Below are 55,673 nucleotides of genomic sequence, written 5' to 3' on the forward strand. Positions count from 1 at the left end.
TCGGCGAGTTGGGCGGCGAAAGTCGACTTGCCGGAACCGGAGTAGCCATGAGTAATGATCAGGACGGTTTGGCGGCGCAGGGTAAAACGCTCGGCCAGATCGGCAAAAACTGTGTATTCGGAAAGCGCTTGCTTGGCAGCGGCCTGGTTATCCTGTTGCTGCGCCATGCGCAATAGCGACACTTTAGCCCGGACCAGCGCACGATAAACCAGGTAATAGCGCAGTAACGTAAGTCCTTGATAGTCGCCTATATAGTGTAAATAGCGATTAAGAAAGCGGTAAGCAAAGCGGTCATAGCCAAAATGCAGCAGGTCGATAAACAAAAAAGCCACTTCGCTGATCACGTCAATCCAGCGTAGTAGCGGGTTGAATTCGATGCAGTCAAACAGGGTCACCTTGCTGTTGATGAGTGTCATGTTGCCCAGATGCAGGTCGCCGTGACACTCGCGCACATAGCCTTGGTGCTTTCGCAGCTGCATTACCTCGGCCAGCCTGCGCCATTCGCTGTCTCCCCATTGCTGAATCCGCTGTAGCTGCTGTTTTTGCGCGTCATTACCTAACAAAGGCCTGATATGGTCAAAGTTCTCGATAAACCAATGGTTGATGTTTGCGCTATCGCCATACGGAGAATTTTCATCCGTCTGCTCAATGGTTTCATGAAAGTCGGCAACAATATCGGCAAGTTGATTGATTTGGTCTGCGTCCAGCCGGCCGTTCCGGGCATGATCGCTTAGCAGCTGCCCGGAAGGAAATTGAAGCATCTTGACGGCATATTCGATTGCTGTGGACGTACCGCCTATTTGGGGATGCTCCGGTGTTCCGGTTATCGGTACGACCTCCAGATACAGGTCGGCGGCCAGGCGCCTGTTGAGCCTTAATTCTTCAACACAGCAAAAGTGGCGTTTTTCCAATGTGGAAAAATCCAGGAAACCGAAATTAACCGGTTTCTTGATTTTGTAGACGTACTGGCCGGTCAGCAGCACCCAGGAAATATGGGTTTCAATCATTTGGCAGGCATTAGCTTCAGATAACGCCTTGATGAGGGTGAGGCTTGAATCCCGCGTTGTTATATTGCCCATGTTTATTCCTCCCGGCGCAAGTGGTGCTGCTGATGTTATTACGTCATGGCATTGGACGCAATGCAGGAAGGGCGGGGCAGTGCTTAGGCCAGACTCTAGCCCGCTGTTTTTATTGCCAATGTTAAAATAAAATCGGTTTCTATCTCGAGCTCTGCTGCGTCTTTAATGGCTTGCCGAACGCCTTCATTGGCTCGCCATGCAAAAGGAGTCATTTGCAATAGGTCGATCCTTTGTTGGGGATTCGGGGCGATTTTGTAGCTGATGCGTTGCGTATCCATGCGCTCGAAGCCCTGCGGCAGAGCGTTCTCCAAAGCATGTTCCTTCACCTCGGCATAGATAAACTCTTTTAATTGCCATAGATGTCTTGGGCCTGGAGTGACGGTAAGCAAAAGTCCCGACGGCTTCAGTATCCGCCTGAGTTCGTGCTCGTTGGACGGGGCGAACACTCTCAACACAAAATCGAAATACCGGTCTGCATAAGGCAGCCGGTTGGCGCTTGCGACGATAAATCGGGCATTGGCTTGTTTTTTAGCGGCAGCGGCTATCGCAAATTTGGCAATGTCGACGCCGTGCAGCAGCATCGTGGTTGAGCAATAGGCTTCAATTTTCCGGCTGTAATAACCTTCGCCGCAGCCCAGGTCAAGCAGATGCGTAGGTGGGTTGGCATTGACCATCATCGCCACCGCTTTGGCCATCGGCTCATAATACCCGGCTTCCAAAAACTCGCGTCGGGCCTGCATCATTTGCTTGTTATCGCCCGGTTCAGCGGAATGTTTGAACTGCACCGGCAACAGATTCAGATAACCTTCTTTGGCAAGATCAAAGCGATGGTTATTCTCGCAAACGTAGCTTTTTTGGTTTAACTGTAGCGAGGCCGTGCACAGCGGACATAGATAACACGAAAGTGGCTGTTGAGGTTGATGCATGCAGACAGGGCTTTACTCGGCCAGGCCGCGTAAGAATTTTAGAGGGGTTGATCGGTGGTTTAAAGAAAGACAGGATTAACTTAAGTTAATCCTGTCTCAATTAAAAGTCTGATCTAATGATTAGAGTGACTTGAAGATGCTTAATGCTTTGTTTAATTCAGCAACAGCTTTTTCTTCGTCTGCGCTTTTACCAATGATTTGCGCTTTAATCAGGCTATCAACGCCTTGCTTTACAGTCGCTTCGTTGCCAGAGATTCCTTCAGCAGCGCCACGTGCTGCTTTTTCATGAATATAAGCGGCATTGAAATCGTGTTTGCCGATTTCAGCTATAGCTGCTTCGATATGTCCAATAACTTCAGTGGCTTTTGCATCTTCAGCGAAAGCCATGTTACTTGCGCCAAAAGAGATAGCCATAATTAAAGTAAGTACTGCTTTTTTGATTAAATTCATCATAAACCTAAGAAGTGTTTTGCTGTGATTTTCAGACATTGCCTGAAAATATAAGGATTGGAATGCAATCGCTTTCCAGTCGCTATGATATACGAATAACCGACCCCTTATATAGCCAATTTTGAATTAAAGAATATATTCCCAAGCAAAAGGGTAGGATTATTTATTTGGTCGGTGTTTAGGTTATTGTTTTTTATGGGCTACTTTTAATTTGGTAGGCAAAAGCAAACAAAGGGCTGTTTGCTGTTTTTTACCGGACATTTTTTAATTATTTCCGAAAAAAAGACAACTATGATGAAGCAGGCTTGGACAGATAGCTTTTGTTCTGCATGGATGAGCTCAATTCTCGGCGCAGCGCGCCTTTAACTGCGTTCCCACGCAGCGCGTGGGAACGAGCAGAAGGTTAGTGACGATAGCACGGATTGAATCCCGTATGCCGCGCCGAGTACCGGAGCTTTCATCGGGAACAGCCCGTTAGGGGCGCTGCATGGAGGTAGCGCGTTGCCAGAGGGCCAGGGATGGCCCTTCTGGCAACCCTCGGTGAAAGCGAGGCGCACAGGACAAATCGGCAGGACAGCCGATTTGCATGCATAGCACCCGTAGGGCGAGGCATAGGGATGTGCCGAGTGATTCAAGCGGCAACCGGGTCGCCTGCTGACTCGCGCCTTCCTGGCTCTCGCACTTCGTGCGCCTTTGGCGTCCCAATCCGGTCCCAGCGGATTGGTCTTTGGTTACTTTCTTTTCGACTGCAAGGATGCAGGAGGTAGAGCACCAACAGTAGGCGCTTTAGGCGACGCAGGAGCAGTTGCCGAGGCGGCGCAAAAGAAAGTAACTCGCCTTCGGGGGCGAGACCCCAATTCAAATAACTGTCGCACTAGCGACTCCTTAGCTAACTGCGTAACATCAGTTAATAATAAGAACTAACTATGCGCTAACCTGGTCAATCCAGTCTTGCAGGTTGTAATAGTTGGTGATGCGGGCCACTTTGTTATCGCGGATTTCAAAAAAGGCGCCGGCAGGCAGGCGGTATTTTTGTCCTTTTGCTTCGGGTAGGCCTTCGTCGGTTGTCAGGTATTCGCCCAATACGACAAATTCGGCAGCGGCACGTTTGCCATCCGGCGTCGCCATGATGACCATATCGACCAGCTGTTCTTTATAACTGTCGTTCATGCCGCCCATAAATTTTCTGAACTCTTCTTTGCCGACTTCGCGTTTGCCTTGGTTAATGTCGTGGATGACATCGTCGGTCAGCAGGTTAAGAAAAGTTTCCATGTCGCCGCCGTTAAACGCGGCATAGTATTGTTCTACAAGTTTGATACTGTCTTGTTGGTTCATAGTGATTCCGTGGTTAATTTAAGTTAAATATTTGCTGATTGATTAATCTTTTTCCCAACTATCCCGCAAGGTCACGGTGCGGTTAAATACCAGTTTGCCGTTAACGCTGTCTATGGCATCAAAGCAGAAATAGCCGGTTCGTTCAAATTGGTAACGGCTTTCCGGTTGCGGATTAGCCAGGCTGGCTTCCACTCGGCAGCCGGTCAGGATTTCCAATGAGTCGGGGTTGATCACGTCCAGGAAGTTAGGTTCATTGTCCGGGGTAGGCACGCTAAATAAGCGGTTGTACAAACGCAGTTCCGCAGGTTGCGAATGCTGATCGGAAACCCAGTGAATCACGCCTTTAACTTTGCGGCCTTCCGGATTTTTACCCAGTGTGTCGGGGTCGTAGCTGCAACGCAGTTCGGTAATGTTGCCGTCGCCATCTTTGATGACTTCGTTGCACCGGATAACGTAGGAACCGCGCAAACGGACTTCGCCGCCCTCGACCAAACGCTTGAATTTCGGCGGCGGTACTTCGGCAAAGTCATCCTGTTCAATCAAAATGACTTTGGAGAACGGCACGATGCGTTTGCCCAGCTCGGGCTTTTGCGGATGATTGCTGACTTCCAATTGTTCGGTTTGGCCTTCAGGATAATTGTCGATAACCACGCGCAGCGGTTGCAGAACGGCCATAGCCCTGAGTGCGTTTTCGTTTAAGTCTTCGCGGATGCAGTATTCCAGCACGCCCATTTCGATCCATGAGTTTTGCTTGGTCAGGCCGATGCGCTCGCAAAAATCACGTATCGATTTGGGCGTAAAGCCCGCTCTTCGCAGGCCAGCGATGGTCGGCATGCGCGGGTCGTCCCAGCCGCTGACGTGTTTTTCGGTGACCAACTGGTTGAGTTTGCGTTTGCTGACGATGGTGTATTCGAGCTGCAAGCGGGCGAACTCGATTTGTTGTGGATGGGCCGGTGTTTTGACTTGATCCAGTACCCAGTCGTAAAGCGGACGGTGATCTTCAAATTCCAGCGTACACAGCGAATGAGTGATGCCTTCCAGCGCATCGGAAATACAATGGGTGTAATCGTACATCGGATAGATGCACCACTCGTCGCCGGTGCGTTGATGATGCACGCGGCGAATCCGGTACAGCGCCGGATCGCGCATGTTGATGTTGGGCGAGGCCATGTCGATTTTGGCGCGCAATACGTATTGGCCGTCGGCAAATTCACCGGCGCGCATGCGTTTAAACAAATCCAGGTTTTCTGCAATCGAACGGCTACGGTCTGGGCTCTCCCGGCCGGGCTGGGTTAGGGTGCCGCGGTATTCGCGGATTTGTTCGGCGGACAGGCTGTCGACATAGGCTTGGCCTTGTTCGATCAGTTGTACGGCATAGTTATAAAGTTGTTCAAAATAATCCGATGCGTGGCGTAACTCGGACCATTCAAAGCCCAGCCACTGTACGTCGCGCTTGATCGCTTCCACATACTCGTCGCTTTCTTTTTCTGGATTGGTGTCGTCAAAACGTAGATTGCATTTGCCGTTGTTTTCGGCGGCGATGCCAAAATTCAGGCAGATCGATTTCGCATGACCGATATGCAGATAGCCGTTAGGTTCCGGGGGAAAGCGAGTGACAACTTTACCATTGTTTTTGTTGTCTTTAAGATCATTGGCAATGATCTGGCGGATAAAGTTTGACGCAGGTTGGTTATCGTTTGTGGACATTGTCTATGTTGTATGCGTTATTGAAGGGAATTCGGGTCAAAAAGTTGTAATTATACATTGAATGAATGCTGCGGAGCTATCCGGCAACTGCTCCTGCGCCGCTTTACCTCCTGAGTTCATTCAGTCGTCTTCTGCCAACGTTTCTATCCGGTAAAATCCGTCGCCGTGATTGCCAAAAACATCGGCCAGCCAAGGCAAAACCTGTTTCATTTCAGCCGCTAAAGTCCACGGTGGATTAATCACGATCATGCCGCTGGCAGTCATGCCGTGTTCATTGCTGTCCGCGTGGATGCCCAGCTCAAACAACTGCACATTTTTGATGCCGCTGGCTTGTATAGCGCGCTCCAGGTCCTGGTTACGCTTGCGGTCAACTACCGGATACCAAAGCGCATAAGTGCCGGTGGCGAAGCGTTTGTGCATAGCGATCAGCGTTTCAACAACCTGCCGGTAGTCGCTTTTTATTTCGTAAGAAGGATCAATCAGCACCAGTCCACGGCGCTCAAACGGCGGCAATAACTTTAAACAGCTTTTTAAGCCGTCGGCATGAAAGACGGTGATGCGCTTGTCTTTGTCGGCTACTGCATTTAGTAGCTTTATTTCGGTGTTATGCAGTTCAAACAAACACAGGCGGTCTTTGTCACGCAACAACTGTTTGGTAATTAATGGCGATCCGGGATAGCGGGTCAATTTACCCGAACTGTTAAAGCGCTTGATAAGTCCGACATAGTGAGCAACGCAGTCAGGCAGGTCATTGCGCTGCCATAACTTGGCGATGCCGTTATCAAATTCCCGGTTTTTTAATGCATACTCACCGTCGAGTTCGTATTTGCCCGGTCCTGCATGGGTATCGATGCAACAGAAAGGCTTGTCTTTTTTTCTTAAGTATTCAAGGCTTTGTATAAGGATGATATGTTTTAAAACATCGGCAAAATTGCCGGCATGAAAAGAGTGTCGGTAGCTGAGCATTAGGTGTTGGTTTTTAAAGTGTTTTGTCGAGTATCATCATGCCGATTTCAAAAGCAATCAGCCAGATAATGATCCATTCCAATATTGATGAATGTCTGTGTTTTTGCTCGTCTGCCAGCATTTCGAATAATTCATGAATGGTTTCCAGCTTTTTTGATAAGACGCTGGTCCGTTGGGCTATTTCAAGGTATTTTGCTGTGACCCCGTAAAAAGCTTCATATTCCGGATATTCCCAAAAGAATTCAGGTGTGTCCAGTAAGTCATAATTCAAAATAATGTCGCTTTTGGTTAAAAACAATTGTCCGCGAATTTTTGCGATTTTATGGCGGCTTAACTTGATTGTTCCGTTTTCGGCTAATGATTTTGGGATATAACTAGTGTTGTTGATGGTGGTGATGGCGTTGGTTTCAAAAGAGGCCAGTTTAATTGATTGCGCCATGCCTTGCGATAATGCAAAGATCAAAATGGGATCGGACGATTCGATTTCAATATGATCTTCAATAATCCGTGTGCTTGGGCAATCGAGAGCAAAAGTGAAGTTGTCTTCTTCCGGGGAAGGCAACGGATTCTCTGCGTGCTCCAGTAGCAACTGATGCAGCTTGGTCTGTTGTTCCAGGCCGACATTCCAGTGCACAACAGCGCCATAAGCAAAGACAATCGACCAGGATTGACCATCTTCAGTCAGTAACGCGCCTTTAATGATCCTTATCAGGGTTGAGTCTGATAGCAGTTTTGCCAACGCGTTAATATCAAAACTCTGTGCCAGGCAATAAGCTACGCAATTTTTGGTGGACTGATTTTCAGACATAAATTGCTCTCAAAAGTTAATGCTTAGTGTGGCGCTGGGATTGAAGAGCTTTCTTTCAATTGATGTATCAGCAGCACGCTGCTGGAATAGGTGCCTGTCGATACAATCGAAATTAGCCTTTATTGCTCTGCAATTTTTACCAGCCAACCGTTTTCGCCATTACATCTGGAAACTTTGGCGTTAACCTTGATATTGATTCTTGCTGTTGTGTTCACTAAATCGGCGGGCAAGTTGCCTTTGACCACAAAGAAGGCCTCTTTATCTTCCGTAGTCACTTCAACAGGAATCGTTTTTACGGTGACTTTAATTTGCTCAGGTTTTTCAACATTAAAGGCGTAGAAAGAGAACGCTGACCCCGGCGCAACGGTTGCTAAATTAGCGGGCAAAAATTTAGTCAGCTGTGGTTTTAAGCAGGCGCTCTCGCCGCCGCCACCACCGCTACCTCCACCGTGTCCGCTATGATGCTCTGAGGCATGGCCCATGCTGATATTAAAACTGCAAATTATAAAAAAGAGGGTGAGTAGTCTGGATGTTTTCATAGGATTACCTGTAATTGTTATTCTTGTCGTTGCGGGCTATATAAGACGAATTATCACAACAACAATGGCCGCGTATGCTGTAGGCTAAAACGCTCCCACATGCGGCTAATTATATTCATAAATAATGTTTCATCATAAAACATTGGAATAGTCTTGTTCCAGCTGCCGGAAATTCATTGACGACATGAAGCGGCTGAAACTCATCCAGGATGAAAGTCCCATCAGGTCTTTGAACTGCGGCGGCAGAAAGCGTGGCGCTATTACCGTGCCTTCTTCAACCAGATCGACCAGTACTTTCATATCTTCGATCATGGTTTTGCCGCAAAACAGCAAGGGGATACGGTCCGGTTTGCCCTTGTTGACGGCCAGGCGCATGAAGTTATAGGTCAGCACAAAGCCTTTGATATAAGTCAGGTCTTTGGTAAACGGCATGCCGTCGGAACTGCTGCCCCTGAACACCCGGCTGCTGAGCGTATAGCTTTCTTCCTTGTCCAAGCCCTTATCCCTAAAGAAGTTGAATATATCGATAAAGTCCGCGCCTTCTTCGGCCAGCGTAATGGCGCGTACCCGGTTGATCAGGCGCATCAGACGGTTGGGCGTTGAGCTGAAGGTTAAAATTTCCATCAATACCGCCAGACCTTCCTGGGTGATGGTCGCTGACGGCGGCCCTTTGCCGAGAAAAGTACAGTAGGGCTGAGCCAAGCCGTTTAACGTAGTGCCCAAATGCACCCATATCTCGTGAACCTCAAGCACGCGCAGATCGCGCATATTGAACAAGGCATCGGCGCGAAGCTTAATGTAATCGGTACCGGCCGCGGCATCGGCGACAATACCGTCGCTCAGCATCGCGCGCAGGCCATCGCCCGGAAACACGGCCTCTATTTTTTCGTTAAGAATGGCGACCGCATCCTTGGCATTGATGGTTTTGGGCTCCTCATTTAGGAAATCCAGTTGCAGCAGCTGAGACAGGGTGGCTTCCATCATGCTGCCCAGGTCGGCAATAGTCGGATCGCCGACATGAAAAACGTCCTGGGACGAGCCGTATAATTCCTGGGAAATATTGGAGAAGGTCGGTTTTCCTCTGGCCTCCAGCATGCGCACGACGTCCAGGTATTCACGGCAGATTCGACGCATGATGACGCTGAGCGGATTGAGTTGGCCGAGCTTGCGCATTAAATCACGCTCAATCTGGTAAAACTCGTGTTTCTTCTCGTTCGGATCGAAACCCAGCGAGCGTTTTTGGTAATAATCCGGCGTAACTATCGGCGATTTTTTGCAGTTGCCATCAAAAAAAGCCTGTTTGATATGATCATCCCATTTGATTGCGTCGAGTATGCGGATCGGTTGTTGAGCCTTAACGATCCGATCCGATAGCGTTTTGACTTCGGTCAGATACGCGGAAGGTTTAACGGCTTTTTTACGCATGTGTGTCGTCCATTAGCAGTGCAGTGTTATAAGGTAAGAAAAAATCATTCACCACGAAGGACACGAAAAACACGAAGATTGATGTTGTTGTTCACGTCTTTTGCGGTAAATAAGAAATCCGAATCAGCCGTACCCATACCGAAACCATGCCCAGTATATCAACAGATTGACTAAGCCCAACGGAATTCCAATTCGGGCAAACTCAAAAAAGCCGAGGCTAGCGTCATGCTTTTCGGCATGCTGAATAATAATTACATTACTGGCTGCGCCCAGAATCAGCAGGTTGCCGGCGATAGTGCTGCCGGCCGCCAGTGCCATGAGTGCTTCGGGGCTGGGATTAGCCAACATCGGCAAATACAACGCGACCAGCGGCACATTGGAAATCAATTGGCTGAGCGAGGCGCTGAGCAACATGATAGCCGGAATGGTGGTCAGGTCTATGCGCAGTTCACTAACCAGCCGCTGCATGATGCCGGTTTGCCAGACACTGGACGTTAACACAAACATGGCCGCAAAAAACAGCAAGGTTGACCAGTCCAGACTTTTTAACAAGTTTAGCCGGGCAGGGCTGAACAAAATCGGCGGCAGGGCGGCGATAAGGGCGATGTGACTTAATTTAAGCTGCACCGGGCTGTGTGTGGCGGACAGAATGATGTTGAATGTTATTAACCCGAGCAACAAAAATAGGGACATGCGAGCCAGCTTAGCCAGTTTTTCATCCAGTAGTTTGACCGGGTTATGGGTCAGCGGCATAGCGGTGATGAATTGTTGCCGATAAACCAGGCGCAAAGCCAGATAAGTGACAATCAAATTAATCAGCGTCGGGATGGCAAGCGCCTTAAAAAACGTCAAAAAAGGCGCGGACAATCCGCCTTGGCTGGCAATCAGGAAATTCTGCGGATTGCCGATAGGACTCATCACGCTGCCGATGGTAATGGCGTAAGCCAGAGCTAATAGCAGCATCCGGCTGTTAATGTTGTGCTCACGGGCCAGGCGCAGCACCAGCGGCGTGCCGATGATGGCGAGCGTATCGTTCATCAGCAGCGCAGAGCTCAAGGCTGCGCCGAACAATATGCCGCAAACCAGTTGCGGCACTGATGTCAGCCTGTTAAATAAATGGTAGGCGATTGCATACAAATAGCCGCTTGCGACCAAGGCCTGACCGACGACAAACATGCCGAACAGAAACAGCATGACGTTAAGATCGATCGCCTTTAATGCGTCCGGTCCGCTAATCTGGCCGGTGGCCAATACCACCAGTGCGCCGATGCTCATCGATTGCCAGATTTTGATATTAAAATGGCCGATTTTGCGCACAGCGATCAATACAAATACCGCAGCTAGTGCCAGTGCCGATATGTTCATTTTGCTCCTGGTAATGAATGGTCTTATAGATTATCTTTTATATTCATTATCTTACATGAAGGGCGCTGTAGAGTTGTTTTTTGTGCCGGATATTCGACGTAATTTAAGGTTGAGTTAAGATTGAAAAACGAGAATAAAGCAATCTGTATAAACACGTATTTAAAGCATGAACAAGAGCGTAACCGACCATGAATGAAAGCGACATTATTTCATCAAGACGAAAATTTCTGAAAAATATGGCTTATGGAACTTTGCTGATGGCTGGAGGCGTTGGAGTCGCAAACGCTAAAGTCAAACACATAGCTAAACATGCAGTACTAACCTCTCACTCGGCTAATCATAAATCGCGTATCCATGATACGTTGCACCCGCACATGGCCTCCTACAGGCATTCTTCTACGATACGTACCTCCAGCCTATTTAACCGGAACTCGCCTTCACACAAGATGCTGGCTTTCCACAACACCCATACCGGTGACCAGTTAAACCTGACTTATTTTGAGGAAGGCCGCTATGTCACCGACGCGCTTCAGGAAATCAATCACCTGTTTCGTGATTACCATGACGGTTCCGTCCATCCTATTGATCCGGCCTTACTGGATCAGTTGTATGATTTAAAACATACTCTCGAAGTCAGAAAACCCTTCCATATCGTTTCCGGTTATCGATCACCGGCTACCAATGCCGATTTACGTAGACACAGCGACGGCGTCGCCAAAAACAGCCTGCACATGGAGGGCAGGGCAATCGATATCCGCATTGAAGGCGTAGATACCAGAAGAATTAGAAATGCAGCGCTGGTCATGAACCGCGGCGGCGTCGGTTATTACCAAAGGTCCGATTTTGTGCATTTGGATACCGGTGACGTCAGAAACTGGATCGGATAGACCCTGGCAAGGAGATGTTAACAGCGCAATATATCCGCGTTAACTAAAGCCGTAAAACAAGACGTTCAATAATTTCGTTCCCTCGTTAGTTTCTCCTGGACCGCCTTAGTTCTTAAGGCGGAACCTCTCCATACTGTTGAGTCAAACAGCCAACATAAAGACTCACTCTTGTTCCCGGGTTGCTTATTGCGCGTTATTCATGGAAATGCTAGTTGCGCCGGCAGCAATCAACACGTCTTTGTAACAAATACGCGCCTATTTGATTGCCTTGGCCGCGGCTTCCGGTGCGGTCGAATTGGTGCTGATAAAAAGCGATTGGTCAGACAGGTCATCCGGTTTGCTTAGAGCTTCCAGCAATACCGCATCATGTCCGTAAATATCCAGATAAAACTCTAAATTATCAAACTGGTCGAAAAAAGCCGTAGTATAAAAAAACAGCACCGGTATCGGTTTTTTCAAGATGACCCGTTGCGTTTTTGGGGCGCTCATGGCCAATTGTATGGTTTCAGGATTCCAGTTATCCTGATTCTTAAGCGCAAACTCGGCCAGTTTTTGAGGGTTTTCAACCCGCACACAGCCATGGCTGAAATCTCTTCTTGATTTGCTAAACAAGGCGTTTGCGGGTGTGTCATGCAAATATACGTCCTCTTTATTAGGGAAAATAAATTTCACCCTGCCCAAGGCGTTTTTTCTCCCAGGACGTTGCCTGATTCTTAATTTGCCCTCTTTCAGCAGATTCATGGTTTCTATGTTAAGACCGGCAGGTTTTGCGCCGTCTCGAAGCACAGAAACCATCTCCATATTTTCCTTTTCAAGGTAATTTCCGTTTTGAATTAACTTGGGTAATATTTCATTTTTGATGATGCTATAAGGCACATTCCAGTAAGGCATGAAATCGATAAAGTGCATTTCCGCCATCAACACCGGGGTTTGGGTTTTCAGCGCATTGCCGACCACGACCTTCATATTAATGATATTGGCATCCGGCTGATCAATCGCGTCAAGTGCCCATAACTGGAAGGCCGGAATATTAACAATAACGGATGCGCTGCCATTGAACTCAGGTAACCAGCGTAGCCTTTCCATAGCCAATTCGATTTGAGTTACGCGTTGGCTTAAATGCACGCTGAGTACGGCCGCAGAGCCCTTTCCGATTTGACCGTCAGCGGTAAGCCCATGCCGTTTTTGAAACCTCTTGACTCCGGAAGCGATAGCGTCAGTGTATAGCGAGGATTTTTCTGCGCTGACATCCGCTTTGTCATCAGGCAAATCGCCTATTGCGACTAAAAACCGGCGTAGTTCGGCAATTTGCGGATGGGATTCTCCGGGGCGCAAGGTTTTTTCTATGCTCAGTTTAAAAGGCGGCGTAGTTACGGCAAGCTCACGGTAATGAGCTAATGCCTGTTTTAATTTTTGATATTGTTTAAACTTAGGTTCAACGGACTGCGGTAATTCAGCCAGAGTGTTTTGTGTCAGACTGTTTTTAATCAATAACGGCAGATCGATCAGCTTTTTTTCTCTTAACTTTAAGTTGAAATTTATGCCTTGCGGATTAACCCGGCCATAATGTAAGTCATGCAGGAAGCGTAGCAACGAAATACTGAGCGCCGTATCGTAGAGTGCTAATTCTTTGTAGTCATCCGGCTTAAGCGTTAAGGCAGACGGTAGTTTTTGCCGTAGCGTTTCAGTATCGTAATTTTTAGATTTCAAGCCGTGGTCAGGCGCATGCGCCAACAGATTAAGTGCATCGGTGATGCTTTTTTCCGCATTAGCAGTGCCAAGCCACAATAACTGATGGTTTGACATCGTATACAGTGACTCAAGGTCTTCGGTGCGATTAGGGAAATTGGACAGCATCAAATAAGGATGCTGTTTGGCCGTAATGATAGCGGTAATTTCCTGAGCTATACCGGGTTTCTGACTGACGATTTCTTCGGCAAACAGAGCCTGCGTGGACAAACCCACGAAAAGAAATATCAATAGTCGGGGCATGTAATGTCTTATGATCTTTTTCAATGTATTTCTTCGCGGAAAGTGCTTGGTTTTAAGCTCGGCAGGTGAGTCGCTACAAACCTTACTAATAGGATAATCTGTTCTTTTGATGCATATCTCATAATATATAATTTTAACACCAACTACCTCATTCGAGGAAATTTGACGGCAGCATGGACAAATCCTTGCTCCTGCATGAATATAGAACGTAGATCACGCAAGAGCAACAGGGCGGTGTGCCGAGATGGTCACCATTTATTGTGTTTTACTCACTATAAGGCAAGTCTATGGCAAATCTTACTTTTTTAGGCGCAACAGGTCAGGTTACCGGTTCCTGTTATTTGCTGGAAACCGACTCCAGCCGCATATTGCTTGATTGCGGAATGTTTCAGGGGTCGAAAACAATAGAAAAACAAAATGAAGCCGATTTTCCGTTCGACCCGAACAGCATTGATGCCGTGGTTCTGTCCCACGCCCATCTTGATCACTGCGGACGACTGCCCAAGCTGGTTAAAGACGGCTTTAAGGGATCGGTATTTTTGACCGGAGCCAGTTTTCCGCTACTGGAGCTGATGTTGATGGACGCCGTCCACCTGCAATTAAGAGACACGGAATGGGAAAACAAGCGCCGGGAACGTGCCGGCAAGCCGCCGCTCGAACCTTTATATACAGAGGCGGATGTCAAAGCATTACTATCGCTACGCAGACCGATAGACTATGGCGTGGAAACCAAAATACTTCCCGATCTGAGCGTTTCTTTTCACGAAGCGGGGCATATACTCGGCTCAGCGATCGTACGCTTGCGTATCGACGATAAAGACAAAATAAAAACACTGGTTTTTTCCGGCGATTTGGGTAACCCGCACTCGCCGTTAATGCGTGATCCAGCTGTTTTAACCGAGGCGGATGTCTTGTTGCTTGAATCCACTTACGGCGACCGCGATCATAAACCGATGGAAAATACCTTGGATGAATTGCGCGAAACCTTGGCGCAAGCCGCGGAAAGCGGAGGCAATGTGATTATTCCGGCTTTTGCCGTGGGCAGAACTCAGGACCTGATTTACTGGCTGGGTAAAATTCAGCGTCAGGGGGGATTGCCGCAACAGCAGGTTTACCTGGATAGCCCGATGGCGATCAAAGCCAGCAATATTTACGCTGAAAACACCCATTTATTCAATGTTGACGATCCCGAATTTGCCGAAATCGCGCCGCTCGGCTGGCAAGCTTGGCTGCCTGAGTTGATTTATTCACAGACAGCGGAAGAGTCGATGGCCGTTAACCGCATTGCCGGCGGCGTCATTATTATTGCCGGCAGCGGCATGTGTAACGGCGGGCGCATCCGTCACCACCTTAAATACAATCTATGGCGACGCAATGCGCATATCATCATCGCAGGCTTTCAGGCTGAAGGTACTTTGGGCCGGGCTATCGTTGACGGTAAAAAGCCGTATTTAAAAATCCTGGGCGCTGAAGTCAATGTGGCTGCCAAAGTGCATACATTAGGCGCATTAAGCGCTCATGCAGACCAAAGCCAGTTGTTGCAGTGGGCTGGTCACTTTAAAGAACCCAAGCCGAAACTTTACCTGATCCATGGCGAAAAGTCGGCCTTGTTATCATTGCGGACCTGCTTCAAGCGCACCGGGTGGGCAGCGGATATTCCTCAGGTAGGGGAGAAGATTACTCTTTAAATACCAAGAAGAGGCATGACTGTCCGGCGTACGCTAAAATACGTAGATATAAACAAACTGACATTCTAAATCGAGATAGCCCGAACATAAGAAGTCGGGCATCTCTTCAATCAATTTCTACCCAAAAGAACCCAATATGGCCGGAGCAAGCCTTTTAGTTTTACTTGATGATATCGCCTCAGTCCTGGACGACGTGGCACTGATGACCAAGATTGCAGCGAAGAAAACCACCGGCGTTTTAGGTGATGATTTGGCGCTGAACGCCGAGCAGGTGTCCGGTATTCGAGCGGACAGGGAACTGCCGGTGGTGTGGGCGGTAGCAAAAGGCTCTCTGAAAAACAAAATGATTTTAGTGCCGACGGCACTGGCGATCAGTTGGATTGCACCGTGGTTGATTATGCCGTTGCTGATGCTGGGCGGCGCTTATTTGTGTTTTGAAGGCTTTGAAAAAGTGGCGCACCCGTTACTGCATTCTCATGCAGAGGATGAAGTCCATCATGCCGAACGGGTCATGGCAGTCGCCAACCCCGAGATTGACCTGGTGGCGTTTGAGCGGGACAAGATCAAGGGCGCCGTTCGTACCGACTTTGTGCTGTCGGCGGAAATTATCGTCATCACGCTAGGCGCAGTAACCGCTGCGGCGTTTGCGACCAAAGTAGCGGTGGTTTCCGCCATCGCGCTGATTATGACGATAGGCGTATACGGCCTGGTGGCAATTATTGTAAAGCTGGATGATGCGGGACTTTACCTGAGTCAAAGGCCGGGCGCCGGCCTATCGGCGAAAATACAGCATAAACTCGGGCGAGTCTGCTTGCATGGCGCGCCGTATCTGATGAGGTTGCTGACCATTATCGGCACTGCGGCGATGTTTATGGTAGGCGGCGGGATTATCATGCACGGCATTCCAGTGGCACATCATTTCATCGAACAGCTTGCGCAAAGCGCCAGCGCCGTACCTGCCTTCGGCGACACGTTGGAAGTGCTGGCTTCTTCTCTGCTCAATGCGCTGGCAGGTGTAATTTCAGGTGCGCTTGTGTTGGTCGGTGTGACGGTAGCGAAGCGTATTTACAATCACTTCAGAGAGTAGCGCCTTAAGCCGGAATATGCAGGCCGAAGAGTCGGAACGAATGGTTAAGGCTTAGTTAATGCGGTTGAGTTTAAATAAACGATTTTGAACTTAGCGGGTGGCTAAAAAACCACGCTTTTAATCACGCTCATCCCAGGCTTCCCGCTTCGGAACCTGTAAAAACAGTTTACAATATCGCTATATACTCATTCCTCGCTGTACTAATTAATCTATGAAAATCACTAATTTTCCTGCCGTTCAATCGAAGATTTGTTCCTTGTTGTTTTTATTTCTTGTCATCTCCCTGGGCTCAACCGGAACATGGGCTAAAGATGCCGCGCCGGATGATGCCGGGCAAAAAAGCACAGCATTTGAAATCAATAAAGACACGCTAAAAGCCAAAATCGGGGCTATTAATACTCGGGAAGGGATTGAAGAGGCGACGAAATCCAAGTTGTTATCTATTTATCAGGCTGCGGTAGACAATTTAGCCAATGTCGAGAAGTTTAAGGCGCAGGCGGCCGACTTTAAGGAAGCTGTCAAGCAGGCGCCTGAGCAAACCAAAAAGCTGCAAAAGGAAATTGAACTGAGCTTGTTGAAAGTATCCAAGCAAAAACTGGAGGATTTTAACCGAATACCGGTTGAGGAGCTTGAGCAGCGGCTTATTCTTGAAAAAGGCAAGGTCAGTAATCTCGATGAGCAGATAAAGAAGCTTGAAAGCGAATTGGCTGTGCAAAATAGCCGTCCACAACTGATCCGCGAGGAAACGTTAGCGGCCCAGCAAGATATGGAAACGGCGCAGAAAAAACTGCAAGCCCCGATCGGCAAAGCGGATGCGAAATTGGAATTCGAAGCCAGGCAAGCGCAACTGAAAACGCTGATTGACTCGCGTAATGCCGAACTAAAAATGCTGGATGCTGAAGCCATCAGCAACCCGGCCAGAGTGGAATTGCTTAAGTCCCAGTTTCAGTTGCTGGATATACAAAAATCGGCGTTGAATCCCATTGTCACTGCCATCGAAAATCTTACTTTAGACCTGCGCCAGCAGGAAGCGAAGCAAATGCAGGATGCGCTCAGTCAGGCGGAAAAAGCGGTTTCCGGCAAGCATCCTCTTATTCAGGAAAGTACGCGGGAAAATATCCAATACAGCCGCGACTTGCAGGACATCACGGCCAAAATTGATCAATACACCGAGCAAAAAACCAAGGTTGATGCACAATCCGCTGAAATTGAATCCGACTTTAAAAGCGCCGAAAAGAAAATCAGTCTGGCCGGTTTAAGCCCGGCGCTAGGCAAAATATTGCGTGAGCAGCGGCGTAATTTATCGACACAGGATGAGTTTACGCAGCAGTCCCAGAACATTCAGAATGAAACCGCGCTAACAAGCCTTGCGCAATTCAAGGATGAAGACAAACTGAAACGGCTTGTGGACATCGATGCGGTATTAACCGACATGATGAATCAACAGGTCGACCAAGGCTTGCCTGCGGACCAGCGCATGATGATACAGGCTGAGCTACGGGTGCTGCTGAATAACCAAAAAGAGCTGATCAACAAGTTGTCCGTCGCATATACAACGTATCTGCGCACATTGGGCGATTTTGATTTTGCCAGACAACAGATGAGCACTCAGGCCGATAAATTTGCGACCTATCTGGACGAGCGTTTGTTATGGGTGCCCAGTTCCGAGCCGATTAACTTGGGTTATATAACCGACTTGTACCATTCCGCGCAATGGCTGTTGTCGCCATTTAACTGGATGGCGCTGGTTAAGGATACGGTTAAGCTGATCTTTCGCCATCTGTTTTTGAGTTTTACCGGGATACTGTGTTTGGTCGGCCTGCATTGGAGCAGAAAATGGGCAAAGTTGCAGTTAGCGGCTATCTTGGACAAAACAGATAGCTTTTATTACACCTTAAAATCGTTGGCCTACAACTTGATATTGGTGTTGCCGCTGCCGTTAATTCTGCATTTCTTAGGCTGGTTTTTGAGCAGCAGCATTCATGCCATCGATTTCACTAAAGCCGTTGGCGAAGGCTTGAAAGGCGCAGCACTGCCTTTGTTTGTCCTGCAATTTTTTTACCGCTTGTTTGCGGCCGATGGTATAGCGCGCAAACATTTTCAATGGCAAAAAAGTACGGTCAGTCTTTTGCGTGCGCAGGTTGCCTGGATACGTTTTATTGTAGTGCCGGGCGTGTTTATTATCAGCAGCACCAGTGCATCAAAATTCTCGGCGCATAGCGATAGCATCGGCCGCCTTGCGTTGATCATCATCATGATTGTGATGGCTGTGTTCGCGGCCCGGGTGTTAAAACCTTCTACCGGCTTGTTATATGACTATATCAACAAAAATTCTGACGGCTGGATAACCAGGCTGCGCTATGTCTGGTATGCGGCAGCCATTTCCATACCGTTGGTGATTATCGGCTTCGCTGTCGCAGGCTATTATTTGAGCGCATTGGAACTGCAGCAAAAGCTCATTCTGACGCTACGTCTGATATTCGCGGCGGTTATCCTTCATGCGCTGGTATTCCGCTGGTTAACACTGGTTAACCGGCAACTGGCTATCACCAATGCCAGACAAAAGCGCAAAGCTGCGGCGGTTCCCGAAAAGCAATTGGCAGGATCGGAAGACCCGGTGTTGCCGATTGATGAGCAGCAAATCGATATTCCTAAAATTAATGCCCAAACCATAAAGTTGCTGAATGTCGTCATCGGCTTTACCTTAGCGATCGGTTTCTGGATGATCTGGAAAAACATTTTGCCGGCTTTTTCATTTCTGGATCGTATCGAGCTCTGGCAGCATCTGGTTAAAGTTGACAATCAGGACAGTTATCAACCGATCACCATGACTAATCTCTTGCTGGCCGGGCTTTATGCTTTTATTGCGGTAGTCGCGATAAGAAATTTTTCCGGCGTGATGGAATTGCTGGTTTTCAGGCGCTTGCCGATAGAGGCCGGCGGCCGTTACGCCGTCAATCAGCTGGCTAAGTATATTTTGTTTTCGATAGGCTTTATCAGCGTCGCAAACGAGCTGGGCGGCAGCTGGTCGCAGGTGCAGTGGCTGGTTGCAGCGCTCAGTGTCGGCTTGGGTTTCGGTTTGCAGGAAATCTTCGCCAATATGGTATCGGGCATTATCCTGTTGTTTGAACGCCCGATACGGGTCGGCGATACCGTCACCATCGGCCTTGTCACCGGCAAGGTCAGCCGTATCCAGATGCGCGCCACCACGCTGATAGACATGGACCAGAAAGACCTGATTGTACCTAACAAAACCTTTATCACCAGCCAGCTGATCAACTGGACTTTAAGCGACCCCATAACCCGTGTAGTGATTCCTGTGGGTATCGCTTACGGTTCCGATATTGAACTGGCCCATAAAGTCATAATGGATACGGTAAAAGCTACGCCTCTGGTGCTTGCAGAGCCCGGGCCTAGTGTATTGTTGGTCGGTTTTGGCGAGAGCTCGCTGAATTTTTCGATACGCGTCTATGTCAGTGAATTGTCAAATCGAATGCCGGTTACCAATGCTTTACATATTCGGCTTGAAAAAGCCTTGCGTGAGCATAATATAAAAATCCCTTCTCCTGAGCGGGACATTAATGTTCTTGCTGTTTCGGGTGGGCACGACAAAATCAATCGGGAAGCGTAATAAACAGGGCCGCCTACCGGTTTTTTAATTTGTAATGTTGTTTATGGTGCTATGATTCGGTCACAGGATTGTTTTAACTATTGAATATACTCAATGAAAAAACTATGAATTTGAATCTGGAAAAAACAAACGGCTGTACTGTCCTTTTTATCAACGAAGAAAGGATAGACGCGCATAATTCAGGAGAATTAAAGGAAGCTGTTTTGCATCTGATAGAACAGGGTGAAATCAATATTATTGTCCAGCTCGAGCGTGTGCGGTTTATTGACAGCTCCGGTTTAGGCGCTTTGTTGTCAGGCTATAAAAATGCAGCGGCCAGGTCAGGTAAACTGGCCTTAGCCAACATGCAGCAACAGGTGTTATCCATGTTTGAGCTAACCCGCTTAAACAGGGTTTTTGATATTTATGCTGATTTAAATGAGGCTTTTGACAGCGAAGCTTAGAGGTTTTTGTATGTGTGACTCGATTATTCAGGTAGAGGTAACCATTCCGACACAGACTAAATATCTGAATTTGATCGGAAGTATCGGTGAGCATATAGCGAAAGAACTGGACGACTTTTCCGGTGATCGGGAAGCGCTGGCTTATAATTTAAATTTGGTGTTAACGGAAGCGACCATTAATGCCATCAAGCACGGCACGCTGACGGACCCTGATGATACCGTCAGAATAACCATCACTATTCAGGAAAACGAACTGAATATCAAAGTGTACGATCATGGGCAGGGATTCGATCTGGAATCTGTGCCGTTACCGGATCTTGATAATCCCAAAGAAGGTGGCTTGGGTATATTTTTTATCCGCACGTTGATGGATTCCGTTACCTATACCCGGCAGGGTGATTGCAATGTTTTGGAAATCGTAAAATATTTGAGCCGATAATAACCATTATCGGAATTAAACCGATTAAGCATGGAATTCAGTAAATAAGCGATTTAAGGTCTTCAAGGCAAGGGTTTGCAGGTTTTAATCGATTCTTTATTGGAGGTGTAGCTGTTAGTAATGAGAAGTCATAGGCATGTTGTAAACCTTGAATAAGGACAAGCAATTGAACAGACTCACCAAAACCTGGCCGATTGCCTTGAAGCATATAGCTGAAAGAGCTTTAGGCAAACAAGCCGGCCATCAATTGTGGCAAAGATATCATAAGGCGTTTTCGGATGAATATCGGGCGCTGGTTTCGCCGCGTTATGCGTTAAAAGATATATTGCATCTTGAGTGCATTTTGGCCGCTGACAACCAAAATTTCCTCTCCCTACCTACATCCTATTGGCAGCGTATCAGCCTGCTTAACCCCAGCAAGAGAGTCGGCCAATACCGGCTGCATTTTTATAGCCGTCAGCAGCGCTATCTGGACGAATATATCCCGGTTCTGGAAAACATGCATTTAAGGGTGATGGATCAGGTGCAGTTTTCGGTTAATGTCGATGGTGTCACCCTGTTTATTAAAAGCTTTACCATCAAGGCAAAAAGCCAGGGAGCTTCGTTCGATAAGCTGAGAAGCCGGATGCTGGAAACCATTCAATTGGTCATGGATGGTGCGGCTGAGAATGATGCACTCAACAAGTTGTGTATTCTGACTGGAATGGACTGGCAGGAAATCGACGTGCTCCGGGCTTACCGGAACTATTATTTGCAGCTCGGCCATCAAATCACCCGAGCCAGCATTCACCGCGCCTTGATTAACAACCCGCAAGTTGCGCAAGGGCTGTTTGATTATTTTGAAGCACGCTTTAGACCGGATCCCGATTGGGATGACCCTGCAACCCGGGAAGAGCAGGCTTCCTTCAGGTTGCGTTTGCAATTGCTGGAGAGCATCGCCACGGTCGCCGAAATTAATGACGACCGGATTTTGCGCACCCTGTTTAACCTGATTGATTCAACGATGCGCTGTAATTTTCATCTGCGCCGCGACTTGGCGGATTATTTCATCGCCTTTAAGGTTAACAGCCTGGGCATTATTGATATGCCTGCGCCCAGGCCGCAAAACGAAATTTATGTTCATGCGGTGGGTATGGAGGGCATTCATTTACGTAGCGGCAAGATTTCTCGCGGCGGCATTCGCTGGTCGGACCGTCCCGATGATTTCAGAGCCGAAGTCCTGGGGCTGATGCGGACACAGATCAGCAAAAACGCCTTGATCATCCCGACAGGCGCCAAAGGCGGGTTTGTCGTTAAAAAGAACGGCTCAAAATCCGCGTCCGGCGCAGCAACGAAAGAAGCAGGGAAAAAAGCCTACCTGACCTTGATACGCGGTTTGCTTGATTTAACCGACAACTATGTCGACGACAAGATCGCCAAACCTAAGAATATCGTATGCTACGATGATCCCGATCCCTATCTGGTGGTGGCCGCCGATAAAGGCACGGCCCAGTTCTCGGATATTGCCAACGCCGTTTCGACAGAATACCAATTCTGGCTAGGCGATGCTTTTGCCAGCGGCGGCTCCCACGGCTACGATCACAAAGCGTTGGGCATTACCGCTCGCGGCGCCTGGGAATGCATAAAGCGCCATTTTCGGGAAATCGGCAAAGACATACAAAGCACGCCCTTTACCGTCGTTGGCATCGGCAGCATGGACGGCGATGTGTTCGGCAACGGCATGTTATTGTCGCCCTATATCCGGCTGATGGCGGCCTTTAGCGGATCGCATATTTTCATCGACCCGAATCCGCCCGACAACGATGCGGCATTTAACGAACGCAAGCGTTTGTTCAAATTGCCGGGCTCCAGTTGGGACGATTATGACCGGACGCTGATTTCAGCTGGCGGCGGCGTTTATCCAAGATCGGCCAAAGATATCCCGGTTTCCGCCGAGTTGAGAAAATGGCTGGGCGTACGTTACAAATCGCTGGACGGCGAATCCCTGATCCGTTTTTTGCTGAAAGCGCCCGTGGAATTATTATGGCTGGGCGGCATCGGCACCTACGTAAAGGCAAGCACCGAAAAACACGAAGATGTCGGCGACCGGGCTAATGACAACGTACGCGTGGATGCGGCCGATCTTGTCGCCAGCGTGGTCGGCGAAGGCGCTAACCTGGGCTTTACCCAAAAAGCGCGTATCGAATACAGCCTGAGGGGAGGGCGCATTAACACCGATGCCGTTGATAACTCGGCAGGCGTCGATACTTCCGATCATGAAGTGAATTTAAAAATCTTCCTGGTCGGATTGCAAAAGAAAAACCTGATCGCCGACTACCAACCGCTATTTATCAGTATGACCCAGGATGTTTGCCGCTTGGTGCTGGTCGATAACATTGCCCAAAGTTTATGTTTGTCTTTGGATCAACTGCGTAGCGCGGAACATCCGGCAGATTTTTTGCAGCTGGCCGAGCGTTTGGAAGCCGCCGGTTATTTCGATAGAGCCATCGAATGCTTCCCGCATACCAAGGAGATCATGTCCCGGCCGGGGCAGGTCATAACCCGGCCTGAGCTTGCGGTATTAATGGCCGCAAGCAAAATGTACCTGACCCAATTGATACAGGATCAATCCGCCCTGCTGCAGGAAGAATGTTGCAGCCGTTATCTGCACGCTTATTTCCCCGAGCAGATCAGCAAACAATACCCGAATTATCTGTCCGGCCACCCCTTGGCCCATGAAATTAAAGCTACCCTGATTAGCAATAAAATCATCAATCAGGCCGGTTGCAGTTTTTTAAGCCTGGACGCCGACAGCGCTTATACTTTGGATCATGTCACCTGTTACCTGACTTTCGACCAGGTTTTAAATGGCGATGCGTTGCGGCAGGCAATTAATGCACTGGACAATAAAATAGCGGCCGACAAGCAATATCAGTTAATGCTGCAACTGGAAAATACTTTGACCGGTTTTTGCCGTTGGTCCTTAATGCAGGGAAGGAAAATTCGGCCGACCCAACAGACCGTTGCGTGTTATAGCGATCATTTAAAGGACTATGAGCGCTATTTTAAAAGCGACTATGCCGAGTTTAGCGAACAACTGGAACAGTATCGGCAAGACGGCATTCCCAAGCAACTGGCATTGAGCATGGTGTTTTTAGCCAGCCTCAATGACTTTCCACTGATCGTTTCATTAACCGCAGAAACCGGGCAGGATTTTGTCGTCACCCTGAAACTGTTCAATGAAACCACTCGTTATCTGGGCTTGTACGAGGTCAACGAACAGTTGGCGAAAATATCTATGCACGACTATTGGGAACGAAAAGTACTGAATGAATTGCAAGAAAACATGAAACAAGTGATCGGCCAGGTGGTTAAAGACATCCATGCAAGCAAAGCTGAAACTTGTACCGACTACTTTGGACAGCCGGACAAAAAACATAAAATCAATCGATACCTGCGTATTTATCAGGACATTAACAGCGCGTTACCGGCGAACCTGTTTCCTTATATTGTGTTGGCTAAGGAGTTGGAGCAGTTGGTTGAAGGTCGTTAAGCACTGACTGGGGCAAGCAATATTACTGATGAATGGTATATAGGTCAGGTATCAATAGTAGGCGCTTTACGACTGCAAGGATGCAATGGCCGAGGAGTGCAAGCTCTGCTTGCTGGTTCAATGCCTTGCATAATTTGCAGGCAAAGCCTGCACTCCATATTTAAGTTGATGCGCATCAGGCAACAGCCTTTCGTTACCCAACGATCCAATATCCGGTGATGGCACGAGGCGGCCAAAGCTATAACGGAGCCTTGAATCCAGCCCGATGTTCGCGCGGATTATTGTCGGATGTTTTGGATATTGTGCGTGGGAATGGCCGATTGCGTATGGAAATCGTCCTAAAGCGCTAATGCGAAATAAAATGAATTTAAGCCATAAAAACTTTCATTGTTTCCGAGATTTGTTGCTGGGCATCTTGTATTACCTGCAAAGACATTTCCGGCGTTAACTGTTGATTATCCAGTTTCTGAAAGACGGGTAAGGTGCTGATCAAGGGCAGTTTAGTGTCGCTGAAACTATTTAAAAGGTGATGGTATTTAGCTAACAGTACAATATCATTAAGATCGAGGCCTTTGCCGTTATCTGCAAACCAGTTTGTGGCTTGTAAAGGAATCTGTTTTAACTTATCCGGAACTCCCCATTTTTCCAGAATAATCGTGCCAATTTGGCCTTGCATTTCATTGATGCAAATATCGATGTCAATTGATTGATAAGTATGTTCCGGCAAACTATCGGCAAAAACCAGTATGGGTAGCGCGCCGATATTATGCAACAGCCCTGCGAGCAAGGCTTCATTAGGGTCCACTTTTTTAGTCAGTTGAGCCAGAATACAGCTGATGCTGGAAACTTTTATGCTTTGCATCCAGGTATCCTGGATATGCTTTTTTATAAGGGGGGTTTCACACTTTATCAGGTTTTTCATGCTGAAAGCGGTCACCAGGTTGCGAGTGGTTTGTAACCCCAGCCGGTTAATGGCATCAAAACTACTGGTGATCGGATCAGGCAAACGATAAATCGGGCTGTTAACGACTTGTATCAGTTTTGCCGCAATTACAGGGTCCAGATTAATGATTTTGGTGATTGCCTTAATATCACAGCCTTGCTGAACGGCTTGGTTAAACTTTATTGTAGTATTGGGAAGGTTAGGCGTCTTAAGATCGCCCTGTATTAAGTTTTCATAAAAGCTGTTAAAAAATGAATTGTTTCCAAGATGCTTAGGAATATTCAGCTTATTTTCAAATGAAGTAACAGGGCGCTCCATCAGCAGGGCCGACAGAGAAATATAAATTACCGTTACATCGGTTTTTGCTATTGCTGTCATGCAATGCTGTTTACCAGCAGACAAGGGATATAAGGCTTTAAAGGAACCGGCAACTATTTCTTGTATTGAACCATTATTAGACTCCATGTAGACGTAACCTTTAACAATATATATTAAGGAGTCTGATTCTGTCCCTCTATTAAATATGATCGAACCGGGCAAGAAGTTAGCAGCGGTAATCTGTAATTTCTGGATATCCTTTCCATCTAATAATTGTGAAACAGGGATCAATTTATTTAAAAACGAAACAGGAATATTAACGACTTTTCTTATGGGTAAGGGTTTATTGCTAATCTCCGGTTTAAACTTTTTTTCTATATTATTGTCAAATGCTTGAGCGGGTTTTTTCCTGAAAAGATTCCAAAACATAATTATTAAACTCCAGCAAATCGACAAAATAGATGCAACAAACCTTAACAGAATCGAATGTTTTAATCTCGCGCTCTCAAGACAAAATTAGAAAGCTCAAATAAAAACAGTCAACCATAACAGTTGGCAATATATGGTTGACGTTAGGATAGTGAGCCGGGATTTCGGGGTCAATAAGTACGATTACATATTCGCCGGGCTTTTAAATTGCAGTATTTGCAGAAGATTAAGTCTGGTGTATGAGCGGTTAATTGAGATATTCAGCGCATAATGTTGCCGAATTTGGGAGCATGCCCTGTCAGGCAAACAAGGTTTATCCGGCGGGAATGTAGGAGATGTTTTCTATAGTTGTTCCGATATTGACAGAGGCGAGGGCTAAGAATGTGCCAAGAAGATGGGCTGACATATTGACTCGCTTCACTGTATTCAGCACATCCTGTGAAAGTTTTAAAACAAAACGGTCCAGCCGCTAAGCGCTTGTTCTTTGGTATAGCACACGCCGTGGTGTTTAAGGCCTTGGATCAAGCAGGGTAATGATACCGCCGCCGTTGCTTAACGGGCTCCTTGTCCATCCAAGGTGACTACACCGGTCGCGCCCGGTTTAAGTATCAGGCTTTGAATAACAGAGCGTTTTTATTTTTATCCGCAATAGACCAACCTGATAAATTCACTTCGTTCATTATCAACAAATAACTATTAGTATGACCACTGGCTGTTACATGAAGCGCCCGGCAGTATGTACGGAGAATGGGTAACCTGAAAGTCTATCGGTTAATCGATTTTCAACACTTTGGCGCCGCGAATTTTGCCCGTCTTCATTTCCATCAACGCTTCGTTTGCCTGTTCCAATGCAAATACCTGAATTTCAGGCTGGAGATTCATTTCAGCCGCCAAGCTCAAAAATTCCTTTACATCGTTTCGGGTAATATTGGCGACGCTCTTTAGCTCTTTTTCCTGCCAAAGATGAAAAGGATAATCCAGGTTCAGCAGGCTGCGTTTGTCGCCTTCCTTGCGAATCGCGTTGATCACCAGCCTGCCGCCGGATTCCAGGTTTGCCAGTGCTTCAACAACAGGTTCCCAGGCCGGAGAGGTATCGATGATGCTGTCCAGTTTATAAGGCGCTCGTTCAATGGTATCTCCTGTCCATACCGCGCCCAGTTCTTCGGCAAACGATCTTTCCTTTGCGCTTCGGGCAAAAACATAAACCTCGCAACTCGGATATCGGTACTGAACCATTTTTAACACCAGATGCGCCGATGCGCCAAAGCCGGTCAGTCCCAGTCGTTGTCCATCCTTTAGGCCTGTCAAGCGCAGCGAGCGATAGCCGATGGCACCGGCGCAAAGTAAAGGGGCGGCTTGCAGGTCGGAGAAAGTTTCCGGAATCGGGTAAGTGAACGTTTCCGTAACAGTCATGTATTGGGCATAGCCGCCATTGGCGTCTCGGCCTGTCGCCGCGAAACGCGGGCACAGGTTTTCAAAACCTGCCAGGCAAAACTTACAGACGCCGCAAGCAGAAAAAATCCACGCAACGCCCACTCTGTCACCTAATTTAACAGTGCCGACCTTGCTGCCGACGGCTTCGACGCATCCTACCACTTGATGTCCGGGGATTATCGGTAAGTGAGGCGAAGCGCGCCCTTCAATTTCGTCCAATTCGGTATGACAAATCCCGCAGGCTAAAACTTTCAGCAGGACTTCCCGCTCACCGGGAACCGGAGCCGGCAGATCCATCAATTTCAGCGGCATGGAGTATTCTTGCAAGTTACAGAGCGCTTTCAATACCATAGCTTTCATGAGCATCACTCCATAAGCAGCCACTTAAGCGGGAAATTCAGGTGTAAACAGATTGAGCTGTTATCCGGAATTATATGGCCCAGTTGCCGGAAACAGGACGATTTATACGGATCTTGTTCCGCGGCTTTATGGCTGTCGGTTTTCATTTCATCCATTCACTCGCAAGCGACCGGCCGGTGCCTTGCGTCGTTTGATTCTGCTACGGCTTCTTGCGCAAAGCTATAAGTAATAGCACCGATTGAAACTTCCTCGGAGCCATGTTCGAATCATGAGCAGTGTTGCTGGAAATAACTGTCCATGCCGTGAATTGTTATAGAGCGTTGTCACGGATAGCCGCGAGAACGATAACCCCCGGGAGCACAACTAATGAGCGATCTGCAACGCATGTTGGACGATATTAAAACGGAAGTTAACCTGACCCGGCATTTGATCGGAAAGAACGCCTTGGACGACAGGGTCATGGCTGCCATGAAACAAGTGCCTCGACATAAGTTTTTGCCTCCGAATGTTCGCTTTCTTGCCTACGATAACGGCCCGGCCCCCATCGGCGCGGGACAGACCATTTCCCAGCCGTATATCGTTGCCTTGATGACCGACTTATTGAACACTAAACCTACCGATACCATTTTGGAAGTCGGCACCGGTTCCGGCTATCAGGCCGCTATTCTTTCAAAACTGGTTCAGCAGGTTTACTCGCTTGAAATAATAGAAGAGCTGGCTATCGAGGCGCACCGCCAACTCAAAAAAATGGGCTATAACAATGTGGAGATTAAAACCGGCGACGGCAGTTTGGGTTGGCCGGAACATGCGCCCTTTGACGGCATCATAGTCACCGCCGCCGCACCTCATATTCCCCAGCCCCTTATTGATCAATTGCGCGCGGGCGCTCGCTTGGTCATTCCGGTCGGTTTGCCGTACAACTATCAGGAATTGATGGTTGTAGAAAAAAAGGCCAACGGAAAAATTGACGCCCGTAGTGTTCTGGGTGTCAGTTTTGTACCACTGACCAGCAGCTCTTATACGGAAACAACCTGCAAAGACTCGGACTTAGGCGACAGGCACTATGAGTAATCATGATGTAAAAGATTTGTCCCTGGCCGATCAAGGGCGCGAGCGCATTGACTGGGCGCTGACTGAAATGCCGGTGCTGAGCGCCATTCATGGCCGTTTTGCCGAACAGCAGCCCTTGGCAGGAGCGCGGATCAGCGGCTGCTTGCATATCACCACGGAAACCGCCAACTTGGCCCGCACTCTGAAAGCGGGCGGCGCGGAGCTGGTTTTATGCGCCAGCAACCCGCTCAGCACTCAGGATGATGTGGCGGCCGCGCTAGTGCAGCATTACCGGATTCCCACGTTTGCCGTCCGCGGTGAAGACGGGGGCACTTATTACCGGCATATCGCCAAGGCGCTGGATCATCGGCCGCAACTGACCATGGATGACGGCGCCGACCTGGTCAGCGAATTGCACAAGAATCGCAGCGATGTGTTGCGCGATGTTATCGGCGGCACCGAAGAAACCACCACCGGCGTGATTCGCTTGCGCGCCATGGCGGCGGATCATGCGCTCAAATTTCCGGTGATTGCGGTCAACGACGCGATGACCAAACACCTGTTCGATAACCGCTACGGTACCGGCCAAAGCACGTTGGACGGTATTATTCGCGCCACCAATATATTGCTGGCCGGCAAAACCTTCACGGTTGCCGGTTACGGTTGGTGCGGCCGCGGTATTGCGATGCGCGCCAAGGGCCACGGCGCGCAAGTCATCATCACGGAAGTCGATCCGTTGCGGGCGCTGGAAGCCGCCATGGACGGTTTTCGCGTCATGCCGATGCACAAGGCCGCCGCCTGTTCGGATTTTATCGTTACCGCAACCGGCGACAAGCATGTGTTGGGGCAAACGCATTTTGCGATTATGAAAGACGGCTGCGTTATCGCCAATGCCGGGCATTTCAATGTTGAAATCGATATTCCGGAACTGGAAAGTCTGGCGATAAAAAAACACCGGCCGCGCCCCAGCGTCGAAGCCTATCAGCTTAAAGACGGGCGCACCATCCGGCTATTGGCCGAAGGGCGGCTGGTCAACCTGGCCGCAGCGGAAGGCCATCCGGCAACCGTCATGGACATGAGTTTTGCCAACCAGGCTTTGAGCATTGCCTATTTATGGGAGCAGGGGGGCGATCTGGACAACACCGTGCATCCGGTGCCGACCGATATCGATCAGCAGATTGCCGCAATGAAGCTGGCGGCGATGGGGCTCAGTATCGACAGTTTAACCCCGGAACAGCAAGCTTATCTGTCATCATGGAAAGAGGGTACATGAAACATTTATCGTCCTTTCTGAGCCGATAGGAAAAAGCACCGTAGGGTACGCATCGCGTACCTTTTGGGGATTTGATTCGGTTGAAAACGGTACGCGATGCGTACCCTACCGGCCTGTAGCAAACAATTGAGCTTATCCAAGAACGCAGCATGATGGCTCATTGCCATTGAATTTATTACATTGATCCGGAGAACGACAATGACTGAAACAAACCAACAACAAGATGTTACCGATGCCGTTCGGGAAGTGGTTAGCTCGGGAACAGATATTCGTCAGCAAGTTAAGGACATAACCCTGCAAGCACTGACCAGAGGGCGATTGGATATGGAAAATATCCGAAATGTGACTAAAGCGGTCGTTCAAGGCATTGATGAGGGTATAGCCGGCCGGGATGAGCATGCTGCCGAGGCTTTCGTGCATGCGGCCAATGCATTGGATGATGCGTTGGCGGTTGCGACGGAAGCCTCGACGCTGGCTATTCAGGAGGCGGCATACAAGGCGTCTTCCCAGCATGATTTTAATGAAGCCATCAAAGACATACGGAACATGGAAGGCTTGTTTATCGATACGCTGGAGAAACTCGCCAAAGGCAGTACTCAGGCTGTTGCCGACATTGTTAACGACTTTGTTGCCCACGCCCAGAAAAGCGGCACGGCAGTCGGCAAGCAATCCTTTAAAGCCCTGAATGCGCTTGCGGACTTGCCGAAGATCAGTGCGGATCTCATTATTTCGAGTACGGCTGCCACAGCGTCCGCTTTAGCGGAAATAGGCAGCGGTATTCTCATGGGCATTGCAGAAAGCCTACAGCCGTCTCATTCCAAAAAATAAGCTCAGCAGCGCAACATGCTGTGGGAAATGTTAAATGCAGTCAAGGACCTGGGCAGGGCTCATGATATTGCATCGGTATTAATCCGCTATGGCTTCGGCAGCTTTGTTCGCGGTTTGGGAATGGGCAAGGCGATAGAACGCGCCGGTAAGGCGTTGCGCTGGGAACATGTTGAAGAGTATGTGAAACTTGATACGCCGCAACGCATACGCCATGTTCTGGAAGAGTTGGGGCCCACTTTCATCAAATTGGGACAAATCCTTGCGACACGCGTTGATTTATTTTCTCCGCAATATATAGCCGAGTTTGAAAAGCTTCAGGATCAGGTGCCGCCGATGGCCTTTGAGGAACTGCTCCCCCAGTTGGAAGAAGATCTTGGCGGCACTATTGATGAATTTTTTACGGAAGTCGAAAGCTCCCCACTCGCCGCCGCTTCTATTGCCCAGGTTCATAAAGCCGTACTCAAGGATGGAACGCCGGTTATTTTAAAAATTCGCAGGCCCGGATTGCGTAAACTCATTGAAGCCGATTTGCGCCTTATACAGCGCATTGTCGATATTGCCGAATCTGAATCGACGGAAATTCGAAGATTTCACCCTAAAGAAGTCCTGCGCCAGTTTAACCAGTCCTTACGCCGGGAGCTTGATCTGGCCGCCGAGTGCAGGAATGCGGAGCGGATAGCCGTCAATTTAGCCTATGACCTTAATATCAGGATTCCCCACGTTTATTGGCAATGGACCTGCGAAAGGCTCAACGTGCAGGAGTATATTCAGGGCATTCAGGGCAGGGATCTTGCGGCCGTGGAACAAGCCGGTCTGGACAGAAATCTGTTAGCCGAACGCGGCACCGGGGCGGTCATGAAGATGATTATGGAAGACGGTTTTTTTCATGCCGACCCGCATGCCGGCAACGTGTTTTATTTGCAGGATAATAAACTGGCCTTTATCGATTTCGGTATGGTTGGCCGTTTAACTGAAGATCGCAGGGAGCAGGTGGTCAGCTTGCTGTACGGCATGACCAACCATCTGCCAAACAAAGTGGCGGAGATACTTGAAGATTGGTCGGAAAATATTTATACCGATGAGCAAATGCTGACTATCGACCTTGAGACTTTCGTTGACCAATATAGCTCACTGGCATTAAAGGACTTAAGCCTTACCGCCATGATGAGCGATCTGATGACAATATTAAGAGATCATAAATTGATACTGCCTGCCGATCTGACCTTGTTAATTAAAACTTATATCACTATGGATGGCCTGGGCAGGCATCTTAACCCGGAATTCAATACCCTGGTTTTTACCGCCCCTTATATCCAAAAAGTCATGGAGGAGCGCTACAGGCCGGAAGCTATCGCCCGGCGCGGATGGCGCAACCTGATCACCGTTAGCGACCTTTTATCCAGCTTGCCTAAAGACCTGCGTAAACTGTTGCGCGCATCAAGGAAGGGGGCCTTTCAGATTGATATTAACGTCAAGCGTCTAGGCGTGTATGTTAATCATATCGATAACGCGATTAGCCGGTTAACCATGGGTATAGTGACAGCCGCACTTATTATCGGCTCTTCCATTATTATGACGGTAGAGGGCGGGCCGGAATTATTCGGCTTACCGGCATTCGGCTTTCTGGGATACGCTTTTGCCACTGTAGCTGGCATATGGTTATTGCATTCTATTTGGAAAGGCGGGCAATAACGATACGGGTTTAATTTACAGCCCAATGCTTCCCGCTTTTCATGGATAACGACAGGGAACTGCTTTAATATCCCCGTCCTAAGCTTTTAACTTCCACTAATACGCCATTTTCAAAACGAAGGTATTGCTGGAAACGGGAAGGGCCGAGATTGTAAATCCACTCTTCTACCCGGATCTCTATATATTCTGTCGTATCAAGGGTTCTAAAAGGGAAACGTAACGTCCTGCTGACTACTTCGGTGTGAGTTTGAATTGAGTCCGGTTCCCCGCATTGGGCAATGACCTCTTCTATATAATCGCCCTCAACAACCAGATTGCGTCCGCACCTCATCGCATAGGCGCTATTCAAGCAACATAAACTTAAAACTATGACCCCTATAATGTTATTTTTCATAGCGTAAACCTTAAGAAAAAGTCCTAAATTAGTCAGTCATCAAAATAATCCGGCATCAGTTCGGCATCGGGTGGTGGAAAGGCAGGCCGGGAATTCATTCTATATGGAAACCGTGATGTCGGACATAAAAAGCATGCCTGACCTACAGGGCTTGATCAAGATGCTTTGACGAGGTATTTTCTTTATAGCTCGCAGGCCGGGGCGGCAGCATAAATCCGCCACGGTCGGTCCATGAAGCGATAGCGGTACTTTGAGGATTTTATGTCAGATATTTGTGCGGAAAACTGGATGGACCTTCATAAAGTGCTTTATGACCTTCCCCCTAATGAAGATACGCATAGGCGGTATCGATCGAATTATGTTTATCGAGGCATGGCGGACAGCAGCTGGGGGCTTGAAACCAGCCTTTACCGAATGGGGAGCGCGTTTGAAAGTGTAGAAGGCCCCTTGCTCAGAAGTTTCAAGAAATATGCGGAAACGGGGTCCATTCCAGGAGAGTCTCTATGGATACGGCTCTCGGTAGCGCAACATCACGGGCTTCCTACCCGATTATTGGATTGGACCTTGGCTCCGAAGGTTGCGCTGCATTTTGCTACCGCTGAAGAAAATTTCTACGATAAGGATGCCGCTATATGGAGAATCAATATACTCGAAGTTAAAAAGCTTCTTCCGGATAAACTTAAGGAAGTGCTAGATAATTCGTGCGCAGATTTGTTTTCTGTAGAAATGCTGGAAGATAATATTAGAACCCTGAACAAACTTGATACATGGCGGCCTGACGAACCCTTTATATTATTTTTCGAACCGCCGTCATTGGATGCCCGCATCATTAACCAAGGGGCGATTCTGTCGGTAATGTCAGATGCCAAATTGATATTAAGCGAATTTTTAAAAGAGCACTCTACGCTGTATGACCGGATAATTATCCCCAAAGAACTGAAGTGGGAGATTCGGGACAAGCTCGATCAAGATAACGTTACCGAACGCATGCTTTTTCCAGGGCTTGACGGTCTTTCACGCTGGCTAAAGCGATATTATGGCCCCGGACCGAACGCGTAATCGGGGTAGGCAACAGCTTTTCGCGGCTCCATCTTTCAAGGGCTGCGCTCCTGAAAAATAGAGTCTCCCACCAGCCTCCGCAACATACCGGCATTAACAGGCGCGGCGCATTCGGCGGTATTGTCGAAGTAAACATGTACGTCCTTGCCCTGTCTAACCCATTGGACAATGCGCTCGGCCCAATAGGCCAGTTCAGCGTCGCTGTAGGACGAGACATAGGTTTGTGTATGCCCATGCAAGCGAATGTAAACCAGGCTTGAGGTGATACGATCCCACATCGGCCAAGCCTCGGCATCCGACAGGCAAACCGCGATATTGGCTCGAGCCAGGCAAGCCGCCGTTTCATCATCAAACCAGGATTCGTGCCGGAACTCTATGCTGTGGCGCACCTCCGGCCATAGCTGCAAGGCGTCAATAAAACCTTTTAAACGGGCCAAATCCTTTTTCAACAGGCCGGGCAGTTGCCATAACACCACGGCCAGTTTGTTCCCGAGCGCGTTTGCATGATTTTTTTCGATCAGTATCGATGCCGCAGGATCAAGCAGTTTTTTGTTATGCGTTAAGTAGCGATTGGCTTTTAATGCGAACCTGAATGTTGCCGGGGTTGCATCAGACCATTTCTTAAACGTGTCGGGAGTCTGCAAATGATAAAAAGTGCCGTTAATTTCTACCGCCGAAAAGCGTTCAGCGTAGAATTTCAGCCAGTCTTTCCGGGCGATTCCGGCATAAAACAGCTGTTGCCATTCAGGATAGCTCCAGCCGCTGGTGCCTATATGAAGTGAATGCATAACTAATCGAGCTAAAGTTTTTCCGGTATTTTGGAGTGCAGGCTTCGCCTGCTTTGCAAGCAAAGCTTGCACTCCGGCTTCAAACAAAATGGTAGGGTACGCATCGCGTACCTTTTGGGGATTTGATCCAGAAAATGGTACGCGATGCGTACCCTACGGTGTTTATTAGGGCTCGCTTTGTTCATCATGATTTGCGGTTAGCCAAGCCCTGTAGCTCAGCCGCCAAGTCGCGGCTCAGGCGATTGAGGCAGTCGTTGAGCGCTTCCACGATAATACGGTAGTCGGAGCTCGAAGCCGGCGCACGGTACGAAACTTGTCGATTCACTAATGCTCCGTCGCCGCGGGTTATCTGCCATTGCGCAGTCAAACCGGCCTGTCCTTGCGGGTCTGCATGAAACTCGAGAATATTGACGGATACCCGGAAATTCGTCCGCTCTGCCGTAGTTGAGGTGTTGGAAAAAAACACTTCCGCCGGTACCAGAACCGTAAGATTTTGAGCCAATACGCGGCCGATATTATGGTCCAATGGCTCGGCCCAACGGTTGAGTTCGCTCAGTTGATAGGCGTTTTTGCCGGTGGCTGTTACGATCTGGGGTCTGTCCACATAATGCGGTACGTGAACCGGCGAAAGAACAATAGCGGTTTTTTTGAAGGTTCCGGCTGGGCCTTTGTGCTCGAAGCCACTAATCGGCTCCAGCATATAAAATTGTGACGGAGACGTTTTCCCGCCTACGCAGGCCGCCAAAGACAGGATTAAAACAGACAGCAGCGGAATAAAAACGAGTCGGTTTACAAGCATGGTCAATCTCCTCTAGTCATCTTTTCCGGTAAGCACCGCTTCCGGATGGCGTTCCAGATAATCGGCCAGATTTCTGATCGAGCGAGCCGTATCTTTGAGCGCTTCCAGGGTCTCGGTTAAATCCGATTCAGGCCCGACTGCGCCGTCCAGTTTCGCCATCGAATCCTGCGATCTGTCAAGAGCGGCGGTTGCGGCTGTCAAGGTCTTGTCGGTGTTGGCGACGATGGGTTTGAAATCATTGATCAATGCGTTGGTGTTAACCATTGTTTTGTTGGTATTGGTCAGCAAGGGTTCCAGATTATGATTAAGCGTCTTTACCGTTTTCTCCATTTCATTGAGGGTATTGGCCAAGGCAACTTTGGACTTTTTGATATCTTCGGAAGTCAGAAAGGTTTTGATTTCGCGCAAACTGGCTGATAAATCCTGGACCATGTCTTCCAGCGGCAGCTCGTTTATTTTCTTTGCCACTTCTTCGGCCGTATTGCGGATTTCGTCGACGGTGGTCGGAATGGCGGGCAACTCCAGCAGGCCATGATATTCAAGGCCGGTAAACACAGGCGGCTTATCAGGATGCACATCGAAGTCGATGTAAAGCAAACCCGTCAACAGGCTTTGCATCTCGAGACGGGCGCGAAAGCCTGCGGCAACGAGCCTGTCCCGGTTTGCCTCCCGCTCTTTACGGTTCATGGCTCTGGGGAAAGCTGTGCCTTCCGAACTGGTTAAAACATTGCGATCGATCTCGATTGCTACCGGCTTATATACCTTGGTGGCTTTCGGATCAATCTGCAGAGCGATCTCCGTGACCTGGCCGACTTTGACGCCCTGCATTTTTACCGGCGCGCCGATTTCGAGCCCGTTGAGCGATGAATCAAAGAAGATCACGAAACGGACTTTATCGGCCTGTAAAAACCGTCCGCCGCCGAAGACGAAAAGCGCAACCAGCAAAAGCGCAATACCGCCGACCGTGAAACCGCCGATAGCGGTAGGACTGACAGGTTTACTCATAGCAATAGTGCTCCCTTCTAAACAGACTTGTTGGCATCGCTTTCGCCTCGGGTCAGAAATTGAATGATCTTGGCATCGCTGGATTCGGCCAACAGTTTTTTGGGCGAACCGGTCGCCAGCATGGTCTTGGTGTCGGGATCGAGGAAAACCGAATTGCTGCCGATAGCGAAAATGCTTGCCAGTTCGTGGGTGACGACAACAATGGTTGTGCCCAGCGTATCGCGCAGGCTGACAATCAGGTCATCAAGCAGCCTGGCGCTGACCGGATCAAGCCCGGCCGACGGCTCATCGAAGAACAGAATCTCGGGATCGAGCGCCATGGCTCGGGCCAGACCGGCGCGTTTTTGCATGCCGCCGCTGAGCTCGGACGGGTAATAATCCTCGAAACCTGCCAGACCGACCAAGGCGAGCTTGTAGGAGACGATGTCGGCGATTTCATAGCGGCTCAAACCGGTGAACTCGCCCAGCGGCAGGGCGATGTTTTCGGCCAGCGTCAGGGAACTGAACAAGGCCCCAGTCTGGTACAAAACCCCGATGCGCCGCATGATGCGGATGCGTTCCTCGTCGTTGGCGCGCCAGAAGTCCTGCCGTTCGTAAAACACATCGCCTTGGGCAGGGCGCTGCAAGCCGATCAGATGCTTGAGCAGCGTGCTTTTGCCGCAACCGCTGCCGCCCATGATGATGAAAATATCGCCATGCTCGATAGTAAAGTTCAAATCCCGCTGAAGCACAAAATCCCCGTAAGCCATGGTCAGGTTTGTGACGGTGATATGCGGCGTAGTCATATGCCGAGCCGGTCGCAAATTAAGGTAATCACCGAATCGGCGACCACGATGTAGACAATGCTGTTCACCACGGCCGCCGTTGCGGCATCGCCGACAGCCGAAGCGCTGCGTCCGCACTGCATGCCGCGCATGCAGCCGGCTGTCGCGATCAGCGCCGCAAACACCAGGCTTTTGAACAGGCCGATGCTGAAATCGGTCAGGTCCACGGCTTTTTGGGTTTCATTGTAGTACTGGATCAGGGACACATCGAACGCGCTGACCGTGACCAGCGCCCCGCCCAGCATGCCCATCAGGTCGGCATAAAGGCAAAGCAGCGGCATCATCAGGATTAACGCCAGCATGCGAGGCAACACCAAAAACTCCATCGGCGATATGCCCATGGTCTTGAGCGCGTCGATCTCGCTGTTGACGTTCATGGTGCCGAGCTGCGCGGCATAGGCGGCGCCGGTGCGACCGGACATGATCACGGCCGTCATCAGCGCGCCCATCTCCCGGACCGTGCCCAAACCGACCAGATCGGCGATATAAATCTGCGCCCCGAACATAGCCAGCTGTACGGCACCGACAAAAGCCAGAATCAGTCCCACCAGCAAGCTGATTAGCGTTACGATCGGCAGGGCAGAAGGGCCTGCGTCCTGTATGCATAAAAATAAATCAACACTACGGAAGCGCGCCTTGCCCCGGATCAGGGTTGCGAAAGCCAGTAGGGTCTCGCCGATAAAAGCGAGCAGCCCTTTTGCATCCTTAAGTCCGTTCATGACCGTCTTGCCAATTTCAGCCAGCGTCGATTTTTGTTGTGTTGCGCGTCGTGCACCAGCCCGTTCCGGCACGGCGCGCGCCAATTTGAGCAATGCCTGGATGCCTTCGGGCAGCCCGGACGCATCGACCTCGATATGCTGGGTTTGGCAATAATCGATGATCTTGAGAACATAAGCCGGCAATCGGCTATCCCATCCTGCAAGATCATGGGCTTGCAATAAAACAAGCTTTAGATTTTTAAAGGCGCTCAGTTCCGCGAGCACCTGCTCGACCGGCCTGATTGATGCGTCATTGCTCCAACTGCCGCTCAGCTTCATAGCCACAGTCGATTCGTCGACCGGTATGAAGCTGACTTGGCCCGATGCTGTTCCGGCAGTGTTCATGGCATTCTCCAGCAAGCCTTGCCGATAAGTGCAGGGTTTTTAAGTCGGCTTGTCTTCAACATAAATCGTTCCTTAACTGATGTTACATGCTGTCCACGAAAACCCAAAGTAGGCGCCTCTACGACTGCAAGGACAGGAAATGATCCAGTCATTTCTCTGCATCCCGGCAGTCGTCAGCAACCGGAACTGGCGTTATGCGGGAAATAGTCCGATCGGCAGACCTTCCAGGTTTTGAAAACCTGGAAGGTCTAATCGGCAGCAATCGAAGCGCCGGAAAAGCTTCCGCTCCTCGGCAACTGCTCCTGCTCCTGCATTGCTGATGGCCTCCTTATTTCCATGTGCTCTGTTTTCTTCGTGCTTTTCGTGCCTTTCGTGGACTACGCTTTTTTTATCATGCATATGCGTAACATCAACCTTTAATACAAATCACCGGCTCCAGTTTGGCGACTTTCCGGGCCAGGCCTGCCCGGTCCGCTACATCCACTACTGCACTGACATCTTTATAGGCCAGAGGCGCTTCTTCGGCCACGCCGCGCATCGACGGGCTGCGGATAATAATGCCTCGCGCAGCCAGTTCGTCGACCACTAATCGGCCTTGCCAGTGCTTGCTTGCCTGGCTGCGGCTCATTGCCCGCCCGGCACCATGACAGGCCGAGCTGAACGAGTTTTTTTCGCTTTCCTTAGTACCGCACAGCACGTAAGAGCTGGTGCCCATGGAGCCGCCGATCAGCACCGGCTGGCCGACATCTTTGAAAACGGGCGGCAAATCGGGATGGCCGGGACCGAACGCGCGGGTTGCGCCTTTGCGATGCACATACAGCGGCTTTTTTTTGCCGTCAACCGTGTGGTGTTCCAGCTTGCAGGTATTATGCGAGACGTCGTACAGCAGGCTGAGATGGATGCCCGGGAATACTTTCTCAACAGCCTGTCGGGTTAGATGGGTGATGATCTGGCGGTTCGCTAACGCACAGTTGATGCCCGCCCGCATCGCGCCCAGATATTTCTTGCCTAGTGGCGAATTTAACGGTGCGCAGGCCAGTTCGCGGTCCGGCAGCGTAATTTGGTATTGGGGCGCCGCTATCGCCATGTCTTTCAGAAACTCGGTGCCGATTTGATGCCCCAGCCCTCGGGAGCCGCAGTGAATGGTGATGACCACGCTATCCTTGCGCAGACCGAAAGCCTTGGCGATTTCCGGGTCGTAAATCTCCGCGACGCGCTGTACTTCCAGATAATGGTTGCCCGAGCCGAGCGTGCCCATTTCATCTTTCTGCCGTTCGCGGGCTTTAGGGGAAACGTAGTGCGCTTCGGCACCGGCCATGCAACCGTGTTCTTCGATGCGCTCCAGATCCTGCTCTTCGCCAAAACCCTGTTCAAGCGCCCAACGCGCGCCGCCTGTCAACATGCCGTGCATGCTGTCATGATTCAAATGTATTCGTCCCCGGCTGCCGACGCCGGCAGGGACCGAGCGATATAGCACATCCGCCAGCGCTTGTTTATGCGGCTGTAGCTGGTCTACCGTAAGGCCGGTGTGCAAGGTGCGCACACCGCAGGAAATATCGAAGCCTACGCCTCCGGCCGAGACGATGCCGCCCTGATCGGGATCGAAAGCGGCGACACCGCCGATAGGAAAGCCGTAACCCCAGTGTGCATCCGGCATCGCATAGGCGGCCTCAACGATGCCCGGCAAGGTCGCGACATTGGCGAGCTGCTCGTAAACTTTCTGGTCCATCGCCTCCAACAATTGTTCGTCGGCATAAATAATCGCAGGAACACGCATGGCCCCTTTGGGTTGGATTTCCCAGCAGGTTGCGTTGCGTTGTACAAATTGGCTGATATCCATTGTATAGCTCCTCTAAACATCGACAATACATTGGGCAACCCACCAGTCATCGGCTTGTTGATAGACATGTAAAGCGGTAAAAGTAGCGCCTTTAATTTCTACCGCAGGTTGATGTTTTTGCTGGTCAACGGCTTCACCAAAGGCTGACGCCGATAATTTGCCATCATCAATCACTACCTCATAGCGATTGAACAGTAGACGGTGTGCGGACATTTCGTAAATCAGCTCATTGATCCAGCTGACCAGCAGCAGTTCATTGTCGGGCGCTTCGCAATGGATGCAGACGACTTTCGATGCCGACACCAGATCAAGATGGGTGACTACGCCAGTCATCGCAACCGCAGCCTGTTCGAATGCCTGCTCAAGCGTGGGCGCAATGCCGCGGATGCCGATGTCCGCGCCGTGTTCAAAATGTTCCCAGTAGGGTGTGGCTAATTTGCTGTTCATTGGTCGACCCCGCTTTACGGATTATGTCAGACGATTTTAAGAGTAAATACGCGCCTATTCCCACCATCACCAGGCCGCTGATTAATTTGAGCCAACGGCCTTCTTTTTCCTGTAGCCGTCGCTGGCTCAGCGTGATGATGCCGATGGCTAGAATGATCATGTCATCGAACATATAAGCCAGGTTGTACAGCAGCAAATAGCCGTAATAGCTCGTGGCGCTTAGCTGTTTCATGGTCAGAATCCGTGTGTACAGGGCCGGAAATCCCGAGGTGCACATGAATTCGACAACCTGCACCAAAAGAGCCAGCAGCACCGTCCCGAGCAATGCTCCTGTCAGGTTCTGCGCCTGAAGAACTTGCCGGATTTTGGCATAAATGCCCGGTTTGGCAGAGTCAGGAATCGATAGCGACACGCCTTGGCCGGGAAACCAGAAATCCTTGAGATTAATTAGCCCGGCCAGCAAGGCAATGGATGCGATGACGATTTCCGAGAAACGCGACAGGCCGATCAACAGGAACAGGTTGAGCCATGCCGCCATGAAAATGAAATAAACCAGTCCTTCCACGGCCACGAAGGTGCCGGCGATGGTGAACATCCGCATCCGGTCCTTCATGGACGCAAGCAGCGAGATCATTAGCATCAAAACCCACAGCGAGCAGGGATTGAAACCGTCCAGTAGGCCCATCGCCAGCGTGAACAGCGTTAATCCAAGCTCGTCCAGCGACAGTCTGTAGCCGAGGAAATAGATGTGTTGATCAGCTTCGCAAGGCAAGGTTGCCTTGATATCGCAACTGCCCGCATCATCCTGAGTTTTGGGTGTTTGGGCTTTAGCGAGCGCGTTACGGATAAGCTGCTCAGTGCGGGTCTCTTTTGAATAACCAATGATCAATTGCTCGCCTATCCTGAAAGCGGGCACTCTTGCGGTCTTTATGCCTTGATTGCTGGATAGAAGCTGCAAGCGCTCCAGCGCGGAGGGTTCCTGAATGACGTCATGAATTATGATGCTAAGCGCCGGCTGTTCCTGTTTAAGGGACTGCAAAAACGCTTTCGCATCAGCACAGTGCGGGCAGCCCTGCCGCACGAAAACCTCAATATCGGCCGATTCGGCTTTTGCAGGTAAAGCGGGTGTTGTCTCCGTGAATGCCGTGGCACTCAAGCCGAAAGTCGATAGCCATACGAAAACCAAAAGCCATCGGCTGACAAGCAATCCAGCTATCGATTTCAAGATACCCCCTCGTTAACGTCCGATTTTATGCGGCATGGGGCAAAACAACATTTTGCGGATACCGATTTCTCTGCCCAGCAATATTTCTTATACCTGAGTTGCAGTGGGATATCGAGAATATACTCTCAATGAGCCCCGATGAAATACGTAGTTCAACTTATTGAAACATAATGAAATAAATTTATGATATCGGTAATGATTTCTCTGTCCGGTTATTGCATTTTAAAATCGGTATAACCTCTCATTGGACTTCATCGTCAATGTGAATCTCATTAACAAAGGAGAACGCCATGAGAAGAATCTATTTTTTATCCCCCGATCTCGCCACTACCCATAAAATCGTCGACGAGCTCCGGGCTGAAGGTCTAGACGATCAACATATTCATATTCTTGCGAAAAGGGATACGCCGCTTGAAGATATGCCTGAAGCCGGAATAAGCATAAAAACGGATTTTCTTCCTGCGGTTGAGCGCGGCATGGCATTAGGCGGCACCACCGGATTATTGGCCGGCTTAATCGGTTTGCGTCTTGCCGGGTTTGCGGTTGCGGGAGGACCGCTTTTGGGGATCGTCATTGCCGGTGCAACCATCGGATCGATGATGAGCGGTTTAATGGGAATGAACTCGGGCAATACCCGGTTACAGAAGTTTGAAGAAGCCATCGAAAACGGCGAGCTTCTGGTTCTGGTAGACATTCCCAAAGAACGTATAGAAGAAATCAAGCAACTGGTAAAAAAACATCATCCCGATGTGGATTTTGAAGGTGTTGAACCGTTTCTGCCGCCAACGTTACCCTCATCATAAGCGTTACATTTATATCAGACCCACAGCCTGAATATTTTTGTAAGATTTATCGTTCTCCTAAAGGCTTACGGTAATAAGTACCTGAATATAAGTTTTCAGCTAGGGTTCAAAGCCGGAGTGCAGGCTCTGCCTGCTTTGCAAGTGGAGCTTGCACTCCAAAATACCGGAAAAATTTTAGCTCGATTCCCTATCCTGGCCGGCAAAGGAGAATTTCAATGATTACCAGCGCCTTATTCATTGCTGTCTGTTTTCTGGCTTATGCCAACGGCGCCAACGACAATTTTAAAGGTGTGGCGACCTTATTCGGCAGCGGCACGGCAAATTACCGACTGGCTTTAAGCTGGGCAACGCTGACGACGCTGGCCGGATCGATTTGCGCATTGTTTCTGGCGCAAACTTTAATAGTCAAATTCTCCGGCAAAGGCCTGGCGCCTGACGAACTGATTCAATCACTGCCGTTCATGATTGCGGTAGCCGGTGGCGCAGGGATGACAGTGGTTTTGGCGACCCGCTTCGGTTTTCCGATTTCCACCACGCATGCCTTGCTGGGGGCGATGGCGGGCAGTACGCTGTTGGCAACGGCGGGCGACTTGAATCCGGCACCCTTGTTAAACAATTTTGTGTTGCCGCTGCTGTTAAGCCCGATTGCCGCGCTGTTGCTGGCGGCGTTGTTGCACCGGCTTCAACATAAACTGTTCATGTTTAATCAACCTTTGTGCTTATGCGTTGAACAACCTGAAAGCCTTCAATTTGCAGATTCTCCCCATGCAACAATGACAGCCGATCTTTCTCAGCTCAGTGTGGACACACAGGCCGCTTGTGCTGAACGCGATGCAGGCGTCATGTTAGGCTTTGATGCCGGGCGCATGCTAAACAGCTTGCATTTTTGCAGTGCCGGGGCCGTGTGTTTTGCCCGCGGCCTCAACGATACGCCTAAAATAGCCGCATTATTGTTGCTGGCGCCCGGCTTTAGTTTGCAATGGACTATCGTCGTGGTTGCCGTGGCGATGCTGTTGGGTGGCGTGTTCAACGCCCGCCGGGTAGCGGAAACCATGAGCCATAAAATCGTTCCTATTACACCGGTCCAAGGCTTGTCAGCCAATTTGACCACCGCCTTGCTGGTGATTTTTGCCAGTGAATTCGGCATGCCGGTATCCACGACCCATGTTTCGGTCGGCGCCTTGTTCGGCATAGGACTGACCGGCGGCAAGGCCAACACAGAGGTGATAACATCCATTGCCTTATCCTGGTTGCTGACGCTGCCTTGCGCTGCCTTATGCTCGGCTGCAATCTATGCTTGCTACCGGTAAGCAACAATGAATATCAGGTTTTTTTCTGCAAGGTAGAAATCAATGAATAACATCATTTTGGAATCCACGCTGGTCTGCCCGGTGTGCGGCCACAGCAAAACCGAGCAAATGCCCACAGATGCCTGTCAATGGTTTTACGAATGCGAAAGCTGCCATAACTTACTAAAACCAAAATCCGGCGATTGTTGCGTATTTTGCTCTTATGGCAGCGTCCCTTGTCCTCCGGTTCAGAATCAGGATAAACATTCGGGCTGCTGCGAGTGATGAGCCGAGTTCCTACAATTGACGCGGTTCAATTGCGAAGGGATTTGAGAGTCAACATGAAAAGAGTGTTTATCGTATTTTTGATGGCTTTACCGGTGCAGCATCTTGCTGCCGAACCCCAACTGCCGCTTGGCGAATTCAGCCGCAACCGTCTGGATGGTTGGGAGCACAAGCGTTTTAAAGACGAAACCCGTTACCAGTTGCAAACCCTGGATGGCGTCGTGGCGCTAAAAGCCGACAGTCAAGCCGCAGCTTCAGGATTATTCAAGGAACAACGCATCGATCTCGAGAAAACGCCGTTCCTGAATTGGTCGTGGCGCATTGCCAATCGCTTGAGCGGACTGAATGAGCAAAGCAAGGCCGGTGACGATTATGCCGCCCGTATTTATGTCGTGGTCAAGGGTGGCCTGGCGTTTTGGCAAACCAAGGCAATTAATTATGTCTGGGCGAGCAATACATCAAAGGGTAAAGTCTGGCCTAATGCCTTTGCCGGCGACCATGCGATGATGATAGCTCTGCGCGACCCGGAAGCATCGACAAATGTCTGGTACAGCGAAAAGCGTAATGTCCGTGACGATCTGCAAAAGCTGCTCGGCGAAGATTTTCGGTTTATCGATGCAGTGGCGCTGATGACCGATACTGATAATGGCGGCGGGCAAGTTTTCGCCTTTTATGGCGATATTTGGTTTTCCCAGGATTAATACATGCACGATACCCAACCGCTGCTGGCGCTTGCCGAAGATGTAAATCTTCATGCCCTTGATTTAACCGGCGTCGCCTTGGAGTGCAAGCTCCGCTTGCAAAGCAGGCAGAGCCTGCACTCCAGTATTGAGCCTTAGCTGGAAACTTATATTCAGGCACTTAGTTTTGAAAAACAGCATGACTGAGTTTTCCGAGCCTACACCCATCAACCCGTAATTAGAACCAATGGAGCGCATCACATGAATAGCCATTCACTCGTGGAGTTTTTTAAAAAGCAGGTCCTTGATTTTCCAAATAACATGGAGAAAGCCGCCTACTGGAATACCAAGTTCGACCATTTCGCCCGATTATTCAGTCATTTGTCCGGAAGGCCTTTTGCTTTCAATGTTGCCATAGGCGTTATTCTGATCTGGTTTATCAGCGGCCCCCTTTTTGGTTTTAGCGATACTTGGCAGCTGATCATCAATACCGCAACGACCATCATTACCTTTCTGATGGTGTTCCTGATTCAGCACACCCAAAACCGGGATACGGAAGCTATGCAAGTAAAATTGGATGAATTGATTCGGGCTTTTGGAGGCGCCAATAATGCACTGCTTGATTTAGAAGAAATAGAAGAGGAAGAACTCATATTGTTGCGCCAACATTACATAGCATTGGCGAAAGAAGCCAGAGAGGCAAAGAAAGAAGCGGATAAGTCCAAGCGAGCCACTTACTAAAGACTGTTGAACAACCTGTCTGGAAAAAATAAACGTGGTTTCCGGACTTTTTAAGGTTTCAAAAAAGTCCGGTAGCGATCAAATATCTCTGGTATGGCTAGTCGCCGACCAGCTCACGGCATGAGATAACCCCATGTGGGTTTGAAGCCCGGTAGAGCGTATCGTGCGCCCTACCGGGCTGAATTATAACTTGAGGTTTTCCGGCCAGAGAAAGTAAAAACCAAACTTTGGGCTTTTACGAAATTCGCCGCCAACTTCCTTGCCTTTAGTTGTGAGGTAATGCTTTCCTTCTTTTAGCTCAAGGTGGCCAGTGAAAACCAATTTTTCAATTAACTCGTTGGTTTTGATTCCGAATTTTTGGGCTAACTTGGATGAAGTAAGTTTATCTAAGGATTCCCCGGTTTCCGTCCCATTTTCAGGTTCGCTTGTTACCCGTTCGAGTGAAATACGAACCTCATCACTGATACGGATAATACGCTGTGCTTCTTCGTAGGCATCTTTGTAGAGATCGACATCATCAGGCCGACGAATTAAAACGCCCATTTCGTTGTTATTGACTTGGCTAAATTCGTAGAGATTAAGGCTGGTAATGATGCATAGTTCTTCATTGAGGTAACATTTCGCGTGAAGATTCTTACAAAAACTGGTGCGGATATAAGTGAGTTCTTTGAGCCAGTTAATTTCTTCGGGTTGAAGCTCGCTTTTTCCGTACACTATACGGACATCAATTTTCAAGCGATTCTTGTCAGCTAAAAGCTCCTTCATTCTATCGTTGAGCTTCAAAAATGGGCTAATCAAGATAAGCCTATCTTTGGCATCTTTGATTAGCTCTTCGAGGTAATAGTTTGTTGCGCTGGTATTTAAAAACTTTGCCATTCGATGCTCTTTATGTTGAATATTAAATTTAGCGAAATTATTGGTGAACGCCTAACGTAAAGCTAACCAGGCACGGCCCAGAAAGCGAAAAATAAAACCGTATTATAACCGCGCTCCGGTTGAACTCCATGTTCAGATTGTGGTTCGCTATCGCTCACACAATCTAACCTTATTCGTTAGGGCGGGGATTTATAAGCATAGCCCGGTAGGGGGCGCATCGCGCCCCGTTTACAAACGCCAAAAGTCGGGTTGCTTTCAAAGCATTCCAACGGACAATTCATATCAAGAATCAAAATGCCCAGTACGCTTGGGTTCCGAAATGGGCACGATGCGCCCCTACCGGGCTTGAGAGGCTGGATGTGTGGTTGCAAGACCTGACCCCGTGCTTTTGTGCTAACCCAACTACGAACTCATTTCGCCTCGTCAACCATTCGCTTGGTTTTTTCCTCAACTTCTCTGGCAATTTGCGCCAATGCGGCATCTTGGGATAACGCCGAAAGCATTTCAGCCGGCTCGATCAGGCCGATCTTCGTTTTACCTTTTTCCGTGAACACCGAGATACGACACGGTAGCGCCATGTTTAGACGCATATCGGTTGACAGAACCTTCGCGGCCTGCTCCGGATTGCAGACCTCGAAAATCTTGCACTGCTCATCAAATGAAATGCCTTTACTGCGAAGGGCGGTCCCTAAATCGTGGACGTACAGCACCCCAAAACCGTGCCGTTTAACTGCTGAATCAAGGTCCACCGACGCCTGTTCGAATGATTTTCCGGTCTCAACAATGTAGTACATGGGTCACCTCCATCTTTGTAGTCAACACATAATGTAAAGCTAACCGGGCGCGGCTCGGAAAGCTGAAAAACAAAATCGCATTATAACCGCGCTCCGGTTGAACGCCATGGTTAGGCATGGAAGTTTGCCACCCGAATGGAGTTGCATTTGAAGTTACCACCCATCCCATAACAAGACTCCATAGAAATTGTGAAAGGCTCACTGCTTTCGATTGAAATCTCATCAATGACATTTGCAGCCCGGTAGGGGCGCGATGCGCCCTTACCGGGCTGCGGCGTTGCCCCCGTCGGTTATGAAATCGAATTCCATGTTGAATTTTTTCGCCAAAACCTCGGTATTGCTGTGCGGTTGCTTACCGGTCAGGGTAGGGCCGACGATGTCTGGCAGGTTTTGCACGGCATCCATGCCGGGTTTGAGGAAGGCTTCGATACGCCGGATCTCCAGCAAGCCGCCGCAATGTTAAAGGCTTGGGTTGCAACTGACTGACATGATTAAAGCGAATTCAGCTGACATTTCGATCAATTGATAAAGTCAATTGCGGACATCTCAGCGTCTGCTTCGCAGGTATTGAGCCCCAGTCGGCAAGCGATATGGCTTAATTCAGCGACTGTGATGGCAATGCCGAAGTCGTTTTGAATGGCGGCTCCTAAATCATCAACCGTTTCGATGAATCGGCTTGTTTGCTTGTCTCCGCAGGTCGTAGTTAACGTTCTGTTAAACAGATGAATGCGGCCTTGTTCGGTATTACGGCACATTAGCAGATTATCGGGAAATGGCGCCAGACGGGATCGGCTCCAGGTTGAACAGACCACATTGGCGGCTTCCAGATCGCAACGCTGAACTTTCGTCCGGTCGAATCCGTACAAGGCAAACCAATCGCCATCTTGGCGCTTTTCAACGACCATTTCGCTGCTGGCTCGATCAGTCCTGATGCGGAACATGTCCTGGTCCTGGAGCTGGATTTGATCGTTGCAGACCAACAGCGGGCGCCTGGGGCAGGGGCCGCCGAAACCGGCGTCAACCAGCCATAAATCGTCTTCAATGTCGACCAGGAAAGCCAGATGAGCGCGCGGTCCGCCTTCGGACCGGCCCATCCGAACCCTGGCTAAAACAGGCTCGAAGCTAAAGCCTAGCGCCGTCAATGCAAGCCCTAATAAGCCGTTTAATTCCAGGCAGTAACCGCCCCGTCCTTCATCAAGGATTTTCTTGCTTATCGCTGACGGTTCCAAATCGGGCAATATATTGCGTAGCGGAAAGATATTTTCGAAAGCGATGGTTATGAGCTGCGACTGTTGCAGTTGCGCCAAACCTTTTGCCGTGGTTTCGGGTTTGGTAATGTTTAGCCTGTTCAGGTATTTGTCCAGTTCGAATGTCATGAAAGAAGTTGATGAATGTAGTTAAAGTCTGTTGAAGAATTATCCGCGCAGATGGAGTTGAAAGTAGTCACGGAAAGGTCAATAAAATGTCAGGCTTGTAAGATACTTCTTCGAAGAGCGTTTTCCAAGCCAGGTAGGGGGCGCATCGCGCCCCGTTTATAACCGCCAGAAGGTCGAGTTGCTTTCAAAGCATTCCAATGGACCATTCATTTCAATAATCAAAATGCCCAGTACGCTTGGGCTCCGAAATGGGGCGCGATGCGCCCCCTACCGGGTTAAGAAATGCATAATGCTAACAATGCCGGGTGTGAGCTATTTTTTAGCTTTATAGCTGTCGGCAAATGCCGGCAGGATAACCAGCGTGCAAATAACCATCAGGGTCAAGCCGATGGTCAGCAGTTGTCCCATGCTCGCCAAGCCCGGATGCGGCGTGAACGCCATACTGACCAAACTACAAAGCGTGGTCATTTCGCCGAAAACCACCCCTCTTGCCGTGCTGGTGTCCAATACGCTGTCTTCCTGGTCGGGATTGCGCAGACGATCGACAATAAAGATGCCGGCATCGACGCCAAGCCCGAACAGCAACGGTATGACGACGATATTGGCAAAGTTGAACGGATTGTCCATGACCACCGTTGAGGCGCCGGTCAGGATGCCCGTCATCAGTAAGGGTAGAAGAATCAGCAGCGTATCCTTGATACTGCGCCGGGAGAGCAGCAAAATCACAACGATGGCTCCCAGTGCGCTGACCAGCGCCTGTCTAAAGGCTCCGACAATCGCGTTGCCGGATTCCAGGTAAATGACCGGTAAATCCGTGGCGTCGGGCGCCAGTTGCCGGACTTCGGCAACAAAGTCGTTCAGATTTTTCTGATCGTTGAGATCCTTGCTGGGCAATACCATGATCCGGTAAATGCCGTCTTTACTGAGCCAGCGTTCGGACAGGTCGCGAGGCAGGTTATCGATCGTAACAAAGTCCGCTTTCAGCCCTTTTAATAGCATGTTCATGGTGTCGGGCAGCGTGCCCAATAGACTGAACTGCAACTTGCCCAGCTTCGCTGCTTTTTCCGCTTCGGATGCCGGTTGCAGCGTAGCGACAAAGCTCTCCAGGTCTTCGCGCAACATATGCAAGGTAAGCGACAGCTCATCGTCCGGTTTTTGAGTTAAATGTTGGTCGATGGCCTGATTAAGTTTCTCCAGCGCCGCGATGTTGTCTGAGGTGCTGCTTTCCTGAACGGGAGGGAAGGTGGTTAACTGTATCCCCATGACCAAGGACAAATCCTCAAGAATGGCCAGCTTGGCTTCCTGATTGTCGGGAATATAGTCGAAAATCGTGATCGCATTTTCGACCGATTTCCGTTGTTTCAGCTTCCGGGCTTTGGTTAGCGCCTCATTGCTGTTTTTGGCTAAGACGGTTAAGGTCATCGGCGACGACTCCTTGGTTTTCAGCAATTCCTTGAACGTGGTGACAGACTCGGTATCGGGGTCGCGCAAATTAATCGGGTTGGAATCGAAGCGGGCCTGAGTCAGCAAAGCCAGTCCGGCGATTGCCAATGCGACTGCCGCCCATTTGACCAAAGTCGCATGTTGCATCGGAAAGCGGTAAACCCAATCCGGAAACAGGCTCTCGGACTTTTCGGCCGACGGCAACTCCAGCGGGAATAACTTCAACAACGCTGGCAACGCTATCAGCGTAATCAACAGCGAGATGAATATGCCCACGCCGGAGATGATGCCCAGTTCGGAAACGCCGGTGTAGGCGGTCGGGACAAAGGCAAAAAATCCGGTCGCCCCTGCAAGCGCGCACAGGGTAATGGAGGGGCCTACATGGCGCACCGCGCCGATCAGCGCCTGCGGCCGGGATAGATTCTGACGCAATAATTCCCGATAGCGCAGGCATGTTTGAACCGCGTAATCGTCGCCGATACCGATATACAAAGTCGCAAAAGAGACTGACAGAATATTAAGGTGCCCGATGGCCAGCGTGGCAAAACCGGCGGTCAATATCAAGCCCATTATGATGACGGTTAAGGTGATCAGCATCAGTCTTATCGAACGATAACCGGTTATTAACGTCAGGCAGACCAGGATCAGCGAGGCTATCGAAGCCATTTCGGCGCTGTAGGTCACGGTGGCCAACTCGTCGTGTTCCAGCACGACTTCGCCGGTCAAGCGTATGCTGACGCCCGGCAGTTCTTGTTCGGCCTTTTCCACAATAGCCCGCACCGCCGCCAGCGGTTCCTCGGCAGGCGTCATTTTGTCGAAGTCCAGTATCGGCTTGACCAGGATAAAGCGCTGGGTGCTCAATAAATCCTGGTCTTCCCCAATCATCATTTGCTGCCAGGACACTGGGTAAGATTTGCCATCCAGCGCCGCGCGGATCGCCAGGCGTATTTTATCGAGCAAGGGATTCAGGTCGACCGGCAGCTCCTGCTCTTGCTCGGTAATAGCCAAGGCGATAACATCGAGCAAACTCTTCAGGCTGTTGTCTTTGGACAACGTACCGATAAAGGGCTGGGCTTTGGTCAATCCGGCAGCCAATTCCTCAACTTCGTTCAGGTCGAGATAAAGCAGGCCATGCCGGTCGAAAAACTCCCCGGCACCGGGAATATAGACCGATTGTATCTGCTGTTTTTCATTCCTGAATCGTGTTCCAAGGTAATTAAGCGCCTGTGTGGTCTGTTCCGGCGTTTTGGCATCGACAACGACCAATATGGCCTGGTCGTCTTGCGGAAAAGCTTCGATGAAGCGTTTCCTGTCCTGTTGAAAAGGCAAATCCTCCGACAATATCTTGGTCGTGTCGGTATCGATACTCAGGTGCCGGATGGTATAAAACAAGCTGAGCCCGCAAAGCAGACAGATCAGCAGAAGCAACGTTTTCGGATAGCGCAACACGCCATTTTCCAAGCGGGCGAGCCATTGACTGTAAATTTCGGAAATTTTCTTCATGCCGCACCTCTGCTTTCGTATCGGCGAGAATCAAGGGCTACTGCCTAAATCCAGATCCTGTCTAAGCCTGTTATGGGCTTGTCGAATGGGATGAGCGGATTTACGCCAAGCTAAATGGTTTTTACGCACAGGATGTGCTTCTCCCGTTTGCCGCGCCGAGCACCGGAGCTTTTGCCGAGAATGGCCCGTAAGGGGTGCGGCAGGGAGGCCGCACGTTGGTAGAGGGGCAGGAGCCCCTTCTGCCGACCCTCGGCAAAAGCGAGGAGCGCAGGACACAAGCGGCAACCGGGCCGCCTTTCTTTTGGATACTTTTCTTTGGCGGAGCACAAATTCGCCTGGAGCGAATTTGAACAGCCATGAGGCTGGCCCGCAGGGCGAAAACCAGGGAGGGTTTTCGTAGTGAAAAGTATCTCGCCTTCGGGTGCGAGAACCCGATTCTAATAAACTGTCGCGTTAGCGACGCCTTAAATTTAAATTCGACTGAATGCGTAACATCAGATATTAATATTGACCGGATACTAGGCCAATTTGGGAAAACACCACGCCGCTACGCCGTACAAAATAACCGCCAGTAAGATCAATACGGTAAAGCCGAACTGCATCGCAATTAGGGTTGCCAATATCGCGCTGATAACCGAGGCACAGCCGTTAATACCCCAGGCCCACGGTATCAATGCCGGCGCGGTTTGGCTGATTTTAGCCAAGCCCATCGGAAACGGCATGCCCATGCAAAAACCCAGCGGCGCTATCAAAATTATTGAAAACAGGTAGCGGCTCAGGCTGCCTGTTTTCAGCAAAAATTCGCTGATGGACTCAAAACCCAGGCTGTAAACGATGCTCAGCAACGCGATAGCCGCCATCGGCAGCATAAACGCGGACTTTTCAGTGCTGTGTGACAGGTTGGTCGAGTAAAAACTCCCTATCCCGGCAGACAGCAAAAACGTACTCAGTACGACGGTAATCGCGTAAAGCGGATGATGCAGGATCAGGATGAACTTTTGGATGAACCCGATTTCAATGAACAAGAATGCCAGACCCAGGCAGAAGAAATACGCCAGCATGTTCAGGTGATTTCCCGTCCCCGGTTCGATGCCGAGCTTTCCTTTCCATAGCCACAACGGCAACGCGATCAACAATAGGCTGGCGAGTATCGCTTGCGCTAACGCCGCGATTAACAGCAAATAGCCGCTTTCCAGCAGAAAGCTCCCGCCGGTATTCAATAGCGACATTATTTCGGGCAAGGTTTGCCACTTAAAAAAATGGAACAGGTAGGGCTTATTGTCGGTCGCAGCTTCGATATTGAATTTATAGGCATCGATAAACGACTGGCTGTTATCGCTCAATAAAGCGATTGCCGCCTCGTACAGATAAGGCTGCTGCTGGATATTAAAGCGATTGGTTTCCGATTCCGATATGCCCGGATAGTAAACCGGATCGAAGCTGCGGTCGTTGCAGAACTGCTTTAAGCGGCTGATTTCTTCTGCGGAAATAAGGCCGTTTTTCACGATTAAAGTGCTGGTTTGCCAGCCGCGTATCATGATGATTTGTTGGCCGGGCTGCCTGACATGGGCGTCTTTAAGCGCGTTAATGACTGTTGCCAGCAGTTTGGGTTCGTCGCGCGGCGGAACCTTAATCCAGCGGGTAATGCTGAGATAACCGTCCGGGCTGACATGGCGCAGATACTCCTGCACGGCCTGTTCGGTATAAAGGTAGTTTTCAGCCATTGAATAAAGGCCCGCCGCCGATGCGCCAAACGCATCCAGTAATGAGATATTAACCAGGTCATAGGTCTTATTCGTCGCTGCAAGATAGCCGCGGGCTTCGTCAATATGAACACTCACATGATGAGCGCTGGAATAAAGATTACCGGCAAAATCGGCATATTTTCGCTGAACCAGATCGATGATTTGCGGGTTCAGCTCGACAGCGTCAATGTCCTTAACGGCATGAAAGTTGGCCTGCAAAATATCGCTGCCGGTACCCGAGCCGAGAATCAGGATGTCGGATAATTGCTTGAGATGATAGGGCAGGGCCGACGTGGTTTGATCCAGATAGCCGAGCGTTTCCGGGTTGCCGTTATAACGGGTGATTGCGGTCATGTTGTCGGCGTCGGTAAACACGGCAAGCTGTTCCGGCGGTTCTGTCGTGGCGTTAAGGCTTAAGCCGGGGGCATGGCGTAGCGGCGTGATTTCACTCTTGACCACACTGATCAAGCCCAGCGGGCTGGAGTATCGGCCTACGATTTTTGTGCCGGGCACTTGCAGCAATTGGTTCAGGCTCTTATACGGAGAAACCTTCAGTGTCACCCAATGGGCCGGGGCAAAAATAACTGCCAGCCCGAGGACAGCGGATGCAATAGTCCAGTGTTTGGGGGCGTGAAAGGTATGGATCGACACCAGCAGGGTGGCAAGTATTCCCGACAGCATCAGCACGGTTAATATCTGTTCCGGGAATATGAAGGACAGCAGCAAAATAACACCGACACTGCCCAGGCCTGCGCCAAACAGATCGGCCGCGTAAATGGAGGACACTTGGTCCTTATGGTGGTAAAGAGATAAACCGATAACATTGGCCGCAAAAAAGAAAGGCAACGCCAGCATCAGGTAAATAATGCACAAATACAGTAACTGCATCGGCGACCATGACATTTCTGCCGGGTTGAAAGGAACCTGCTGAGCCAGTAGAAAGCAGGCCGGCGCAAAAACGCTGAACAGCAGCATATTGGTCATTATCGCTGCCGGGAACAGCTGCGTCAGTCGGTCGCGGTTCAGCGCCAGAAATACGCCGCTAATGCCATAGCCCAACAGTGCCAGGCTGATCATCATGTAAGCAAAATGATGCCACTGGATAATCGAAAACAGGCGCATCAATAACACTTCATAGGCCAAGGCAGAGGCCGAGATAAGTGCGACAGCGGCCAGCAGTGATAAACGCGGATTCATTATCACTTCTCCTTATAATGATAGAAAAATCATTTCGTCCACGAAAAGCACGAAAAGCACGAAAATTTTCAAGGCAATAAATCCTTCCCAAGTGCGAGTGGATAATTCAATGCAACAAGCTGGCTGTTTCGTCTCGCCTGCTTTTGGCTTTCGCGGGCAAATTATTAATGCTTGCCGGTGAGCGGGACAAAACTGACCGGCAGAATTTGTTGCGTGGTGATTTTCCCGTCAGCGCCTTTAGTCACCAAAACCAGGTACTGCGTCATAAACTGAGCGCCGACCGGGATGACCATGCGTCCGCCGGGTTTTAGCTGTTTGATCAGCGGCGGCGGTATATGGCTCGCAACGGCGGTTACGACGATGCCATCAAAAGGCGCGGCCTCTTCCCAGCCGTAATAACCGTCCCCGGTTCGGGTATGGACGGCATCGTAACCGGCTTGTTTAAGGTTTTTCTCGGCCTGCCTGGCCAGCGGTTCAATAATTTCTATGGTGTACACGCTATCGGCAAGTTCGGCGAGAATGGCGGCTTGATAGCCCGAGCCGGTGCCGACTTCCAGAACCCGGTCGGTTTTTTTCAGTTTAAGCAGGTCGGTCATGACTGCGACGATATAAGGCTGAGAAATGGTCTGACCGTAACCGATAGAGAGCGGCCGGTTATCGTAGGCATACGGGCGATCGGAATCACGGACAAATTCATGTCTCGGTACCTTGAGCAGGGCTTCTACCACCCGCTCATCAAGCGCTTCCCGGCTCAGAAAGTCGCTGGTCCTTTTTACCTGGGACTTGATAACGGTTACCAGCGCTTGCCGTTGTCGGAAAAAATCATCTTCA

Annotated in this window: 47 protein-coding genes; 18 read left to right on the forward strand and 29 right to left on the reverse strand. The window is 49.6% G+C overall.

Annotated elements, in window-relative coordinates; all coding sequences use genetic code 11:
• The 10 genes from M0R47_RS11260 to M0R47_RS11305 form a co-directional block, all read right to left on the reverse strand.
• A partial coding sequence (locus tag M0R47_RS11260; protein WP_292554563.1) for a phosphotransferase occupies window positions 1-1,079 on the reverse strand: 1,079 nt, incomplete at its 3' end.
• A 95-nt stretch (window positions 1,080-1,174) separates the two neighbouring features.
• Window positions 1,175-2,005, reverse strand: coding sequence for a 23S rRNA (guanine(745)-N(1))-methyltransferase (rlmA, locus tag M0R47_RS11265; protein WP_292554566.1), 831 nt, complete (start codon window positions 2,003-2,005; stop codon window positions 1,175-1,177).
• 120 nt (window positions 2,006-2,125) lie between these two features.
• On the reverse strand, window positions 2,126-2,455 hold the full coding sequence (locus M0R47_RS11270) for a hypothetical protein (RefSeq protein ID WP_292554569.1): 330 nt from the start codon (window positions 2,453-2,455) through the stop codon (window positions 2,126-2,128).
• 924 nt (window positions 2,456-3,379) lie between these two features.
• The gene (locus M0R47_RS11275; RefSeq protein ID WP_292554571.1) at window positions 3,380-3,790 is read right to left on the reverse strand and encodes a ketosteroid isomerase-related protein; all 411 of its coding nucleotides are present in this window, start codon (window positions 3,788-3,790) and stop codon (window positions 3,380-3,382) included.
• A 42-nt stretch (window positions 3,791-3,832) separates the two neighbouring features.
• Window positions 3,833-5,497: a glutamine--tRNA ligase/YqeY domain fusion protein gene (locus M0R47_RS11280; RefSeq protein ID WP_292554574.1), complete on the reverse strand. Its 1,665-nt coding sequence runs from the start codon at window positions 5,495-5,497 to the stop codon at window positions 3,833-3,835.
• A 120-nt stretch (window positions 5,498-5,617) separates the two neighbouring features.
• Window positions 5,618-6,463: a 23S rRNA (adenine(2030)-N(6))-methyltransferase RlmJ gene (gene rlmJ / locus M0R47_RS11285; RefSeq protein ID WP_292554577.1), complete on the reverse strand. Its 846-nt coding sequence runs from the start codon at window positions 6,461-6,463 to the stop codon at window positions 5,618-5,620.
• Window positions 6,464-6,476: 13 nt separating this feature from the next.
• Window positions 6,477-7,271 (reverse strand): RMD1 family protein, encoded by a 795-nt coding sequence (locus M0R47_RS11290; protein WP_292554580.1) that lies wholly within the window; start codon window positions 7,269-7,271, stop codon window positions 6,477-6,479.
• Window positions 7,272-7,390: 119 nt separating this feature from the next.
• On the reverse strand, window positions 7,391-7,810 hold the full coding sequence (locus M0R47_RS11295) for a hypothetical protein (protein ID WP_292554583.1): 420 nt from the start codon (window positions 7,808-7,810) through the stop codon (window positions 7,391-7,393).
• 132 nt (window positions 7,811-7,942) lie between these two features.
• Window positions 7,943-9,235 carry a flavohemoglobin expression-modulating QEGLA motif protein gene (locus M0R47_RS11300; RefSeq protein ID WP_292554586.1) on the reverse strand — a complete coding sequence of 431 codons (1,293 nt, stop codon included), beginning with the start codon at window positions 9,233-9,235 and terminating at the stop codon, window positions 7,943-7,945.
• A gap of 123 nt (window positions 9,236-9,358) precedes the next feature.
• Window positions 9,359-10,600, reverse strand: coding sequence for an SLC13 family permease (locus M0R47_RS11305; protein ID WP_292554589.1), 1,242 nt, complete (start codon window positions 10,598-10,600; stop codon window positions 9,359-9,361).
• 188 nt (window positions 10,601-10,788) lie between these two features.
• On the opposite strand from M0R47_RS11305, the gene M0R47_RS11310 reads away from it, so the two are divergent.
• On the forward strand, window positions 10,789-11,487 hold the full coding sequence (locus tag M0R47_RS11310) for a DUF882 domain-containing protein (protein WP_292554592.1): 699 nt from the start codon (window positions 10,789-10,791) through the stop codon (window positions 11,485-11,487).
• Between the two features lie 255 nt (window positions 11,488-11,742).
• Here M0R47_RS11310 and M0R47_RS11315 read toward each other — a convergent pair whose 3' ends face one another.
• On the reverse strand, window positions 11,743-13,479 hold the full coding sequence (locus M0R47_RS11315) for a L,D-transpeptidase family protein (RefSeq protein ID WP_292554595.1): 1,737 nt from the start codon (window positions 13,477-13,479) through the stop codon (window positions 11,743-11,745).
• 287 nt (window positions 13,480-13,766) lie between these two features.
• On the opposite strand from M0R47_RS11315, the gene M0R47_RS11320 reads away from it, so the two are divergent.
• The 6 genes from M0R47_RS11320 to M0R47_RS11345 all read left to right on the forward strand — a co-directional run bounded on the left by M0R47_RS11320 (window position 13,767) and on the right by M0R47_RS11345 (window position 24,299).
• The gene (locus M0R47_RS11320; protein WP_292554599.1) at window positions 13,767-15,167 is read left to right on the forward strand and encodes an MBL fold metallo-hydrolase; all 1,401 of its coding nucleotides are present in this window, start codon (window positions 13,767-13,769) and stop codon (window positions 15,165-15,167) included.
• Window positions 15,168-15,303: 136 nt separating this feature from the next.
• Window positions 15,304-16,254: a DUF808 domain-containing protein gene (locus M0R47_RS11325; protein WP_292554602.1), complete on the forward strand. Its 951-nt coding sequence runs from the start codon at window positions 15,304-15,306 to the stop codon at window positions 16,252-16,254.
• Window positions 16,255-16,465: 211 nt separating this feature from the next.
• Window positions 16,466-19,885, forward strand: a complete 3,420-nt coding sequence (locus M0R47_RS11330; protein ID WP_292554604.1) for a mechanosensitive ion channel domain-containing protein — start codon at window positions 16,466-16,468, stop codon at window positions 19,883-19,885.
• A gap of 104 nt (window positions 19,886-19,989) precedes the next feature.
• Window positions 19,990-20,328: an STAS domain-containing protein gene (locus tag M0R47_RS11335; RefSeq protein WP_292554607.1), complete on the forward strand. Its 339-nt coding sequence runs from the start codon at window positions 19,990-19,992 to the stop codon at window positions 20,326-20,328.
• A gap of 10 nt (window positions 20,329-20,338) precedes the next feature.
• Window positions 20,339-20,767 carry an ATP-binding protein gene (locus M0R47_RS11340; protein WP_292554610.1) on the forward strand — a complete coding sequence of 143 codons (429 nt, stop codon included), beginning with the start codon at window positions 20,339-20,341 and terminating at the stop codon, window positions 20,765-20,767.
• Window positions 20,768-20,933: 166 nt separating this feature from the next.
• On the forward strand, window positions 20,934-24,299 hold the full coding sequence (locus tag M0R47_RS11345; protein ID WP_292554612.1) for an NAD-glutamate dehydrogenase domain-containing protein: 3,366 nt from the start codon (window positions 20,934-20,936) through the stop codon (window positions 24,297-24,299).
• 367 nt (window positions 24,300-24,666) lie between these two features.
• Here M0R47_RS11345 and M0R47_RS11350 read toward each other — a convergent pair whose 3' ends face one another.
• Together M0R47_RS11350 and M0R47_RS11355 are read right to left on the reverse strand one after the other, a co-directional pair.
• Entirely contained in the window at window positions 24,667-26,016 is a 1,350-nt protein-coding gene (locus M0R47_RS11350; protein ID WP_292554615.1) for an HDOD domain-containing protein, read from the reverse strand.
• Window positions 26,017-26,760: 744 nt separating this feature from the next.
• Window positions 26,761-27,783: a zinc-dependent alcohol dehydrogenase family protein gene (locus M0R47_RS11355; protein WP_292554618.1), complete on the reverse strand. Its 1,023-nt coding sequence runs from the start codon at window positions 27,781-27,783 to the stop codon at window positions 26,761-26,763.
• 366 nt (window positions 27,784-28,149) lie between these two features.
• Here M0R47_RS11355 and M0R47_RS11360 point away from each other — a divergent pair, with 366 nt between their 5' ends.
• The 4 genes from M0R47_RS11360 (at window position 28,150) to M0R47_RS11375 (ending at window position 32,626) form a co-directional block, all read left to right on the forward strand.
• A complete protein-coding gene (locus M0R47_RS11360; protein WP_292554621.1) occupies window positions 28,150-28,854 on the forward strand; it encodes a protein-L-isoaspartate(D-aspartate) O-methyltransferase in 705 nt (234 codons plus the stop codon).
• Complete coding sequence (ahcY, locus tag M0R47_RS11365) at window positions 28,847-30,106, forward strand: adenosylhomocysteinase (protein WP_292554624.1); 1,260 nt, start codon at window positions 28,847-28,849, stop codon at window positions 30,104-30,106. The genes M0R47_RS11360 and ahcY overlap by 8 nt, the downstream gene beginning before the upstream one ends.
• 198 nt (window positions 30,107-30,304) lie before the next feature.
• Window positions 30,305-30,934, forward strand: coding sequence for a DUF6781 family protein (locus M0R47_RS11370; protein ID WP_292554627.1), 630 nt, complete (start codon window positions 30,305-30,307; stop codon window positions 30,932-30,934).
• A gap of 15 nt (window positions 30,935-30,949) precedes the next feature.
• Window positions 30,950-32,626, forward strand: a complete 1,677-nt coding sequence (locus M0R47_RS11375; protein ID WP_292554630.1) for an AarF/UbiB family protein — start codon at window positions 30,950-30,952, stop codon at window positions 32,624-32,626.
• 64 nt (window positions 32,627-32,690) lie between these two features.
• On the opposite strand, the gene M0R47_RS11380 is transcribed toward M0R47_RS11375, so the two are convergent.
• A complete protein-coding gene (locus M0R47_RS11380) occupies window positions 32,691-33,020 on the reverse strand; it encodes a DUF2845 domain-containing protein (RefSeq protein ID WP_292554634.1) in 330 nt (109 codons plus the stop codon).
• A 261-nt stretch (window positions 33,021-33,281) separates the two neighbouring features.
• On the opposite strand from M0R47_RS11380, the gene M0R47_RS11385 reads away from it, so the two are divergent.
• On the forward strand, window positions 33,282-34,079 hold the full coding sequence (locus M0R47_RS11385; RefSeq protein WP_292554637.1) for an FRG domain-containing protein: 798 nt from the start codon (window positions 33,282-33,284) through the stop codon (window positions 34,077-34,079).
• A gap of 35 nt (window positions 34,080-34,114) precedes the next feature.
• Here the strand turns inward: M0R47_RS11385 and M0R47_RS11390 are convergent, their stop codons facing one another.
• The 8 genes from M0R47_RS11390 to M0R47_RS11425 all read right to left on the reverse strand — a co-directional run bounded on the left by M0R47_RS11390 (window position 34,115) and on the right by M0R47_RS11425 (window position 42,110).
• Entirely contained in the window at window positions 34,115-34,867 is a 753-nt protein-coding gene (locus tag M0R47_RS11390; RefSeq protein WP_292554640.1) for a DUF72 domain-containing protein, read from the reverse strand.
• 184 nt (window positions 34,868-35,051) lie between these two features.
• Complete coding sequence (locus M0R47_RS11395) at window positions 35,052-35,666, reverse strand: PqiC family protein (protein ID WP_292554643.1); 615 nt, start codon at window positions 35,664-35,666, stop codon at window positions 35,052-35,054.
• Window positions 35,667-35,678: 12 nt separating this feature from the next.
• Complete coding sequence (locus M0R47_RS11400) at window positions 35,679-36,671, reverse strand: MlaD family protein (RefSeq protein WP_292554646.1); 993 nt, start codon at window positions 36,669-36,671, stop codon at window positions 35,679-35,681.
• A 17-nt stretch (window positions 36,672-36,688) separates the two neighbouring features.
• On the reverse strand, window positions 36,689-37,456 hold the full coding sequence (locus tag M0R47_RS11405) for an ATP-binding cassette domain-containing protein (protein ID WP_292554650.1): 768 nt from the start codon (window positions 37,454-37,456) through the stop codon (window positions 36,689-36,691).
• Window positions 37,453-38,598 carry an ABC transporter permease gene (locus tag M0R47_RS11410; RefSeq protein ID WP_292554651.1) on the reverse strand — a complete coding sequence of 382 codons (1,146 nt, stop codon included), beginning with the start codon at window positions 38,596-38,598 and terminating at the stop codon, window positions 37,453-37,455. The genes M0R47_RS11405 and M0R47_RS11410 overlap by 4 nt, the downstream gene beginning before the upstream one ends.
• 409 nt (window positions 38,599-39,007) lie before the next feature.
• Complete coding sequence (locus M0R47_RS11415) at window positions 39,008-40,438, reverse strand: RtcB family protein (protein WP_292554654.1); 1,431 nt, start codon at window positions 40,436-40,438, stop codon at window positions 39,008-39,010.
• 12 nt (window positions 40,439-40,450) lie between these two features.
• Window positions 40,451-40,885 carry an archease gene (locus tag M0R47_RS11420; RefSeq protein ID WP_292554657.1) on the reverse strand — a complete coding sequence of 145 codons (435 nt, stop codon included), beginning with the start codon at window positions 40,883-40,885 and terminating at the stop codon, window positions 40,451-40,453.
• On the reverse strand, window positions 40,845-42,110 hold the full coding sequence (locus M0R47_RS11425) for a glutaredoxin (protein WP_292554659.1): 1,266 nt from the start codon (window positions 42,108-42,110) through the stop codon (window positions 40,845-40,847). Before M0R47_RS11425 ends, M0R47_RS11420 begins: the two co-directional genes overlap by 41 nt.
• Window positions 42,111-42,400: 290 nt before the next feature.
• On the opposite strand from M0R47_RS11425, the gene M0R47_RS11430 reads away from it, so the two are divergent.
• The 6 genes from M0R47_RS11430 (at window position 42,401) to M0R47_RS11455 (ending at window position 45,908) form a co-directional block, all read left to right on the forward strand.
• On the forward strand, window positions 42,401-42,913 hold the full coding sequence (locus M0R47_RS11430) for a DUF1269 domain-containing protein (protein ID WP_292554662.1): 513 nt from the start codon (window positions 42,401-42,403) through the stop codon (window positions 42,911-42,913).
• Window positions 42,914-43,128: 215 nt separating this feature from the next.
• Window positions 43,129-44,223, forward strand: coding sequence for an inorganic phosphate transporter (locus M0R47_RS11435; protein WP_292554665.1), 1,095 nt, complete (start codon window positions 43,129-43,131; stop codon window positions 44,221-44,223).
• Window positions 44,224-44,265: 42 nt separating this feature from the next.
• A complete protein-coding gene (locus tag M0R47_RS11440) occupies window positions 44,266-44,487 on the forward strand; it encodes a GDCCVxC domain-containing (seleno)protein (RefSeq protein ID WP_292554668.1) in 222 nt (73 codons plus the stop codon).
• Window positions 44,488-44,543: 56 nt separating this feature from the next.
• Window positions 44,544-45,188, forward strand: coding sequence for a DUF3047 domain-containing protein (locus M0R47_RS11445; RefSeq protein ID WP_292554671.1), 645 nt, complete (start codon window positions 44,544-44,546; stop codon window positions 45,186-45,188).
• Window positions 45,189-45,191: 3 nt separating this feature from the next.
• Window positions 45,192-45,326 (forward strand): hypothetical protein, encoded by a 135-nt coding sequence (locus tag M0R47_RS11450; protein ID WP_292554674.1) that lies wholly within the window; start codon window positions 45,192-45,194, stop codon window positions 45,324-45,326.
• 102 nt (window positions 45,327-45,428) lie between these two features.
• The gene (locus M0R47_RS11455; protein WP_292554677.1) at window positions 45,429-45,908 is read left to right on the forward strand and encodes a low affinity iron permease family protein; all 480 of its coding nucleotides are present in this window, start codon (window positions 45,429-45,431) and stop codon (window positions 45,906-45,908) included.
• Window positions 45,909-46,091: 183 nt separating this feature from the next.
• On the opposite strand, the gene M0R47_RS11460 is transcribed toward M0R47_RS11455, so the two are convergent.
• From M0R47_RS11460 to M0R47_RS11490, 7 genes are all read right to left on the reverse strand, one after another.
• Window positions 46,092-46,784, reverse strand: coding sequence for a phospholipase D family protein (locus M0R47_RS11460; protein WP_292554679.1), 693 nt, complete (start codon window positions 46,782-46,784; stop codon window positions 46,092-46,094).
• A gap of 410 nt (window positions 46,785-47,194) precedes the next feature.
• Window positions 47,195-47,578: a DUF302 domain-containing protein gene (locus M0R47_RS11465; RefSeq protein ID WP_292554680.1), complete on the reverse strand. Its 384-nt coding sequence runs from the start codon at window positions 47,576-47,578 to the stop codon at window positions 47,195-47,197.
• Between the two features lie 261 nt (window positions 47,579-47,839).
• On the reverse strand, window positions 47,840-48,025 hold the full coding sequence (locus tag M0R47_RS11470; RefSeq protein ID WP_292554683.1) for a hypothetical protein: 186 nt from the start codon (window positions 48,023-48,025) through the stop codon (window positions 47,840-47,842).
• A gap of 71 nt (window positions 48,026-48,096) precedes the next feature.
• The gene (locus tag M0R47_RS11475; protein ID WP_292554685.1) at window positions 48,097-48,954 is read right to left on the reverse strand and encodes an arylamine N-acetyltransferase; all 858 of its coding nucleotides are present in this window, start codon (window positions 48,952-48,954) and stop codon (window positions 48,097-48,099) included.
• A gap of 312 nt (window positions 48,955-49,266) precedes the next feature.
• Complete coding sequence (locus tag M0R47_RS11480) at window positions 49,267-51,900, reverse strand: MMPL family transporter (RefSeq protein WP_292554688.1); 2,634 nt, start codon at window positions 51,898-51,900, stop codon at window positions 49,267-49,269.
• A 518-nt stretch (window positions 51,901-52,418) separates the two neighbouring features.
• Window positions 52,419-54,842: an SAM-dependent methyltransferase gene (locus M0R47_RS11485; protein WP_292554691.1), complete on the reverse strand. Its 2,424-nt coding sequence runs from the start codon at window positions 54,840-54,842 to the stop codon at window positions 52,419-52,421.
• Between the two features lie 164 nt (window positions 54,843-55,006).
• The coding region (locus M0R47_RS11490; protein ID WP_292554694.1) for a protein-L-isoaspartate(D-aspartate) O-methyltransferase at window positions 55,007-55,673 on the reverse strand (667 nt) is incomplete at its 5' end.

The sequence above is a fragment of the Methylobacter sp. genome (genome assembly GCF_023227905.1).
Classification (GTDB): domain Bacteria; phylum Pseudomonadota; class Gammaproteobacteria; order Methylococcales; family Methylomonadaceae; genus Methylobacter_A.

Bases quoted from the DNA above. Each gene is read 5' to 3' on its own strand.
- rlmA (WP_292554566.1), bottom strand. From the start codon at position 2,005: ATGCATCAACCTCAACAGCCACTTTCGTGTTATCTATGTCCGCTGTGC.
- M0R47_RS11270 (WP_292554569.1), bottom strand. From the start codon at position 2,455: ATGAATTTAATCAAAAAAGCAGTACTTACTTTAATTATGGCTATCTCT.
- M0R47_RS11275 (WP_292554571.1), bottom strand. From the start codon at position 3,790: ATGAACCAACAAGACAGTATCAAACTTGTAGAACAATACTATGCCGCG.
- M0R47_RS11280 (WP_292554574.1), bottom strand. From the start codon at position 5,497: ATGTCCACAAACGATAACCAACCTGCGTCAAACTTTATCCGCCAGATC.
- rlmJ (WP_292554577.1), bottom strand. From the start codon at position 6,463: ATGCTCAGCTACCGACACTCTTTTCATGCCGGCAATTTTGCCGATGTT.
- M0R47_RS11290 (WP_292554580.1), bottom strand. From the start codon at position 7,271: ATGTCTGAAAATCAGTCCACCAAAAATTGCGTAGCTTATTGCCTGGCA.
- M0R47_RS11295 (WP_292554583.1), bottom strand. From the start codon at position 7,810: ATGAAAACATCCAGACTACTCACCCTCTTTTTTATAATTTGCAGTTTT.
- M0R47_RS11300 (WP_292554586.1), bottom strand. From the start codon at position 9,235: ATGCGTAAAAAAGCCGTTAAACCTTCCGCGTATCTGACCGAAGTCAAA.
- M0R47_RS11305 (WP_292554589.1), bottom strand. From the start codon at position 10,600: ATGAACATATCGGCACTGGCACTAGCTGCGGTATTTGTATTGATCGCT.
- M0R47_RS11310 (WP_292554592.1), top strand. From the start codon at position 10,789: ATGAATGAAAGCGACATTATTTCATCAAGACGAAAATTTCTGAAAAAT.
- M0R47_RS11315 (WP_292554595.1), bottom strand. From the start codon at position 13,479: ATGCCCCGACTATTGATATTTCTTTTCGTGGGTTTGTCCACGCAGGCT.
- M0R47_RS11320 (WP_292554599.1), top strand. From the start codon at position 13,767: ATGGCAAATCTTACTTTTTTAGGCGCAACAGGTCAGGTTACCGGTTCC.
- M0R47_RS11325 (WP_292554602.1), top strand. From the start codon at position 15,304: ATGGCCGGAGCAAGCCTTTTAGTTTTACTTGATGATATCGCCTCAGTC.
- M0R47_RS11330 (WP_292554604.1), top strand. From the start codon at position 16,466: ATGAAAATCACTAATTTTCCTGCCGTTCAATCGAAGATTTGTTCCTTG.
- M0R47_RS11335 (WP_292554607.1), top strand. From the start codon at position 19,990: ATGAATTTGAATCTGGAAAAAACAAACGGCTGTACTGTCCTTTTTATC.
- M0R47_RS11340 (WP_292554610.1), top strand. From the start codon at position 20,339: ATGTGTGACTCGATTATTCAGGTAGAGGTAACCATTCCGACACAGACT.
- M0R47_RS11355 (WP_292554618.1), bottom strand. From the start codon at position 27,783: ATGAAAGCTATGGTATTGAAAGCGCTCTGTAACTTGCAAGAATACTCC.
- M0R47_RS11360 (WP_292554621.1), top strand. From the start codon at position 28,150: ATGAGCGATCTGCAACGCATGTTGGACGATATTAAAACGGAAGTTAAC.
- ahcY (WP_292554624.1), top strand. From the start codon at position 28,847: ATGAGTAATCATGATGTAAAAGATTTGTCCCTGGCCGATCAAGGGCGC.
- M0R47_RS11370 (WP_292554627.1), top strand. From the start codon at position 30,305: ATGACTGAAACAAACCAACAACAAGATGTTACCGATGCCGTTCGGGAA.
- M0R47_RS11375 (WP_292554630.1), top strand. From the start codon at position 30,950: ATGCTGTGGGAAATGTTAAATGCAGTCAAGGACCTGGGCAGGGCTCAT.
- M0R47_RS11380 (WP_292554634.1), bottom strand. From the start codon at position 33,020: ATGAAAAATAACATTATAGGGGTCATAGTTTTAAGTTTATGTTGCTTG.
- M0R47_RS11385 (WP_292554637.1), top strand. From the start codon at position 33,282: ATGTCAGATATTTGTGCGGAAAACTGGATGGACCTTCATAAAGTGCTT.
- M0R47_RS11390 (WP_292554640.1), bottom strand. From the start codon at position 34,867: ATGCATTCACTTCATATAGGCACCAGCGGCTGGAGCTATCCTGAATGG.
- M0R47_RS11395 (WP_292554643.1), bottom strand. From the start codon at position 35,666: ATGCTTGTAAACCGACTCGTTTTTATTCCGCTGCTGTCTGTTTTAATC.
- M0R47_RS11400 (WP_292554646.1), bottom strand. From the start codon at position 36,671: ATGAGTAAACCTGTCAGTCCTACCGCTATCGGCGGTTTCACGGTCGGC.
- M0R47_RS11405 (WP_292554650.1), bottom strand. From the start codon at position 37,456: ATGACTACGCCGCATATCACCGTCACAAACCTGACCATGGCTTACGGG.
- M0R47_RS11410 (WP_292554651.1), bottom strand. From the start codon at position 38,598: ATGAACACTGCCGGAACAGCATCGGGCCAAGTCAGCTTCATACCGGTC.
- M0R47_RS11415 (WP_292554654.1), bottom strand. From the start codon at position 40,438: ATGGATATCAGCCAATTTGTACAACGCAACGCAACCTGCTGGGAAATC.
- M0R47_RS11420 (WP_292554657.1), bottom strand. From the start codon at position 40,885: ATGAACAGCAAATTAGCCACACCCTACTGGGAACATTTTGAACACGGC.
- M0R47_RS11430 (WP_292554662.1), top strand. From the start codon at position 42,401: ATGAGAAGAATCTATTTTTTATCCCCCGATCTCGCCACTACCCATAAA.
- M0R47_RS11435 (WP_292554665.1), top strand. From the start codon at position 43,129: ATGATTACCAGCGCCTTATTCATTGCTGTCTGTTTTCTGGCTTATGCC.
- M0R47_RS11440 (WP_292554668.1), top strand. From the start codon at position 44,266: ATGAATAACATCATTTTGGAATCCACGCTGGTCTGCCCGGTGTGCGGC.
- M0R47_RS11445 (WP_292554671.1), top strand. From the start codon at position 44,544: ATGAAAAGAGTGTTTATCGTATTTTTGATGGCTTTACCGGTGCAGCAT.
- M0R47_RS11450 (WP_292554674.1), top strand. From the start codon at position 45,192: ATGCACGATACCCAACCGCTGCTGGCGCTTGCCGAAGATGTAAATCTT.
- M0R47_RS11455 (WP_292554677.1), top strand. From the start codon at position 45,429: ATGAATAGCCATTCACTCGTGGAGTTTTTTAAAAAGCAGGTCCTTGAT.
- M0R47_RS11460 (WP_292554679.1), bottom strand. From the start codon at position 46,784: ATGGCAAAGTTTTTAAATACCAGCGCAACAAACTATTACCTCGAAGAG.
- M0R47_RS11465 (WP_292554680.1), bottom strand. From the start codon at position 47,578: ATGTACTACATTGTTGAGACCGGAAAATCATTCGAACAGGCGTCGGTG.
- M0R47_RS11475 (WP_292554685.1), bottom strand. From the start codon at position 48,954: ATGACATTCGAACTGGACAAATACCTGAACAGGCTAAACATTACCAAA.
- M0R47_RS11480 (WP_292554688.1), bottom strand. From the start codon at position 51,900: ATGAAGAAAATTTCCGAAATTTACAGTCAATGGCTCGCCCGCTTGGAA.
- M0R47_RS11485 (WP_292554691.1), bottom strand. From the start codon at position 54,842: ATGAATCCGCGTTTATCACTGCTGGCCGCTGTCGCACTTATCTCGGCC.